This window comes from Gordonibacter sp. An230 (genome assembly GCF_002159915.1).
Taxonomy (GTDB): Bacteria; Actinomycetota; Coriobacteriia; order Coriobacteriales; family Eggerthellaceae; genus Rubneribacter.
The window spans coordinates 1-57,038 of the sequence record NZ_NFJP01000014.1 but is presented as its reverse complement, the minus strand read 5'-3'; the positions used below and the strand labels follow the sequence as shown (position 1 = coordinate 57,038).

The window sequence follows — 57,038 nt, the reverse complement described above, 5'->3', positions numbered from 1 at the left end:
GATTTCCTTCTTTGCGAAACGCTGGGCGCTCTTGTAGCGCGATTCCTCGACCTTCTCTTCCACGAGTGCGGCAATGCCGTCGCGCATCATCCATGGCTGTTCGAATACCACGAAGTCATCTGGGTCCATGCGGTTGAGGATTGCCTGGGTGAACATGCGCTCGTACAGCATCGCCAGGCGTTCGTACTTCTTGTCGTCTGCGTCCTGTGCGCTCTTCTTTGCACGCTCCTCCTTCATCGCGACGAACTCCTTGAATTCATCGAAGAGAGCCTTGCCTTCACGTGAGAGCCCATCGTAGAACTCCTGCAGTTCATTGCGACCAGCTGTAACTTGTTCTCGGCCCACGACCTCGTCGATGGAGCAGTCAAGCAGGTCTGCCATGGCCCACGCGTGCTTGAGCGGAATCGTCTCAGGGTCGCGGTCGTAGCGGGACATGCTGGACGTCGCGATGCCCAGCGCGTCGGCGAACTCTCGGGCGCTGCGGTAGCCCTTCTCCTGCCTCAGGTCCTTGATGCTCTTCGCCATTTCCTAGTCCTCCCAATGTGTACGTTCTGTGGTGGAGCGGTGCGACTCGTCGGGTGAACGGTTCAACACTACGCAACGAATCATACCACCATGCAACGAAACAGACAATGCTCTTGGGTCAATATTACCACATTTATCAATTCATGTTAGCCGTGGTGGGATTTCTTGTGCTACTCTATGGCCCGCCGACGCATCAGAGCGAATCGGAGTTCCACGGTGAGCACCGGAACGACCGACTGGGGCGGCGGCACGCAGCTAGAAAGGACCGTTTCGACGAAAGGAAGAACCATGGGTAACAAGTTCGACGACCTGCCACTGTTCCTGACACCGCAGCAGCTGGCGCAGGTGACCGGAGAGCACGTGAACTCGATCCGGCGCGGCATCCTCGAGGGCCGCATCCCCGCAGACAAGGTGAACGGGCGCTGGCGCATCTGCCGCGACGCCGTCTTCGCGAACACCAAGGAGGGCCTTCTCTTCGGCGAGAAGGTGGACCAGTGAGCGAGCGCACGCTGCGCATAGGGCGGATCTGCGAGAAGCGGGGCACCCAGGCGATGATCGCGAGGAAGACGGGCATTTCCCGGCCTGCCGTGTCGCGCATCGTGCGGGGCCTGGAGCCGCCCTACCCGAAACGGGGACGCGCCATAGCCGCAGCCGTGGGCTGGGCTGGCGACTGGCGCGAGCTCTTCGAGGAATGCGACGAGGAGGGAGGCCAGATGTGACGGCCTTTAACAAGTGGCGACCCACAGCCGGAATCTTGGCGGATAGCAGGCTGCGGGCCACCGATGGTCAGAGCGTTGCGCTCTGTGCGAGGGATTATAGACCTTGCGGCAACTTCCCCAAAACGAGGGAGGTGCGCCGATGATCACCGAAACCGACAAGGAGGCGCTGCGGGCTTCGATGCCCGAGGTGCTCGAGATCCTGTTCGGCATAACGGACCTGCGCCGGTCGTTCCGCTGCCCGCTGCCGGACCATGACGACCGCGACCCGTCGGCGCACTACTACGCCAACGACAACACCGTGCACTGCTTCGGCTGCGGCAAGACGTTCGACGTCTTCAAGCTCATGGAGCTGCTCTACGGCATCACGGGCTTCGCCGAGCAGGCGCGCAAGGTCGCCGAGATCGTCGGGTACCGACTCGACGAGGATGACGGGCCGCGAAAGCCGAGACAGAGGCCAAAGCGCAAGCCCCGGCCGCTGTTCGACCCTCCTCGCGAGGCGGGCGGCGCCGACTGCGCAGAGGCGTGCGGCACCGCGTTCGGCCAGCTCTACTGCGCAGAGAACGACATCGGCCGGCGCTACCTGCGCTGGCGCGGCTTGGACGACGGCGACGCCGCCACCTTCGGGCTGGGATTCACGCGCGACCCGCGCGAGATCATGCCTGAGTTCCGCGTTTACGAGCCCAAGGCATTCGGCTTCATCACGATACCGTTCTGGAACCAGGACTTCTCGACGGCCAACTACTGCATGGTGCGCACCGTCTGCAGGCCCGGCGACGCGCGGAACAAGGAGTGGCGGCCGCGCGGGATTGCGACGCCGCTCTGGTGCGAGTGGCTCCTGTCAGCCTCGGCCGAGCAGGTCTACGTGACCGAGGGGCTTATCGACGCGATGGCGCTGGCGAAGATCACCGGCGGCGACACGATGGCCCTGGGAGGCGTGTCGAACGCCAAGCGCCTGGCGCAGGTGCTCCATGCGACGCCTCCTGACCTTCGACCCAAGAAGATCACCGTGGCCATGGACGAGGACGACGAGGGGCGAAGGACCCGCGACAGGATCTGCCACGACCTCGACATGCTCAAGGTTCCCCATGCCGTGATGCCGCCGTACCCGAACGGCGCCAAGGACGCCGACGAGTACCTCATGGCCATGCGCGGCAAGGAGTGGGACTTCGAGCAGAGGGACCCCTCGATCACGACCGGTTACAAGCTGTGGTACACGAGGTGGCGCTGATGGGCGTGAGCAAGGAAGCATACATGCACGACGTGGAGGCCGCGAACGACGCGGCCTCCGTCGTCTCCGAGGATATTGCGGCAACAAACGGACCTTCGCGCCTGCCCGCATTCGAGCAGGCCATCGTCATCCCCGCCGAGCTGCCCGAGATGCCGGCCGAGATCGTGGAGGGCGTGCTGCTGGAGACGCACAAGATGCTTCTTACCGGGCCCTCCAAGGCGAACAAGACGTGGGGCCTCATCAACCTGGCTGTGAGCGTGGCGACCGGCGGATGGTGGATCGACTTCAAATGCGCACAGCGCAAGGTGCTCTACATCGACCTGGAGACCGACCACCGCACGCTGCAGAAGCGCATCTCCACCGTGAGCATCGCCAAGAGCGCCGACGCGAAGGTCGTGCGGGAGAACCTGACCGTGTGGCCCCTGCGCGGCAAGAGCTGCGGCCTGGAGGAGATCACGGCCGAGCTCTTCTGCCGCTGCAAGGCCGGCGACTTCGGCATGGTCATCATCGACCCGGCCTACATGGTCCAGGACGGCGACGAGAACAACGCCAAGGACATCCGAGAGTTCTTCGCCAAGCTCGACGAGATCTGCGTGAACCTGGGCTGCACCGTGGTCATCAGCCACCACCACAGCAAGGGCGCGCAGGGATTGAAGTCCGCCATCGACCGTGGCAGCGGCTCCGGCGTGTTCGGGCGTGCGCCCGACGCGGTGCTCGACATGACCGAGCTCGTGTTGGAGCCGGGCACGCTGGAGATGGCGCGGCAGTCGTACAAGCTCGCCGAGACGCAGCACCTGACCGGCTGGCGCATGAGCTTCACGCTGCGAGAGTTCCCGCCCAAGGCGCCGCTCGACCTTTGGTTCACCTTCCCGCTGCACACCATGGACTCAACCGGGTTGCTCGAGGACTGCAAGCCCAACTACGGCGGCGTGTCCGAGGCCAGGAAGCTGCGCACCGAGGCCGAGAACCTTGGCAAGGTCACCTCCCTGGATGCCGTGTGCGAGAAGCTGATCGGAGACGGCACCGAGTGCTTCCGCGACGAGGTGATGGCGGCGCTCAACTGGTCAGCGCCCACCGTGAACCGCTGGGTTGACCAGTCGACGCGCTTCATGCGCATAAGCGGCGGCGGGGCGACGAAGGCGACGATCGTGCGCAGGCCCGCGAATGATGCGGCAACTTCGGCCGCGTCGGGTGCGCCTGCCTCCTCCGGCACGACCTCGAATGATGCGGCAACTTCGGGCCCGTCGGGGTCTGGCTCCGCACAGGACGAAGGGGGCCAGGATGCGCTTCCGCTCTGACCCCCTAAAGCCCCAAATTTTGGGTTTAGACCCCCCACTAAAAAGCCTTATATATAGGAATCTTTTTAGAGAGGGGGATGAGGGTTGGGGACGAGGCGCCCCAACCCCTCAACCCCGCTCTCTCTCGGCGAGGCTTGGACCCCGAAAAGCCTTTTCGACCCCCTTTTGGGGGTGCCGCAGATGAGCGCGAAGGAATGGCGCGAGTGGACCACGCGGGAGATAGACGTGATGCGGGCCAACGGGCACCTGGGCGTGGAGGCCGTGCACGATGCCTTGCTGCGCGAGTGCGGCACCGACAGATCTACGCGCTCCATCGAGAGCCAGGCGAGCCGGTGCCACGTGAGCCTGCGCGTGCAGCAGGTGTGCCCCGAGTGCGGGGTCGTGGGCGTGCGCCTGAACAGGCAGAGCGGGCTTTGCCCCAAGTGCACCGAGCTCATGCACCTGAACGAGGAGCTGGCCTTCAACGAGGTGCTGCAGGCCGAGCGCGAGGAGAAGGCCGACGATGCCGACGTGGCCGCGATACGGCGCGAGCGCGACCGGATGCGGCAGAGGAACAGCCGGCTTTGCAGGAAGTACGGCTTGAAGTCCAGGCGGGACCGCAGGGACGACAAGTGACGCGAGGGTGAAAGGGTGCAAAGGCCGAAAGCTTTTCACCCTTTCACCCCTTTGTATGCCAGTTTGTGACGCGAAGGCACCATGCCACCTTGAGGAGGTGGCTGACCATGCCCGCGAAGTTGAAGCTTACATACGCGCTCGTGGAGCAGATCGTCGAGCTCAAGCGCGACGGACTGTGCGACGCGGACATCATCGCCGCGATCGGCGTGCACCAGGCGACGTTCTACCGCTGGCTCAAGGAGGGCGAGAACGCAAAGACCGGAGTGAAACGCGCGTTATACGAAGAACTAAAAAAGGCCGAGGCGCAGTACAAGAGATGCCTGCTCACGACCATCAAGTCGGCGGCGGAGTCTCGCGCCCAGTACTGGACGGCGGCCGCCTGGCTGCTCGAGCGCAAGTACCCCATGGAGTACGGCAAGATGGAGCGCAAGGCCGAGGAGGCCGACAACGCGCCGGTGCAGCTCACTCTTGGCTTGGTGATCGAGCCCATGGCCGACGACTCCGACGGCGAGGCCGGGGACGGTGACGCGAATGGCGACTAACGTCTCCGACTTCGTCATCCCGCGCTTCCACCCGGTGCTCGGCGACGTGATGGCCCATGGCCACACGCACTACTGGCTGCCGGGCGGGCGCGGGTCGACCAAGAGCTCGTTCATCTCGATAGCAATCGTCCTTCTCATCATTGCCAACCCGAAGGCGAACGCGGTGGTGGTGAGGCGTTTCTCCAACACCTTGCGCGATTCCGTCTACCAGCAGATCCAGTGGGCGATCGAGGTGCTCGGCCTGGAGGGCGTCTTCCGCTGCCGCGTTTCTCCCATGGAAATCACGTACACCCCTACCGGGCAGCGCATCGTGTTCCGCGGGGCGGACGATCCTCTCAAGCTCAAGGGCGTGAAGTTCACCAAGGGCTATTGCTCGGTGGTGTGGTTCGAGGAGTTGGACCAGTTCGAGGGCGTGGAGGCTGTTCGCTCCATCCTCAACTCTTTGCGCCGTGGCGGCGACCGCTTCTGGATCTTCTATTCCTACAACCCGCCGAAGACTATGTGGAGCTGGGTGAACGTGGAGCGCCTGGAGCGTGTGAGGCGTGACGACACCCTTGTGCGTGGTAGCTCTTATCTCGACGTGATAGAGACGCACCCCGACTGGCTGGGCGCACCCTTTGTCGAGGAAGCCGAATACCTGCGCGACACGAACGAGCAGGCATGGCGTTGGGAGTACCTGGGCGAGATCACCGGCACTGGCGGCGCCATCTTCGATAACGTGCACGAGGCGAAGCTTTCCGACTCTCGCATCCGCACCTTCCAACGTATTCGCAATGGCGTGGACTGGGGCTGGTTCCCTGATCCCTGGCGCTTTGTCCGCTGTGCCTGGGAGCCTGATGCGCGGCGCCTTCTCGTCTTCGAGGAGCATTCCGCGAACAAGATGATGCCGGCAGAGACGGGCAGGATCGTAGTGGATTCTCTCACCTTCCCGGACGAACAGGGCGCGGAGGCATACTTCCACGACCAGATCGTCTACTGCGACGACACGCCTGATAGCAAGGTGCAGATGAACGTGTGGAGACGCGAGCTCGGCATCCGCGTGCATGCGGCCAGGAAGGCCAGGATGAGGCGCTTGTCTTACGAGTGGCTGGCGGGGCTGCGCGAGATCGTGATTGACCCGGAGCGATGCCCCTTGACCTTCTCCGAATTCACCTTGAAGGAGTTCGAGAAGGACAAGGAGGGCAACTGGATCGACGAGATCCCGGACGGCAATGACCATTCCATAGACGCTGTTCGCTATGCCATGATGGACGACGTATTGCGAGGTTAGGCAATGGCTTTTCTCATCGTTCTTCTCGCCATTCTTATTGCCGTTGGCATCTGTGCTCTTCTCGCCATAATCGAGCTCATGCGGCTGCTGGCGTGCGCCTTGGTGACGTTGGCTCTTCTCGCCCTTATTGGCGCCTAAGCGATTGCGTGCTAGAGCTGGCGGAAGTGATCGCCCCAGGAGGTTGAGAGCATGTCCTGCACGCTCTTCTCGACCATTTCCCTATGCCTTGGCTGGACGATGAACATGTAGTAGCGCTGCGAGACCTTCTCGAACTTCAATGCAAGGCCAGAAGCACCGGGGAGGTCTTCTCTTCTCAACAGCGCCTTTAGCTGATCCGTGTAGAAGGGGTCCTTTCGCCTTGCCTTGTGCTGGTAGTAGACGACCGTGGAGCCCTGGGCGTAGTACCTGGCGAGCTCTTCGGGCAGCACGTACTTGTTCTCCTTCGGCCTTCCCTTGGCAGATGGAACGACCAGGCCGTTGTCGGGATCCACGCACACGATGTCTTTTCTGGCCATGACGTCGAGAGACTTTGCGAACCACTCGGCCCGACGCTCGATCCTTTTCGCCTTCCTCATTCCCCTGAAATCAAGGCAGTCAGAGAAGAACGTGGCCTGCAGGATGCCGTCATTCTCCATGTAGCGCACTTCTCGGTGCTTTCCATCGACGATAGCCTTGAGGCCAAGCCAGAGGTCTGGATCGCATGCGCGGTATTCGTCCTGGTGAAGGTAGTCAACGTGGCGGCCGTCGCTATTGTGCGTCTCGTCTGGCGTGAGGTACCAGTTGAGCCCTATCGAGAAGCCTGCCGACTGCAGAGCCCTAAGGAGGCCAAGCTTGCTGTAGTCGCCAATGTCGCCCGTGTACCTGTTCTGCATGTTCTCCCCGGCTTCTCTTCTCAAACCGAAAGCTCTTCTCGGCATTTTAAGGCACGTGGGTGTTTGTGACGCGGGCGGATGCTTCACCTGACCTTATCGGCCGGACTATCGGAGGTGACGCATGGGCGCTAATGGTCTCGATGAATACTGGGTGCCGGAGCACGTGAAGGATTACTTGCGCAAGCTTGGGTTTGTCCTTCCCCTGGATGACATGGAGCCCTGGATACGTAGCTGGGATGACTGGATGTCAGCCAGGGGCGAGTTTTACGACTATAGGGACAAGGACGGCATGGGGCGCGTGTACGCTGTTCACCGTCGGTCTATTCACCCTGCCATGCGCGTTTGCAAGGAATGGGGCTCTCTTCTCCTCAACGAGGAAGTGAAGGTGGTCTGTGAGAACCAGAAGGCCACCGACTGGATCAACTCGTTCTTCTCTTCCACGAACTTCATGAACGCGGCGCAGGCCACCGTGGTACGTGCCTTCGGGCTCGGCACTGGTGCCTGGGCGCTTTGGATTGACCTGGGCAAGCGGAAGGTCCGTATTCGCCATTACGACGCTCGCATGGTCATTCCCCTGAGCTGGGATGAGGACGGCATCAGCGAATGCGCCTTCGTCACGCGTGCCTTCTATCGTGGCAAGGCCGTGGACCAGCTGCAGATGCACCTCAAGGGCGGCATGGTCTTCTCGCCTGACTTTTCTTCACCTTCCACACCTTCACCTGAATACGCGGAAGGTCTTCTCGCCAATGAAAGCGAGGAGACGTACCGGATCGTCACCGTGTGCTTCGACCATGAGGGTAACGAGCTCGCGCCGGTGGGTATTCTCCCCATATACGACACGGGCTGCCCTTTCCCCACCTTCGGCATCGTCAAGCCAGCAGTCACGAATACCAGGGTGGATATGAGTCCCTACGGACAGAGCGTCTTCGCGGACGCGGTGGATGCGGTGCAAGCCGTGGACCTCACCTTCGACGCGCTCATCAACGAGATTGACCTGAGCAAGATGCGTGTCTTTCTTAGCGATGTTCTCTTCGACCGTGAGGCCGATGGCAACAAGAACGTCACCATCCCCTTCGGAAAGCAGGACTGCACCGTCTTCCGCAAGGTCATGTCGACGGAAGACACCATCCAAGAATTCGCGCCGGCGCTCCGCACGAGCGGGCAGATCGAGGCCTTCCGCGTTGCCCTACAGATGCTCGGCGACCTCACGGGCTTCGGCATCAACTACTTCGACATGGACGACTCGCGCGGGTACGTGAAGACGGCCACGGAGGTCAGTAGCGATAACTCGGCCCTGATGCGCAACATCCGCAGGCATGAGAACAGCCTGGAAGACGCGATCGTCTCGATAGCCAGGGCGGCCATGCACGTGTCGCGTGGCTTTGGTGAGTCCATTCCCAATGAGGGCGAGACGAGGATCCAATTTGATGACTCCATCATCCAGGACACGGCCGCCGAGAAGGAACAGGACATGAAGGAAGTGGGCGTCACCATGGGCGCATGGGAGTATCGCATGCGCTGGTATGGAGAAGAGGAAAGCGTGGCACGCGCCAGGGCGGCCGAGATCGGTGCTGGCAGTATCGGGGATGGTGAAAAGCAGTGAGGGCCCTACTCGGCCTCGAGCTCGATCCTCTCGCTGTCCCTCACGAGCTCGACCCTGTAGCCGCACGCCTGGGCGATCTGCACGAGCGTGTCGGTGCGCGGGTAGCTCCCACGGCTTATGAGGGCGGAGAGGTACATCCTGGACTTACCAAGCGCCTGGGAGGCGCCCACGACGCCCTTGCCGCTCTGCTCGCACATGTGCTTTATCGCCTCGGTGATCCTCATTCTTCCTCCCTGCCCGTGGGGGTTTACCAGAACAGTCTATCCCAGCTGGCAGGGATTAGCAATATGTAATCTCTATGAAGGCATGATTAGCACTTGATAATACCTACCCATGGGCTTACTATATTATCAGTTGCTAATCTCTATCGTAAAGGAGGACGCCATGACCGCCACCATCACCAAGGAAGCAACCGCCTGGAAGCTCCCCGACCTGGACACCGTCTACCACTGCGAGGAGCTCGGCCCCATGACCCTGGGCCAGATGCTTGACGGCGTGGACCCGGACCTGGTGCCCTCCGACCAGACCATGTACGAGGACCTGCTCTGGGCCTTCGGAGCCTGGGACACGCTGGAGCAGATGAACGCTGCGATGGCCACGCGCGTGTACGTGGCGGAGCCTGACGGCACGGTGGGGTTCCGCCTGGTGAAGTAGCCACGCGGGCACGCACAACGGCATACGAGCTCTCCGGGGACGGCCTGCGGGCCGTCTCCTGCTGTCTGGGCCCGGGATCCGTCACGGCCGACCCGGGCACGGTGACCGCCGCTGCCGCCGTCTCTGCCGCCGACGGTGCGCACAAGCCACGCAAGCGCACGACCCCAAAGCGGTAGCGCCATGGGCAGGGGTGCCGTGGGGCGCGCGAGGGAGGGACTGCCATGCGGGCAGCGGGCGGCCCGATAACCTTGCAGGCGCTGGCGCACAGGGGGCCGTGGGCGTGGGCGGCTGAGCCCGCAGCGCTGAACAGACCGGCGCAAGCCGGGCTGTGAAGCGCCGTGGCGAAGACGCACGCGCCCACGGCCCCCTGTGTGCCAGCGCAGGCCGGGAGCGTGGACGGCGGCCGTGGCTGAGCGCCGCCCGACGAACAGACCCGCGAAGCGGGGCTGTGAGGCGGAGCGCGAAGACACGGACGACGGCCACGCTCCCGGCCGTCCCCGGTTGACTCGCATGCCGCCCGCTGCCCGCATGGCAGGCCCGACCCGCGCCCCACGGCACCCCTGCCCATGGCGCGGCCCAACCCTCGATGAGCCCGCGCTTGCGTGGCTTGTGCGCACGGCCCGGCGGCAGATAAATTCTGCGTCGTGACGCTCACGGTCTCGGTGGCGATCAGCAACGGTTCGGTCGCAGGTTCATCGTTTGGCAGACGGTCGCGGTCTCGGCGTGCGCGTTCTTCTCATTCGCCACGGTCTTCTCTCTATCCGTATGCACTTCTTACTTTCCGCTTACGGTCTTCTCGCTAACGGTTTCGTTCACCTGCGAGTCATTCTGCTGCGTTCCTCTTCCTTCTTAGCTGCCAGCTAATCTCAGTACTGTTGCGGTCTGTTAGAATGTGATGCGTTGTGTATTTACATCGGCGTTACTTGGTAGGGATGCTTATGAAGTATTCGGAGCTGCTCGATTCCGGCGCCTCCACGTCAGAGCTGCAGGCGTATCTTGTCGATTCCGAGCTGGTCACGGTCACCCTTCGGCTTCCGCGCACCATGCGGGAATCTGCAAAGGAGTACGCCAACCTCAACGGCCTCACGTTTACCTCCCTCGTGAAGCAATGCCTCATCGAGAAGCTTACGAAGAAGGACTGACGCCATGGAATACCTCGACAACACGGGGCGGCAGCGCCTCGGCGACGCCCTCAGGGATTCCATCGACGACGGCGCGAAGCTTTCCATAATCGCGTCGTACTTCACGGTCTTCGCGTTCGGCGAGCTCAAGGACGAACTCTCGAAGGTCGACGAGCTGCGGTTCATCTTCGACGAGCCGACCTTCGCCAAGCAGATGGAGTCCGAGAAGGACCCGCGCGAGTTCGTCGTGCGCCGGCGGTCCCGCGAGAAGGGCGTCGGCGGCACGGGCCTGGAGCTGACGCTGCGCAACAACTTGAACCAGCGAGCGCTCGCAAGGCAGTGCGCCGAGTGGGCGCGACAGCGCGCCACCTTCAAGACGGCCAAGCAGCGCGGCATGATCGCCACGACCGGCAGCTACCACGTGGATAACCCGAATGCGGAGTCGCACGCCTTCATGGGTAGCGCGGCCAACGCCTTCACCTTGGAAGGCCTCGGCTACGAGCGCAAGCCCGGCGTCGTGACCGGCATTAGCCACTTCCAGACGTCGGCCGAGGCGATGGGCCTCAAGGCCATGTTCGACTCGGTCTGGGACAACCCAGCGCTCGTGGAGGACGTGACCGAGGAAGTCATCGAGCAGGTTTCCACGCTCTACCGCGAGAACTCGCCCGAGTTCGTGTACTTCCTGACGCTCTACCACCTGTTCCGCGACTTCATGGAGGACGAGACCGAGGACCCGATACGGCCGGGACTCCGCTTCGAGGAGTCGGTCGTGTGGGGTAAGCTCTACGACTTCCAGCGCGACGCCGTGGTGGGCGCCATCCGCAAGCTGGAGAAGTATAAGGGCTGCATCATCGCCGACTCGGTGGGCCTGGGCAAGACCTACGAGGCGCTGGCGATCATCAAGTACTACGAGGAGCGCAACGGCCGCGTGCTCGTGCTCTGCCCGAAGCGTCTGCGCGACAACTGGACGCTCTGGACGCGCGGCAACGACGAGCGCAACCCGCTCGCGGACGACCGCTTCGCATACGATGTGCTGAACCACACCGACCTGTCGCGCTACTCCGGCATGAGCGGCGACATCGACCTGGAGTACCTTCGCTGGGGCAACTACGACCTCCTGGTCATCGACGAGAGCCACAACTTCCGCAACAAGAGCACCGACGCCGAGAAGACCGACCGCTACACGCGCCTCATCGACGACGTGATCCGGGCAGGCGTGCGCACCAAGGTGCTGATGCTCTCGGCCACGCCGGTGAACAACAAGCTGCTCGACCTGCGCAACCAGATCGAGCTCATAACCGAGGGCGACGACGAGTACCTCGCCGAGACGGACGGCATCCCATCCATCACGCAGGTGACGCGCGTTGCCCAGCAGAGATTCAACGAGTGGAGCAAGCTAGACGACAGCGAGCGCACGACCGAGAGCTTCGTGAACGCGGTGAACGCCGACTACTTCAAGCTGCTCGACGTGCTGACCATCGCACGCTCCCGCAAGCACATCACCAAGTACTACGGCGCCGCGTCCGGCACGTTCCCGACGAGGCGACCGCCCATATCGTTCCAGACGCCCATTGACGCCAGGGGCGAGCTGCCGCCGATCGCTGAGCTCAACGACATGATCGCCCAGCTGACGTTCGCCCAGTACCAGGTGCTCAGCTACGTGCGCTACGACCAGCAGAGGAAGTACGAGGACCGCTACGGCGACACGTGGGGCAAGGACTTCCAGAGCCAGGTGAACCGCACGACCGCCGTGGCCAACCTGATGCGCGTGAACGTGCTCAAGCGCATGGAGTCGTCCGTGAACAGCTTCCGCATCACGCTGCGGCGCATCCTGGACGGCTGCGTGGACCTGCGGGGCCGCCTGGACAACGTGGGCGCGAGCGTGAACTACGACATGCGCGGCACCGACACCGAGTTCGACGACGACGATGACGCCGAGGAGTTCGTGGCCGGCGGCAGGGTGCACGTTGACCTGCGCGACGTGGACGCGCTGCGCCTGCGACAGGACCTGGACTACGACATCGAGAAGCTGCGCCTGCTTCTCAGCTACGCCGACGCGGTGACGCCCGAGCGCGACGCAAAACTCATAAGGCTGCGCGAGTACATAGCCGAGAAGGTGACGAACCCATACAACCCGGGCAACCGCAAGATCCTCGTGTTCAGCGCGTTCGCGGACACGACTGACTACCTCTTCGACCAGCTGGCCGGGCCGCTCAAGCGCGAGCTCGGGCTGGAGTGCGCCGAGGTGAACGGCGGGGCCAACCGCACCTACTCGCTCAAGCTGAGGCGCACGACGTTCGAGGCGATACTAGCGCACTTCTCCCCGAAGTCGAAGGAGCTCTCGGAACGCGACCGCAACGCCGGCGAGATCGACATCGTCTTTGCCACTGACTGCATATCCGAGGGCCAGAACCTGCAGGACTGCGACTGCCTGGTGAACTACGACATCCACTGGAACCCGGTGCGCATCATCCAGCGCTTCGGGCGCATCGACCGCCTGGGCAGCGAGAACAAGGAGATCCAGCTCGTGAACTTCTGGCCGGACATCGCGCTCGACGAGTACATCCAGCTGGAGGGCCGCGTGAAGGGCCGCATGGTGCTCATGGACGCGAGCGCCACCGGCGAGGAAAACGTGCTGGAGTCCAAGGCGGCCGGCGAGATGAACGACCTCAAGTACCGCCGCCAGCAGCTCGAGCAGCTGCGCACCGAGGTGCTGGACCTGGAGGACATATCGGGCGGCATATCCATCACCGACTTCGCCTTCGACGACTTCCGCGTGGAGTTGCAGCGCTACGCCAAGGATAACCCCGGCTTGCTGGAGACGTCGCCTGTTGGCCTTCACGCCATTGCGCCCATACCCGACGAGCTAAAGGGCGAGGTGAGGCCCGGCGTGATCTTCTGCCTCAAGCAGAACGACGAGCGGAAGGACCCAAAGGACACCAACCCGACCTTCCCGTACTACGTTGTCTACGTGACCGACGACGGGGCGAGGATGACCAAGCACACGCAGCCCAAGCCTGCACTGGACCTAATGCGGGCGGCGTGTAGCGGACAACACGAGCCCCTGCTCGACCTATGCAAGACATTCAATGCAGAGACGAGGGACGGGCTTCGCATGGACGCCTACACCGACCTGCTCGACGACGTTGTGGCCGCCATAACCGGCGTGCAGGAGACCAAGGGCATGGAGTCGCTGTTCAGCCTGGGCGAGGTGGGCAGCGGCGTGACCCTGGGCTTCAACGACTACTCGCTCCTGTCCTTCTTGGTGCTGCGATGAGCACGCGGTGGAACGACATATTCCAGCTGCCCGAGACGGCGCTGGCCGGAAACAAGCGCGTGCCCAAGACGATGCTCGTAGCTCAAGCCGCGCTCACCAAGCACGAGCAGAAGACGCTCGACAAGATTAGGAGGCTCGAGCACTTCGCAACGGCAACCAAGGCGACGACGAGGATGCTGCCGCGCGTTGACGACGAGCGAGACATCCAAAGCGTCATATACCTGCGCTGCGAGATGGCGGGGACGTCACAGGCTGTGGCCGAGGTGGCACACCTCGTGCACAAGTGCTTCCCGAACCCGACCGTGATCATGCAGGACGTGGGCGACAAGACGTGCGTGTCCGTCTCGCTCACCCGCAAGAGCTATGCTGAGCGCGGCGCCACCGTGATGGAGGCCATTGAGTCGACCGGGCTCTTCGACCCGCGGGCGCCCGAGTGGCAACCCTTCCTGGACGCAATCGCCTATCCGATGCTGCCGCAGGGCGACCTCTACGAATACCTGAGCGCTATGGCAAGCGACGTGATGCTCTCCCGCGCTATCGACGCACTGGGCTTCTATCCCCAAGCACGCGCCGGAGACCATGAACGAATTCTTGTCCTAGTGAACCGTTACGATGTGGTGCGAAGTGAGGTGCGTCAACTCTACGAACAGAAGCGAGCGCCCGACGTGACCCTGAATGAATCCGCCAAGCTTCGGATACGCATAAGAAAGGCCGAGAACCAGCAGGACGCGATTCTCAACGAGATAAAGGAGCTATGCAATGGCTGAGTTCGAGAAGATGAACCTTGCATCTGCCAACCTGGTGGCAGAACGCATCGAACAGCTGAAACAGCTGCTGCCCGAGGTCGCCACCGAAGGTGGCATAGACTTCGACAAGCTGCGCCTGGTATTGGGCGACGAAGTTGACGAAGGCAACGAGCGGTACGCTTTCACCTGGCCCGGCAAGACCGATGCCATCCGCCAGAGTCAGACCCCTAGCATGGCAACGCTGCGTCCCTGTCCTGAAGAAAGCGTGGATTGGGATGAGACCGAGAATCTCTGCATTGAAGGCGACAATCTAGAAGTTCTTAAACTTCTACAGCATTCATACCATGGCCGCATTAAGTGTATATTTATTGATCCCCCATATAATACTGGTACGGATTTCATATATCCAGACAGCTTTGGCGACACAATTGAACATTACCGTGAACAGCTGAATCTAGGGAAACAATCAAACGCTGATACCAGCGGGCGCTTTCATGCAAACTGGTGCTCGCTCTTATATCCGAGGCTTCGACTTGCTCGAGAACTCCTGTCAGAAGATGGCGTAATACTGATAACCATTGACCATGTTGAGTTTGCGAACCTAAAGAAGCTCTGCGACGAAATCTTTGGAGAAAACTGCTTTGCAGCTCATCTTGCATGGCGATCTAGCGATAGCAGCAACAACAATGCTCTCTCTTTTTCTGAAGATTTCAACGATGTGCTTGTATACTGCCGCACACCAGGCTGGAGGCCAAACTTCCTTAATGACCCCGAGAAAAGAAAGCACTACAAGAATCCCGATAACGACCCGAGGGGCCCATATTATGACGGCGGTGATGTAAGCAATCCTGGAGTACGTCCTAATCTTCAATTTGACATCACTACACCCAGCGGCAATGTGATTAAGCATCCAGCAAACGGGTGGCGTTGGTCACGCGAGCGCATGGACGAAATGTTCAAAACGGGTGAGCTACGTTTTTCGCCTGACGAAACCCGCGTAATAAAGAGGCGTTATTTGGCGGATATGAAAGGACTACCGCCATCGACATTGTTGATTGACCTGAATAAAACAGGACATACGCGTGCAGCCAAATATGAACTAAAAGCACTGTTCCCCGAACTACCCGTTGCAGACCTTTTCAGCACCCCAAAGCCAACGGCTCTTATGAAGTATCTGCTTGAGCTTGTTGTCGACCGCGATTGCATAGTCATGGATTTCTTTGCTGGATCAGGAGCGACTGCCGATGCGGTTATGAAATTCAATACCGAATCGCAATTTTGTGTTAGCTGTATCTCTGTCCAAATACCCGAACCAGTCGGTGATGGCAACAACGCATTCAACAGCATATTCGACATGTGTAGGGAGCGGATTAAACGAGCTGGGGAGCAAATATCAGCACGCAGGACAGATAATCTCCAATTGCCTATTGACGGTACTTCGGAAAGAGAGGTAGACACCGGCTTCCGCGTACTCAAGCTAGACGAAAGCGGCATCGAGCGCCCGAAACCCGGAGAGCTGCTGCTCGACGTGGTGAAGCCCGACCGCAGCGACGAGGACATCATCTTCGAGATGATGCTCAAGTGGGGCCTCGAGCTCACCCTCCCCATCGAGAAGGTGGAGGCGGCGGGCTACCCCTGCTACTCCGTCGCCTATGGCGAGCTCGTCTGCTGCTTGGCCGATGGCCTGAACATGCAAGTGCTTGACGCAATAGCCGACATGGAGCCAAGGCGCGTGCTTATGCTCGACCGTATCCTCGACGACACCACCAAGCTCAACGCCGTGCAGGCGTTCAAGCGCGTGGAGGAGAAGACTGGCCGCGAGGTCGAGCTGAGGACGGTGTAGCCATGGCGACCCTAGAGCTCAAGTACTCCGCCGACCAAAAGCACCAGGTGGAGGCCGTTGAGGCCATCACCGACCTGTTCCGCGGGCAGGAGTTCCTGCGTAGCGAATTCACAGCCGAGGTTGGCGCCGCCGGCACGCTGATGGAGGGCCAAGTGCTTTCCGTGGGACACGCCAACGGGCTGCGTCTCTCGGCCAACCAGCTGCTTGAGAACCTGCACGACATCCAAGAAGAGAACAGCCTCCCTGCGACGAACGTGCTCACCGACGGCAAGCTACGAGACTTCACCATCGAGATGGAGACGGGCACCGGCAAGACCTACGTGTACACGCGCACCATCTTCGAGCTGAACAAGAGGTACGGCATCGCCAAGTTTCTCATCGTGGTGCCGAGCGTAGCCATCCGCGAGGGCGTGCTCAAGAGCTTCCAAAGCACTAAGAAGCACTTCGCCACGCTCTACGACAACGCGCCGATAGACGTGTTCGTCTACGACAGCAAGGACATGGGGCCAGTGGGCAACTTCGCCACCAGCAGCTCCATCCAGGTGATGATCATCAACATTCAGGCGTTCAACCGCGACTACTCGAACGACGGCAACGCCGAGTCGAGCTCGCTTTTCCACCGGCCGAGCGAGCGGCTTATCGGTGGCCGATCGCCTCGCGAGGTTGTGGCCGCCTGCAACCCCATCGTCATCATCGACGAGCCGCAGAGCGTTGACAACACCGCCAAGGCAAAGGCAGCCATCCGCAGCCTGAACCCGCTCTTCGTGCTGCGCTACTCCGCCACACACAAGGAGGGCTACAACAAGGTCTACCGCCTAACACCTGTTGACGCCTTTCAGCAGGGTCTCGTGAAAGGCATCTGCGTAGACTCGGTGCTCGCACAGGCGGACCTGAACGGCGCGTACGTGAGGCTGGACTCCACGCGCATGGGCAAGACGCCCGGGTCCATAACGGCGCGACTGACCATCGACGTGAGGCAGAAGGACGGCAGTCAGAAGCGCAAGGCCGTGACCGTAAGGACGCACGACTCGCTCTTTGACAAGAGCGGCGAGAACACCGACTACGAGGCCGGATGGATCGTGAGCAACATATCGGCCGCCGACGGCGACGAATGGATAGAGTTCACCAACGGCGAGTGGCTGGAGAAGGGCCAGGCTGTGGGCGACGTGGCCGACGAGGCCGTGAAGCGCGCCCAGATCCGCCGCACAATCGAGGACCATCTGCAGCGGCAACTGGAGCTCGCGCCCAGGGGCATCAAGGTCTTGAGCCTCTTCTTCATCGACAAGGTTGAGAAGTACCGCCTGTACGACCCGGTGAGAAACGGCGAGTACGCCGAGATGTTCGAGCAGGAGTACGCCGATGCCGTGGCGAGCCCGCGCTGGCAGAAGAAGTACGCCGCCGCCGGGCTTACGCTCGACACCGACGCCGCGGCCGTGCACTCTGGCTACTTCGCCCAGGACGGCAAGGGCCGCATCAAGAACACGAGCGCGACCGCAAGCACGGCAGCCGACATATCGACCTTCGAGACCATCATGCGCGAGAAGGAGACGCTGATCTCCTTCCCCTCAGACGGTGACGACGAGGAGACACGGGCCAAGAAGCGCATCCAGTTCATCTGGTCGCACTCGGCGCTCAAGGAGGGCTGGGACAACCCGAACGTGTTCCAGATCTGCACGCTGGTTGAGACCAAAGACACCATGACCAAGCGACAGAAAGTCGGGCGTGGGCTTCGCCTGTGCGTTGACCAGAGCGGCGAGCGTTGCTACGACGAGGACGCCAACGTGCTCACCGTCATCGCCAACGAGAGTTACGACGCCTTCGCGAGCGGGCTGCAGACCGAGTTCGAGAAGGACGGCCTGCGCTTCGGCGTGCTGACGCCCGAGTCGTTCACGAAGGTGACCATAGAGCTGCCTGACGGCCAGGAGGTGAAGCTGGGCTTCGAGCAGAGCGCCGAGGTGTACCAGAGCTTTGCCGCAAAAGGGCTCGTCGACAAGAAGGGCAACATCACACCCGAGCTCAAGGAGGCCGCAGAGAAGGGCTGCGTGGAGATGCCCGCAGGGCTGGAATCTGCACAATCGCAGGTCGAGGCCATCATCCTGCACAAGGCCCAGAAGCTCCAGATCAGGGACAAGGCCAAGGAGGTCGAGGTCGAGCTGTGCAAGGACGTGACGGCCGACCCCGCCTTCCAGGAGCTGTGGGAGCGCATTCGCCAGCGCACGCGCTTCGAAGTGGACGTGGACAGCGAGAGATTGATCGCCGACGCCGTGGCGGGCATCCAGGGCATGCCGAAGGTGAAGCCGCTCGAGGTGCTCTCGACGCGCGCCGACCTGATCGTTGGCGACGGCGGCGTGGACGCGCAGGCGACTGGCACCTCGTTCGTGAAGACGGGCGGAGCGCGCGTGTACGACCTGCCTGACCCCATCGCCGAGCTGCAGGACGCCGTAGGGCTCACCCGCGCAACGCTCAAGCGCATCCTCGAGGAGTGCGGGCGCTACGACGAGTTCGAGGTCGACCCTGCAACGTTCCTTGCGCAGGTGGCGCAGAAGATAGAGAAGGCCAAGGGCGAAGCCATCGCCGAGGGCATTAAGTACACAAAGCTGCCAGACGAGGACTGGTACACGATGGAGGACCTGGACCCCGGCGAGCTGAAGGCCTACCTGGGCCAGAACGCATGGATGCCGAGCAGCGGCAAGAGCCTGTACAGCTATGTCGTGTACGACTCCTCGACCGTGGAGCAGCCCTTCGCCGTGGAGCTCGACCTAGCCGAGGAGGTGCGCGTCTTCGCCAAGCTACCGAACAAGTTCAAGATCGACACGCCGCTGGGCAGCTACAACCCCGACTGGGCCTACGTTGTCGAGGAGGATGGCGAGCGGCGCGTGTACTTCGTTGTGGAGACCAAGGGCGGCGGAAACAACAACATTCGCGTGAGCGACGCCGAAAGGACAAAGATCCGGTGCGCTAGGCGGCACTTCGCGGCACTGCAGGTGGATGTGGAATATGACGTGCGGACTACGTACCACACGGTGAGCGTATAGGGCCGGGAGACTACTATGAGCAAAATGATTACAGGCGCCGAGTATCCATTGGGAAAGGTGTTCAGCGACGACTTCGAATACCACATCCCTCAATATCAGCGCCCCTATGCCTGGACGACAGAGGAAACGAACGTCCTTTTCACCGACCTTAGGGACTTCTTCGTAGAGGAGGACGAGGAGAATTACTTCCTGGGCAGCACCGTCCTTATCAAGAAAGACGACGAACGCCGCGCCGAGGTGATCGACGGGCAGCAGCGCCTGACGACGCTCACGATCCTTCTTGCGTCTATCGCTAACAAGCTGCAGGGAAAGCGGCGTGATGACTGCATGACGTTCATCAAGGCCCAGGGCAACGCTCTGCTCGGGATTGCGGACCAACCGCGTCTATTCCTAAGGGACCGCGACCAGCCGTTCTTCTCGAAGTATATACAGGGTCTAGAGATCGATGAACTGCTTGAGCTTGATCCAGCTCAGCTTGAAGATGAGGCTCAGATAAACATTCAGGAAAACTGTCGGTCGCTCGTCAAGGACATAGGCGACGAATTCGGGGACGATGACGACCGGCTCTTCAGCTTCGCCACATTCCTGTTGACGCGATGCTACATGGTCGCAGTGTCGACGCCTAGCCAGTCATCCGCATATCGTGTCTTCGCCGTTATGAACAGCCGAGGGCTCGACTTGCTTCCGATGGACATTATCAAGGCCAATGTGATTGCCGAAATACCAGAGGCTAAGCGGACTAGTTATGCCGAGAAATGGGAGGAGCTCGAGGTCCAGGCGGGTCGCTCTGGGTTCGATGATGTCTTCTCGTGCATCCGCATGGTGTTTGCGAAGAAGAAGGCCAAGAAATCGCTCAACGAGGAATTCACGGAGTTCGTGGTGAAGCAAGACGGTATGACGCCGGAAATCCTCATTGACGACCTGCTGGAGCCCTACACGGAAGCATACCTGGATGTGAAGGGCTGCGCCTATTCGGCGACAACCGGCTCGGAGGTCGTAAACGACCGGCTCGGCTGGCTTAACCGCATTGATAACTCGGACTGGGTTCCTGTCGCCCTCAAGTTCCTTGCCAACCGTAGAAGCGACTCGGATTACGTGCAGTGGTTCTTCATTGCTTTGGAAAGGCTCGCGTCTTTCATGCACGTCACTTCCAAGGACATAAACCAGCGCATCAACCGGTATGTTCAGATACTCGACGAAATGGACGAGCACCCCGAGCACGGCACAAACGGAAACCCGCGCCTGGAATCGGTGCTCCTCACTGATGAAGAGCGGAACCAATTCCTGGCGGCTCTGAACGGGGACATTTACCTGAAGACACCTCGCAAGAGAAATTACGTGATACTCCGTCTCGACAGCTTTGTTGCGGATGGAGCAGCCACCTATGACTCCCGAATTCTTACGATTGAGCATGTGCTGCCACAGACTGTGCATGACGGCAGCGAATGGTCTGTTATTTGGCCCGATGTAGAGCAGCGTAACGCCTGGCTGAACAAAATCGCGAACCTCGTCCCATTGACTAGGTATAAGAACTCGGAGGCCCAGAACTTCGACTTTGACAAGAAGAAGGCGAAGTACTTCACGGGGCGTAAAGGCACATCGTCCTATGCATTAACTACCCAAGTGCTTAATGAAGCCAAGTGGACTCCGGAAGTCGTCGAGCAGCGCCAAAAGGACCTGATGGCAGTCTTCGTGAAAGGCTGGGGCCTCTAGACGTAAACCAGCACGAAACGACCCTGGCGCACAAATTACTATCTACCTTGTGACAGCCCACTAACCTCATCGCAGGTTGGTGGGCTGCCTTCTTGTTGGCCGCCCAAGGAAACGAAAGGCGGTAAAGCATGGACGGTGAGACCAATGGCGGCCAGGAAGCCACGCAGGGTGCGCAGGACACGTCGCAACAGCAGGGCCAAGAGCAGCAGGAGACACAACAGGGCCAGCAGGAAGTGACTGGCGGCAACGCCCCCGACTACGAGAAGCAGATCGCCGAGCGCGACGAGAAGATCGCATCCCTGGAGGCCCAGGTGGCCGAGGCGGCGAAGAACGCCGAGACCGCAGAGCAGCTGCGCGGCGAGATCGCCGAGCTCAAGGCCCAGGGAGAGTCCGACCGCATCGACTTCAAGCTGCAGCTCGCTGGCGTGCGCAACGTGAAGGCTGCGCGGGCCCTTCTCGGCGACCACGGCAACGACGTGGACAAGCTCAAGGAAGCCGAGCCCTGGCTCTTCGAGACCACCGGAAAGCACGCCAAGGGCGGCAACGCCGGCGGCTCCGGCGCGACCGGGCTGCCCAACGCGGGCGCGGCCAGCGACGAGGGCAAGACGCTCAAGCACTGGCGCGAGATCGCGGGACTCACCGACGATGACGACACCAAGAAGGAGGGCTAAGCAATGCCTAGCAACAACATCGCATTCGCACGCAACTACACCTCGGTGATCGACGAGGTGTACCAGAGGGCGTCCGTCTCGGGCGTGCTCAACTCCGGCCGCCGCATGGTCCGCGCCGGGCACAACGCCAAGGAGATCCTCATCCCGAAGATCTCCGTCACCGGTCTCGGCGACTACACGCGCAACGTGGGATACAAGACCGGCGCCATCACCTACGAGTTCGAGACCAAGACCTTCAACTACGACCGCGGCATCCGCCTTTTCGCCGACGTCATGGACGTCGAGGAGGCTGGCGTGAACGACTGCTTCGTGGAGGCCGGCGCCGAGCTCCAGCGCACGCAGGTGGCCCCGGAGGCCGACGCCTTCACCTTCTCGCAGATTGCATCGCACACGGGCGTAACCGTGACCCCGGAGGACCTCTCGGAGGCCACGGCCACCGACATCCTGCAGACGCTTCGCGATGTGACAAGCGCCATGGACGAGAAGCAGGTGACGCTGGGGTCGCGCTACCTCTTCATCACGCCGACGCTCAAGGGCGTGCTGGACGACTTCTCCTATGCCAACCCCACCATGAGCAACCGCGTGCTCGAGCGCTTCGCCCGCGTGATCGAGGTGCCGCAGGTGCGCTTCTACACCGCAATCGACCTGAAGTCCGGCGACACCGAGTTCGGCTACGCCAAGGCCTCGACCGGCAAGGACATCAACTTCATGGTCGTGGAGAAGTCGGCCGTCATCAAGTTCGACAAGCACGTGGCGTCGCGCGTCTTCTCGCCCGACGAGCTCGAGTCGCTGGACTCCTACATGATGAAGTACCGCAAGTACGGCATCGTGGAGCTCTTCGACAACAAGCTCGACGGCGTGTACGTCTCGGCCTCCACGGAGTAGCCGTGGCGTCCACCGTGACATACGAGTTCTACTCGCAGACCTACGGGGGCGGTCTCTCTGAGGCCGCCTTCGCGGCATCGCTGCCCATTGCTGACAGTCACGTGAAGTGGCTCTGCGCCGCGAAAGGCGCGACGACCACCTGCAACGTGTTCAAGCGCGCCGTGTGCGCGGCAGTCGACGCCTTCGCCGAGTACGGCGCGGGTGAGGTCGGAGGCTTCCAGATCGGCGAGTTCAGCGTGAAGAACTACGCGAGCCAGCAGACGACCGGCGAGGAGCTGGCGACAGCAGCGGCGCTTCGCGAGCTCGGGCTCTCCGGCATGGCGTTCACGGGGGTGTGCTGATGAGGTCGATCCGCCCGATACCGAGATCGGCGCTGCCCGACACGATGACCGTGCGAGCGCCGCTACCCGACGGCACCTACGACGAGCCCGAGCTCATCTGCAACGTACGCTTCGAGCGGACGCAGAGGGTCTCGGACGACGATCACAGGAGCGCGGATGCTGGCGGCGGGACCGTCTTCGTCGACGCGGTCAACTCCATCGGCGCGTTCGAGGTGGTGGCGGGATCGAGAGTGGCCGTCGGCGGCCGCTCGATGTACGTGGCCGAGTCGCACGCCTGCTGCGACCTGTTCGGGCGCGTGCACCATTGGGAACTCAAGGTGAGGTGATTCTCCTTGCAGCTTTCGTTTCTTATCGCGAAGGCACTGCTAGATGGCGACTTCGCAAGCTACTTCGCAAGTGTTCCGTCGGCGGCGGAAGACCCCGAGCCCATCGTCGTGCGCGAGGGAAAGTTCGAGCGCGAGGCGCGGATGGAGGACGAGGAGCGCGGGACCGTGACGGTCGCCGTGCTCGTCGTGCGCGACGTTGAGGCCCAGGCCGAGGCGGATGCCCAGGCCTGCGAGCGCTGGATTCGCACTTACGGCTGGGAGCCGGTCGCCGAGAACGGCAGCTGGCGCATCTGCGGCCTGGACACGACCGCGCCCGCCTTCAAGGAGCGCGACGGGTCAGGCCGCTTCGTGTACGAGTTCGACGTGAGGCTTACGGTGGTGAGAAGCCTATGAGCGACAAGACCAGGCGCGTCAATAGCGCGGGGCGCACGCCCGAGCCCGTCGTGAAGCGGGCAAAGCCCTTCGGAAAGGACGACCGCGCGGCACGTGAGTCGCAACGTCGGGCGTCCTCCTACGGGAGAGCGAGGGGCAACGCATGAGGTCGATCGTCTACGCCGGCAACGACTTCTCCGACGTCTGCAGCGCGGAGGTGGTCGCGAGGTCCGCGAACCCCGTCATCGCAGAGTACATGCGCGTCCCCGGACGTGCCGGGGCGCTGCTCGTCTCGGGCTACATCCCGCCGGTCGACGTGACCGTGCGGCTCTTCATGGACATGGGCTACAACCCCGGCTTCACCGGCATGGCGCAGATGCGGGCCAAGGTGCGCCGCTGGCTGTCATGGCCTGGCGGCGGGAACCTGATACTTCCAGATGACCCGGAGATCGAGTACCGCGACGTGATTCTCGTGGGCGCGGCCGACTGGTCGAACCTCTTCGAGGACGGCGAGTGCCAGCTGACGTTCACCCTGTTCGACCCCATCGGCTGGGGCGCCGAGCGCGTCGAGCGCACGGCCCGCTTCGACGTGGGCGGCAACTGGCCGACGCTGCCCGAGATCCGGCTCGTTGCGGCTGCAGGCACCTACCTGCAGGTGTCGGTGCCGGCGATCGGGCGCGGCATCCGCGTGGACTACGAGTTCGCCGGCGGCGAGGCCGTCGTCGTCGACTGCCAGGGCGAGACGGTGCGCATCAACGACGTGGACGCGCGTGACTGCGTGGCGCTTGCGAGCGACTTCTTCGCGCTCGACCCCGGCGAGGCGATCCTCTCGACCTCCAACTGCACCTACGTGGAGACGCGCTTCTCCGAAAGGTGGGCGTGATGGCGAGCATGGTGCCGACGCTCTACTGGTTCGACCGCTGGGACGAGCGCATCGGGCTTCTTCGCGTTGTCGGCGAGCTCGTGCACACCGAGGAGCTCAACGGCGAGGACACGCTCGAGTTCTGCAGCTACGAGGTGCCTGCCAAGGGCGACCGGCTTCTGTGGCTCGACGGCGAGACCTGGCGCGAGCACGTGGTCGTGAGGACCGAGGAGCCTCTGGAGGGGCTCTGTTCCGTCTACGCCGAGTCATCCCTCTGCGAGATGCTCGACGACTTCATCGAGGAGGCCCAGCTGGTTTCCCGCACGGCGCGGCAGGCGCTGACGGCTGTGCTCGCGCCGACGAGATGGTCGATTGCGTACTGCGCATCCCTCGGCACCGCCGGGGCGCTCATCTACCACCAGAACGCACTCTGGGCGCTCCGCCGCGTCGCCGAGGTGTGGGGCGGCGAGGTTACGCCGATCATCACGGTTGCGAACGGGCGCGTGGCATCGAGGGCGATTCGCCTGGACGACGAGCGCGGAGAGTGGCGAGGCCTGCGCTTCACCTACGGCAAGAACATGGCCGGATGTACGTGCACGGTGCTCGAGCAGGACGTGTACACGGCATTGTATGGGTTTGGAGCTGGACTGCCATTCACCGACGAGGACGGCAACTACAAGGCCGGGTACCGGCGCAAGCTGACCTTCGGGGACATCAATGGCGGCCTGAACTACGTGGCCGACGAGAGCGCCAAGCTGGTCTGGGGTCGCTGGAACGCGGACCGCACCGCCAGGGTGCATTCCTTTGGGCAGGTGACGTTCTCCGACGTGACCGAGCCCGAGCGGCTGATCGTGCTGACCAGGCGGGCCCTGGCTGAGGCGACGCAGCCCAAGGTCAGCTACGAGATCGACGTGGCGGCGCTCGACGGCGACGACGCCGAGCTGGGTGACACCGTGGCCGTGATCGACACGTCGCGTGACCCAGAATGGCGTCTGACGGCACGGATCGTGCGGCGCGTGCGCACGTTCGGCGAGACGGTGGTTGCCCGCGTGACCGTGGGCACCGTCCAGAAGGCCGACTACGAGCAGGTGAGCGCATTGGCGGCCGACGTGGCCACGCTGCAGAACGACGTTGTCGGCATCGACGGCAACCTGACGAGCGCGGCTTCAACCGAGCGCGTGACCGAGACCGTCACCGAGGCGATCGACGATCTGGACGAGCTCGCGGACCTGGACTTTTAGCCCTGCTCCTGCTGCTGGATGAGCTCGCGCGTCTCGTCCGCGAGGTCGGCCAGGGTGGTGGAGGCAAGTCTCTCCAGCATGGCGGTCTCCGCGGCCTCGAGCTCCGCGCCCAACACGGCGTGGACGTTGCGGCCGATGGGGCACTCGGGGCTGGGGTGCTCGTGCATGTGGAACACGCCGGTGTCGTCCTCGACGGCCTCGAGCACGTCGCGCAGCGTGATCTCCTCGGGTTCCATGGTGAGGGACGCCCCACCCACGCCCGGCTCCACGGCGACGAGGCCCGCGGCCTTGAGCTGGCCCAGGACGTTGCGCACGATGACGGGGTTCACCCCGACGCTTCCAGCGAGGAACGTGGACGTGGTCTTGTGCTCCTCGCCGAGCAGGGCGATGCAGAGCAGTATGTGGGTGGCTACCGGCAGTCTGGACGAGAACCTCATGATCCCTCTCTTTCTCTTGGGATAGCGTAGCACGCATTGGTTGTAATGTCACGTGTTACAACTATGGAGGAGTTGTGGACGCCCTTGATGTAATCGTTGACATTACAACGGCGGCATGGCATAGTACAGGCTGTAAGCGTTAAGGTTACAACCTACGAAAGGGGCACCACCATGAAGAAGATCGCAGTCGTCGCAGCAAACGGCAGGGCCGGCAAGCTCATCGTGAAGGAGGCCGTGGAGCGCGGGAACGACGTGACCGTGTTCGTGCGCGAAGAGAACCAGACGGCCGCCGAGAAGGCCGTCCAGAAGGACATCATGGACATCACGGCCGAGGACCTGGCGGGCTTCGACGCCGTGGTCGACGCCTTCGGCGCCTGGGCGCCCGAGACCCTAGATGGGCACGTGGCCACGAGCCAGCACCTGTGCGACGTGCTCTCCGGCACCGATGTGCGCCTGCTCGTCGTGGGCGGCGCGGGCTCGCTCTACGTGAACCCCGAGCACACCGCGTGCGTGGCCGACGGCCCCGACTTCCCCGACGCCTTCAAGCCGCTGGCCGCCGCCCAGGGCGAAGAGCTTGAGAGGCTTCGCGGGCGCGATGACGTGAGCTGGACCTTCATCTCGCCCGCCGCGGACTTCCAGGCCGAGGGCGAGCGCACTGGGGCCTACACCCTGGCCGGCGAGGAGCTGACGCTCAACGAGGCCGGCGAGTCCGTCATCAGCTACGCCGACTACGCCATAGCCATGGTCGACGAGATCGAGTCCGGAGACCACATCCGCCAGCGCATCAGCGTCGTGCGCAAGTAGCGCCGCAGCTGGCTCACATCCCGCACGAGCGTCGGGCCCGCGTCCTTGTGACGCGGGCCTACTCTTTTGCCCGAGGATTGGAGGCGGCATGCTCGACGGGTACGGACTTCACACGATCATATGGGACTCGGCCGACGAGCGGCTGGGCGACTTCCTGGTGGCGTCGCCTGCCGATGCGAACGGGCGCGGCCTTGAGCTGCACGTCCGACAGGGCGGCGCGGTTGCCGACCTGACCGGCGCGGAGGTCTACTTCCTCTGGCGGCACAAGATGGCCGGCACGCGCGGGTGCGAGCCGATGACGGAGATCGACGCGTCCCTCGGGCAGTTCGTCGTGTACTATCCGGCCGCCATGCAGGAGGCCGAGGGTGCCGTTGACGCGCAGTTCATGGTGACGCACGAGGGCAAGAGCATCAGCACGCGGGCGTTCACGATCCGCGTGGAGCCCGTGATCATCGGCGGCACCGAGAGCGAGGACGGCTTCACCCTGTTCGTGGAGACGATCATGCGCTACGAGGGCGCTATCGAGATCACCAACGAGGCTGCCGATGCCGCCAATGAGGCGGCCGAGGCCGCTGAGGACGCTGCCGACAGCGCGAACGCGGTGGCTGCCGCCATCCAGGCGGCGGCGCAGCGCGGCGACTACGACGGCGCGGACGGTTTCAGCCCGACGGCCACCGTCACGCAGACCGAGGGCGGCTGCGCCATCACGATCACCGACAAGAACGGCACCACGACTGCCGACGTCGCCAAGGGCGTGAAGGGCGACAAGGGTGACACGGGAGAGACCGGTCCCCAGGGCCCGAAAGGCGACACGGGAGATCAGGGACCGCAGGGCATCCAGGGTTTGACAGGTCCGAAAGGCGACAAGGGTGACACGGGAGACACAGGTGCGACTGGACCGCAGGGGCCCAAGGGCGACACTGGAGAGCAGGGACCGCAGGGAATCCAGGGCTTGACTGGCGCCACGGGACCGCAAGGGCCGAAGGGTGACACGGGAGATACCGGCGCGACCGGTCCGACTGGGCCGCAGGGTCCCCAGGGTGAGAAGGGCGATACCGGCGACACTGGCCCGCAGGGACCGAAGGGAGACACCGGCAACACGGGACCGCAGGGCGCGACGGGGCCTGCCGGCGCCGACGGCACCCCCTGCACGCACTCGTGGAGCGGCTCGGTGCTGACCGTCACGAGCGCGTCGGGCACGAGCTCGGCCGACCTTCGCGGACCGCAGGGCATCCAGGGAATCCAGGGCGAGACCGGCCCCCAGGGTGAGACGGGGCCGCAGGGCGAGACCGGCGCGACCGGCGCCACGGGACCGCAGGGACCCAAGGGCGATACGGGCGACGACGGCGCGGACGCGACCATCACCGGCGCCTCGGCCACCGTCGACTCGTCCACCGGCACGCCTTCCGTGAACGTCACGCTCGGCGGCACGGCATCCGCCAGGACGTTCGCATTTGCCTTCCACAACCTCAAGGGCGAGACGGGAGCCACGGGACCGCAGGGGCCGCAGGGGCCGGCGGGGACGACGCCTGACCTGTCCGCCTACGCCACCAAGCAGTACGTGGACGACGCGATCGCCGCCATTGCCAACCTCGAAGAAGAGGAGTTCTGATGGCCGTAGGTACCGTTTCCACACACATACTCACCGACATAGCGAACGCTATCCGATACCAGGCCGGCGTGGCCACGCTCTACAAGCCGCGCGAGATGGCCGCTGCGGTGGCGGCCCTCGACGGCACCGACGCCGGCAACTACCAGGCGCAGCCCTACATGCAGCTGGAATCGGGCGTGCTACCGGAGTCGGTCTTCTCGGACATCGCAGACGCCATACGCGGGCAGAACGGGCTCTCGACGCTCTACCAGCCGGGCGACATGGCGGCCGCCATCCTGGCGCTCGAGTGGGACGTGGGCTACAAGATCCGCGCGCTGCTGCTCGACGACGGCACGCTGGAGATCAACTACTACGAACGGCGAACGTCGGTCACCGGCGGGCGCATCGTGCAGGTCTTCGAGGTCGACCCAGATGGGTACTCGTCCGCGAGCGCACGCTCCTACGACTCCATCAAGCTGCTGGTGAGGAAGGTCTACATAGACAGCACCATCGGTCCCTTGGGCCTGACCAACTGCGCGTACTGGTTCAACTCGTTCTCTGAGTGCACCGAGGTGCGCGGGTTCGAGAACCTCTCCGGCGTGAAGACGACCACGCAGATGTTCACGAGCTGCGGGAAGCTGGAGACCATCTACGCCACGAGCTTCACGAACGCCATCACGAGCTCGGGCTCCATGTTCTACGGCTGCAGCCGCCTGGTGGGCGGCACCGACGGCTACGTTCCCACGTCGACGAGCGCGGGCAGCGTGTGCAAGCTCGGCACCGGCGGCGTGCTCACGAACCCCAACGCGGACAGCCGCACGTGGTTCTACGGGCACTTCTACGCGGACGGGCAGGCCGTGCTCACGGCGACCGCGACGCCGGACGCCACGCGCGAGCTCCTGGCCACGGGGCGGATCTGCGCGATCGGCAAGTACACGGGCATGGGCTTCACGCCCTGGGACAGCACGAACCGCCCGCAGCTCACGAGCGTGCACTTCGCGAGCGACATGGGCTCCTTCGCCGCTCTGAACCTGATCTACCTGTTCTACAGCTGCACGAACCTGGCGACCGTCACGGGCCTCGGCAACCTGGCCAACGTGGGCTCGATGCGCTACACGTTCAGCTCCTGCGCGGTGACCGAGCTGGACTTCCGGGGCTTCGACCCGTCCACGCTCACGGACCTGTTCTACTGCTTCTCGGGGTGCAGCAGCCTGACGACGATCTACGCGGATTCGAGCTGGGCGCTGCCTTCGAGCGGCATCAGCGGCATGCAGTGCTTCTACAACTGCCGCTCGCTTGTCGGCGGCAACGGGACCGCATGGTCTAGCTCGAACACGAACTACACGTACATGCGGATCGACACGGCGAGCACGCCGGGGTATCTGACGGCTGCCTAGCAAGTTGTGACAAGGTTGGACACTGCCTCCCGAGGACAACAGTCGATCTCGGGAGGCAGTTCTTTATGGAGTCAATCATCGTCGCGTGCATCACGGGGGTGGTGACCCTCGTCGGGGTGATCCTCTCCAACTCGAAGAGCAGGGCCGTCATGGAGGTCAAGCTGGACGCCCTCACGGCAAAGGTCGAGAAGCACAACCAGGTCCTGGAGCGCACCTACCGGCTCGAGCAGGATATGGCCGTGGCGAAGCACGACATCGAGGAGATCAAGGGGAAGGTGGCATGAGATGAGCGAGTTTCTGGCAAGCAACGAGTGGCAGTGGAGGCTGGCGCGGACGATCGTGCAGGGGGTTTTGGGCGTGGTAATCGCCAACATCGACCTGATCCTGGGCTACGCGATCCTGGACCCGACGCTGCGGGCACTGGTCGTGGCGTTCGTGATGGCGATCCTCTCGCCGGTCATGGCGGCTCTCGGCGGAGGCGACGGCGACAAGCCGGAGATCCCGAGGGGTGAGATCCGTGGGGCTTAACGGCATCGACATCAGCTCCTGGCAGGACGACCTGGTCGTCTCGGCCATGGGGAGCTGCGACTTCGTGATCGTGAAGGCGACCGGCGGCGCAGGCTACTCAAACGAGTGCTTCCGCCGGCACGCCGACGAGACGCTGGCGGCCGGAAAGCTCCTGGGCTGCTACCACTACGCGCGTGACCATGGGTACGAGGGCTCGGCTGAGTCCGAGGCTGACCACTTCATTTCTGCCTTCAAGCCCTATACCGGCAAGGCGATCCCGTTCCTGGACTGGGAGGCGGACGCGCTGAACCTGGGGCCATCCTGGGCGAAGACGTGGCTGGAAAGGGTCAAGGCGAAGACCGGCGTGACGCCCGGCATCTACACGAGCAAGAGCGTGCTCTTCTCCTACGACTGGTCGAGCGTGGCCAAGACGTACCCGCTGTGGGTGGCGCAGTACCCCAACTACGAGGAGACGGGCTTCTTATCCGAGCCATGGACCGACGGCTGGGACTTCGGGGCTTGGAAGGATCCTCTCATCTTCCAGTACACCGGCACGGGTCGCATCCCCGGATACGGCGGGCACCTGGACCTCGACCTCTTCTACGGCACCAAGGACGACTGGCGGGGGCTCTGCGCGGTTGCCGGCGCCTCCGCTGGCACCAAGGAGGTGAAGGAAGTGGCGATCAGCAGGGCGAACGTGGCGGCGCAGATCATGGAGCACCTCTGCACGTGCGCGGAGCACGGGTACTCGCAGCCAGGACGGCATGGTACCTCTGGGCACTGCAACGTGAAGACCGACGCGGGCACGATCAAGGTGACCAAGGGCGACCGCGACTGCTCCAGTGCGGTGTGCGAGGCCTGGGAGCTGGCGCTCGCGGGCTCTCCCTACGACGGCCTGATCACCCGGTACAACTGGACCGGCGGCATGCGCGAGATGTTCGTGGGCTCTGGCCTCTTCTCGTGGAAGCCGATGAGCTTCAACGCCTCGCGCGGCGACATCTACCTCGAAGAGGAGCACCACACGGCCATGTGCATCCGCAACGACGGCACGGCCGACCTCCTGGGCGAGTTCAGCATCAGCGAGACCGGCGGCATCGATGGCGAGCCGGGCGACCAGACCGGGCGCGAGAGCTGGATCCACGACTACTATCCCGGCAGCTGGGACGGCATCCTCCACTACAACGGCAAGGCCGACACCGGGGGCGCGTCAACCCCTACCGGCTCTGGTGCGCCCTCCGGCGACGTGTCAGAGCTTGCGGCGAGGGTCATCGCAGGCGATTTCGGCAATGGCGATGCTCGAAGGGCCGCGCTTGGCAGCCGGTACGACGAGGTCCAGGCGGAGGTCAACCGGATCCTCTCGGGCGGCTCGTCCTCTTCCTCCTACGACGTGGACGCCCTCGCGCGGCGCGTCATCGCCGGCGAGTTCGAAAACGGCGACGAGAGAAAGCGGCGCCTGGGCGACAGGTACTCTGCCGTGCAGAAGCGCGTGAACGAGATCCTCGGTGCCTCCGGCGCGGGCACGACCTCCATGGACGTCGACGCCATGGCGCGCGCGGTAATCCGGGGCGACTACGGCAACGGCGAGGAACGGAAGCGGCGCCTGGGCTCCTACTACTCGATCGTGCAGCGACGCGTGAACGAGATGCTGTCATGAGGTCGAAGCTTCGGTGGCTCAGCGAGCAGGTGGGCTGGCTCCTGGGAATCGCGGCCAGCCTGCTGCTGATGCTTATCCTGCTGCCGCTCATACCGCTCTTCGAGATGTACGACGACATCCGGAGGGCTTACGAGGACAAGTAACGCGGAAGGCCGCCTATCGCATGATAGACGGCCTTCTTGCTTGCTGTGTGGGTTCTGACTAGCTGAGCGGCTCCAGCTCGCGGTACAGCGGATCTCCGTCACCCACGAGCACCTGCCACCACCATTCCGGAGTCTCAACATCAGACTGGCACAGCATGTCAAGCAGCTTGGCGCGGAACTCGGGCGGGCAGCTCTGGAAGTCCTCGCGCATCGCATCGAGCGTGGCCTTGCTGGTGGCCATCATCTCATTGCAGATCTCCTTCTTCTCGTCCAGGCTGTAGCTCTCGGGCGAGTACAGGCAGATATCCGCCTTGAAGTAAGCCATTTCCTCGGCTTGCCGAAGCTCTTCCCACTTGGTATCGTTCGTCATGTTGGATCTTCCCTTCTTCGCTACCGTGCCCCTCGGGGGCTCTTGGCAGTAAAGAATTCTGTCAAGAGGAATCCCCGATGGAGCGTTTTCTTTCGGTGCGAAGTGAAGGGCGATTTGCGGTTTTACCTGCGGTTTTGTTGTATAGTGGGTTGGAGTGTTTTCCCAGCACGTAGGGGATAACAACTCCGACCCCTCAGCAGCTCCTTGGAAGCACTCCCAAAATGGGCAGCCACCAATATCGAGTGTGGTCGAGCATATTAAATTCGATGATCTGAAACCGGGCTATTCCGGAGGATACGTCACCTCTGTGAGCGAATGGTTTGCAGACTGCCCAAACCTGCTGGACGTTGATTGCGAAGGCTGGAACTCTGCCCACGTGAATGACATGTCGGGACTTTTCAAGAACTGTCCCAAGCTCACCAAGGTCGACAACCTCACCCAATTGAACATGACGGGTACTGCGAACTGCAGTTCCATGTTTGAGGGCTGCTCGCAGCTGGAATCCGTCACGATTTTCGATCCTGACTGGTCAGACAACCCCGTCAAACCGACAAATGTTTCGCGCATGTTCAAGGACTGCGCGAAGTTATGGGAAGTCGATCTTGGCAACATGTCAATCGGAGCAGACGCGGAAGCGCCCAACATGGAAGAGATGTTCTCCGGATGCAACAACCTGACTGCGATATCTTTTAACAGCGATAGCCTGTACTTCACGAACGACATATTTGATGCCGATGACGATTTCCTCAAAATCGATGGAGTATGGGTGTACCAAAGCGCGCAGGATGCAAGCATCACCCTTCATCACAGCTTGCCGAGAGCCGAGGACGATGGCGAAGTCTCCGGCAGGTACAAGCTCATAAAAAGAACCCCTCTTAAAACTCTCGGACTGTCTTTCGCCTCCCCCCGTGCAGGGGAAAAGCTGCCTAAGGAGGGCAATATAATGGTCGAGGCGTTGTTTTACATGCAAGGTTCAGACAACGCCGATAAGGCACAGAAATTTTACGTGCCGACGGGACTCACCTGGAAGCCGACTCCAGCAGACCCTGACGAAACGGCAGACTATGAAACCGAATACACCGCAAGCGTCCCCTGGACGAGCGTCATAGGGGAATTTGTGGTCGATGAAAACACTCCTATTGAGTATGAAAACCCCGAAGGAACGCAAGGCTCCGGTCCAATCCGGATATGGCGCGACGGCGGCACGCTGAACGCAACCTTCAAAACAAATTCGAAACCCACCGCCCCGAGCGGCATCAAGTTTGACCCCTCCGACCTTCGCAAGGTGTACACCGGCGATCCCGTGACGCTCAAGCCGACCATCACGCGCGGGCAGGGCAACTCCCTCGAGGGCGACGAGGAGAGGATGAGCTACGAGCATCGGGCTGCCGGCGCGGAACCTAGCGAGGAGTGGACGGCCGGCCTGCCGACGAACGCCGGCTCGTACGAGGTGCGGGCCACCTTGGCGCCCGCGGAAGACGACGAGCACGAATACTCCGGGGCCCAGGTCGTCGTCGAGCTCGTCGTCGACAAGGCCGACTACCAGGTCGGCGACCCCGCGATCGACTACCAGGACGAGCTGATCGTCTTGACCGGCGAGGACGCGGGCTCGGTTGAGGCGACGGCCGACGGGGTGTCGCTCGAGGTCGCGGCCGGCACGGGGAGCGCGACCGTCAGCCTGACCGAAGCCCTGGACGCCCCGGCGTGGAGCGCGCCGGGCGAGGAGCATGCGGTCGCCCTCTCCATCCGGGGGGACGACAACCACAACGGCTACGCCAAGGAGATCCGGGTGCCGTCGCGCCCCTCCGTGGAGCTCCGAGTCGCGTCGCAGCCCTCCGAGCCCGGCCAGCAAGGCGTGATCGCCGGGTTCGACCCGGCGGCCGCGGCCGCCGGCCTCTACGAGATGGCGGCGACGTCCGGGCAGGCGCCCGCGCGCGGGGCCGCCTCGTGGGGGCCGGCCCCGCTCACGCAGGACGCGGAAGGCGCATGGGTGGCGCAGCTTGATCCGGGGACTTACGCGTTCCGCCTCAAGGCCTCCGACGAGAGCGGCAGCTTCGCCTCCCTGGAGAGCGCGCCGCTCACCGTCACCGCCCCGAGCGGCATCAAGTTTGACCCCTCCGACCTTCGCAAGGTGTACACCGGCGATCCCGTGACGCTCAAGCCGACCATCACGCGCGGGCAGGGCAACTCCCTCGAGGGCGACGAGGAGAGGATGAGCTACGAGCATCGGGCTGCCGGCGCGGAACCTAGCGAGGAGTGGACGGCCGGCCTGCCGACGAACGCCGGCTCGTACGAGGTGCGGGCCACCTTGGCGCCCGCGGAAGACGACGAGCACGAATACTCCGGGGCCCAGGTCGTCGTCGAGCTCGTCGTCGACAAGGCCGACTACCAGGTCGGCGACCCCGCGATCGACTACCAGGACGAGCTGATCGTCTTGACCGGCGAGGACGCGGGCTCGGTTGAGGCGACGGCCGACGGGGTGTCGCTCGAGGTCGCGGCCGGCACGGGGAGCGCGACCGTCAGCCTGACCGAAGCCCTGGACGCCCCGGCGTGGAGCGCGCCGGGCGAGGAGCATGCGGTCGCCCTCTCCATCCGGGGGGACGACAACCACAACGGCTACGCCAAGGAGATCCGGGTGCCGTCGCGCCCCTCCGTGGAGCTCCGAGTCGCGTCGCAGCCCTCCGAGCCCGGCCAGCAAGGCGTGATCGCCGGGTTCGACCCGGCGGCCGCGGCCGCCGGCCTCTACGAGATGGCGGCGACGTCCGGGCAGGCGCCCGCGCGCGGGGCCGCCTCGTGGGGGCCGGCCCCGCTCACGCAGGACGCGGAAGGCGCATGGGTGGCGCAGCTTGATCCGGGGACTTACGCGTTCCGCCTCAAGGCCTCCGACGAGAGCGGCAGCTTCGCCTCCCTGGAGAGCGCGCCGCTCACCGTCACCGCCCCGAGCGGCATCACCCCTCCCGCCACCGACAGCCAGCCCCAGCAACCCCAGCCTCTACCCCAGCAACCAAACGATACGCAAGCGCTGCCCTCTGCTGGCGATACGGCAACGGCAGCGGCGATGTCTGCGCTGGCAAGCGGTGCCGTCGTCGCCCTGAGCGTCGCAGCAGCAACACGCAGGAGCAAGCGATAGCGCACGAGCGGGAAGCCAGAAACCCTATCTCCGAAAGCAAGGCGGTCTGCGAAAGCGGCCGCCTTGCTTTTTGTATCAGCCGATGCCGACATGCCGCCCGATGCTTAAGCTCAAACCTGCTGCACGCCAGCTTATCCTTTAGGGCACGAAAGAAACGAAAGGATTCTGAATAGCCCGTCGGCATTCCCGGTCGACGCCATGGATGAACGTGAGCGCTCGCCCTCTTAGCCCATGGCGCTCGATAACTCCCCGTCGGGATTCGAGAAGCGCGTCATGCACCTGGACGCACTCTCCGATGACGAGTCCGGCATCCTCGTCGACATGGAGGCCACCAGCCGCTACCGGATGGCCTGCCTCCGCACCTGAAGGAGCGAGGCTTCGTCGTGATCGCCAATTTACCGTGCACCGACGCCATGAGCCGCCTCAAAACCTCGTCGAGGTAGAGATCGACGTCGTCGGCTCCACCTTCATCGCTGGGACACCGCGCTACGGGGACTTCGCTCCGAGTAGGCTCGCCAACGAGAGGCTTTTCTCGCTTCGGCAGGCGACAAGGCTCGGCCAATCCACGACCGAAAGCGGGTCAACCTGAAACGCCGGGTCATCGTCGCGCTCGATCGGGTGCTCCCCGAGCACAGGCGCTTGCTCACAGACGTGCTCGGCAAGACCTCGAAGGCCTTCCTCAAAAGGCGCCTCGCACTCGCCAGCGTGCAGCTGTCGGCAGCCGCACGCTGGCGGACGTTCTTGACAAGGCCAGCCACAGGGAGCTCAGACACGAGGAGACGCCCGTGCGCATAGGTGCGGCACAAGGTATGCGCCCATTCGCAAGAACGCGCAAGCAAGATGCCTGGCATGGATCGCACAACCGCGATTCATGCCAGGCAAGGCAAGCGCACTCCGGAGCTCAGCGCTCCTACGCGCCCGCTTCTCTCGATTCGCTGCGGCCATCGGGCGAAGGTTCTGAACCCGCCCATACAACTTGCCGGTAGGGCGCCCGAACGGAAGGCGCGGCCTGATCGGGCCGCGCCTTCCGTTTCCGCTTCGATAGATAGGCTGTTGACTTAGCGAATACCGTTCTTACGGCGTGAAATGAATGCGCCCGCACCGGACAGCGCCGCACCGGAAACAGCAAGAATGCCAAGGATCGCAGTGGAGTCTCCCGTCTGGGGGAGTTTGTCCTCAGTCGATACCTCGGAACCGCCGTCCTCCGCAAGCTCGCCGATTTCTAACGCAAAGGTGGAGAGATCGGACACCGTGAAGGTCACGCCGCCATTCTCGGCGACAACGCGCTCGGAGGTGATGGAGCCGTCCGCATGGAGGTGCCAAACGGTCACCCAATGTCCGTTATATGCCTCATCGACGGGCATGGTGAGCGTCAGCTCGCCGAAGCCGTCGTGGACCTCGGAGCCGTTCACGAACATCGAGACCTCGTACACTCCCGCGAGCTCGCCCGCGCCCATGGCCGCGACGAGCCTGTCGTAGTCGGCGTCGCCCGCGGAGAGCTCGGCCGCGCTCAGCGCGACCTGGGCGCCCTCGGGGATGTTCGCGCCGGAGAGCGCGCCGGAGGCCGTGATGCCCGTGCCGCCGGAGACGGCCGGGGCCTCGACGGTCGGAGGCTGCGGGGCGGGGGCGCCGCCCTGCGAGCCGTCATCGACCACGTCACCAACAGCTACCGTAACCTCGAACCTGCCGAGTTCGGACCCATATTTTGTCATGGTCGCAGTGAGGGTCGCGTCCTCGGTCATCTTGATGGAATCGCTCCACTTCTCACCCTCGGAGGTCTCCACAGTCACCGTGCGAACCTTACCGTCGGCCAGCTGCTTATCGAAGCAAGCGGGAATGGTCAGCGTAATCGTGCCGAAATCGTCCGTCACCGTCTGGCCGTTCACCACGAGACTGCAGGCAAACGTTGCAACGGTGATGACGCCGTCCTCCATCCAGTCGCCGCGCACACCCGGCGCCAGGTAGACGTGCGCACCCTCGGGCACGTTTGCGCCGTCCAGGATGCCAGTGGCGGAGAAGATGTCATCGGGCTCTCCGGTGGTCGGGTTGAGCAACGGGATGTCCATCGGGGCGTTCTTGTCGGTCACAACGGCACCGACGGTGTCAGACAGCGCGTACACCGGGGTGAGCACCGCCCTCGAGACGTACCCGCTCTCGTCGACCGAGATGATGGTCAACGTGAGGGAGGCGAGCTTCTTCCCCTCGGGAACACGCAAGGGAATATTGCCCATTTGGTAGCCGCTGACCCACCCATAAGGCCCGAGATACGCGTCGTTGCTCCAGTCGATTCCCAAACCGCCCTCGACGATAAGCGTGCCTTCGGAAAGGCTCAGAGAGGGCGCAGCCGCATTATCCGGATTGATACGAAGCTTGGCGTTTGCATCACCGACGAGATTGATTGCGAAAAACTCATCGACCTCGTTTGTCTTGCTGTTAACGAGCATCGCCTGCCACTCACCGGCAAGGTGCTCACAGCTCTCGTTGCTGCCGTCTCCGCCCTCGGCGTCACCACGTACCTCCGGCGCCGCAGCGATAGCAACCGCCTCATCGGCATAAGCAGGTGCCATCGGAACGATCGAGCCAAGCGCCAACACCGCGACAAGAGCGCCTGATAATAGCAACTTGAACCCCCTCATCTGTCTTTCCACGTGCTCTCCTTTTCGGTAGATAGATCGATTGATAAGCAAACTTATAGTTTTCATTTTATGCCATCTTTTCTTTATTGCAAACTCTCTGTTTGTGGATTTTGTGCTAACTCGCAGTTAGCGTTTCCGTCATGGAAAACGAAGACTTTTACATATTTAAAAGAAGGCTCGGCAGGCATCTCCAGGCGCGACGCAAGGAGTGCGGCCTTTCGCAGGAGCGAACGGGTGAAATTCTGGGAATGGACCGGGTGTCTGTTGGCTACATCGAGCAGGGCAAGCGTGCGCCGAAGCTCAGCACTCTTCATGCGATGACGAGGCTCTACGGTGTTAGCTTCCCGGAGCTTTTCGAATTCGACGTCCTTCCAACCAAAGACTCGAACACCTCAGATTGAACCGCCAAAAGCTTGTTTAAGACAGCTCAGCCAATCTTTCCAGGCTTATATGCCAACATTCTCGCTTTTCGCCGATACATACACGGATACCTACACGCTTGCTCGTTTTCGGCGGCAGATAAAAGAAAACGCCTGAACTGTTTTACCAGTTCAGGCGATAAATTTTGGTCGCGGGGGCAGGATTTGAACCTACGACCTCCGGGTTATGAGCGACTAAACAAGTAATACAGTTTGGTCATTTGTGGATGTGTGTCAATTTCCACAATCTGCGTGCAATTGCACGAAACCGCGTAGTTCGGCAAAATCCCCCCGACCCCCCTTATTCCGTTCACCCCGTCTAACAACCCCCCCCCCTGATACAATTCGCGCCGAGGAGGGGTTCCGAGGGGCCCCGACGGACAGGGCCGCGCGGAACACGCAGGAGAAAAGGGGGCGGCCATGCCGAAGGTCACAGGCTGCGGCGAGATCGGGGAGATCGAGCGGGGCGAGGTCTGCAGGATAAGGCACCATCTGGGGAAAGGCCCCGCCACGGGGAAGCACATCCGATCCCCGAAGAGGACGGTCTGCGGCGCCAAGTCGGACGCGGGGCGGGCGCTCGAGGACTACCGCCGCGAGCTGGAGAGCGGGTTCGCCAACCCCGACGAGGTGACAGTGCCCGAGCTCGGGTGGAAGCGGCACGAGCAGCGCAAGCTCCTCAAGGACCTCTCCCCGCTCACGCACAAGACCGACGAGCGCGAGGTCGTGCGCGACGGCCGCGCCGCCTGGGTCGAGGAGTGGCGGGTCACGGTCTCCTCGGCCGCCGAGCTCCTGGAGATCCAGCGCGGGGCGGGCGCGCCCATCGCCATCGACAGGAGCCGGATCACCGTCATGACGAGGGGCGCGTGAGGCCGCCCCGGCGCCCGGGCGGGATGCCGGGCTTCCCAGAAAAGCCACAAAGACCTACAATTATCATCAGATGTAGGCTCTTGTGGTTTTCAAGGAGGAACAGCGTGGTAATCACCTACCGGGAGGCGCTCGCGGAGCTCGGGAGCAGGTACCGCGTTCGGAAGGCGGTGTCGGAAGGGGCGCTCCACCCCGTCGGCCGGGGGATGTACTCGACCAGCAGGGACGAGGACGCCCTCGCCGTGATCGCGAAGCGGTACCCCGGCGGCATCCTGACCGGGCAGACCGCCCTCTACGCCCACGGCCTCGTGACCGCGCCGCCCGACCGGATCGACCTGGCCACGAAGCGCGGGGGGACCAAGATCCGCGACGCCGCCGTGCGCCAGCACTTCATTCCGGAGGAGTGGCTGGGCGTCGGGAGGTCGACCGTCTCGGTGGACGGGACCGAGCTGGCCGCCTACGACCCCGAGCGCATGCTCCTCGAGCTCATGCGCTCGCGCAACAAGTTGCCCTACGACCTCTACAGGGAGGCCGTCGCCTCGTTCCGCAGGCGGTCGGAGCGGCTGGACATATACAGGCTGCAGGACTACGCGGAGGCGATCCCGCGCGGCGAGGCGCACCTCGAGCGCGCCATGCAGGAGGTATTCTGATGGACCTGAGCGAGATGAGGGCACGCTACGAGCGCGAGGAGGGCCACTCCCGTCTCAACGCGACCGCGCGCGTCTGCCAGGACGTGATCCTCTCGAAGCTGGCGGCGTCGAGCATGCGCGACCGAGTAACGGTCAAGGGAGGGGTCCTGATGTGCGCGCTGTCGGGGAGCAGCCGCCGCGCGACCCAGGACATAGACCTCGACTTCGTGCGGTACCCGACGACCGACTCCTCCATCCGCTCCTTCGTGTCCGCCCTCTCGAACCTCGGTGACGGCATCACCGTCCGCATCGCCGGCGAGATAGAGGAGCTGTCGCAGCAGGACTACAAGGGGAGGCGCGTCAACCTCAAGATCAGCGACGGCCGCAGCACGTTCGGCACCAAGCTCGACCTGGGGGTCCACGCGAGCGCCGCGATGGAGCAGGACGAGCTGTGGTTCGACGTGGCGCACTGGCAGGAGGGCGTCTGCCTGCTCGCGAACTCGAAGGAGCAGGTGTTCGCGGAGAAGCTCAAGTCCCTGCTCCACCACGGCATCCGCAGCACGCGCTTCCGCGACCTCTACGACATGTACTACATCGGGCACAGGAAGGACCTCGACAGGGAGAGGCTCGCGCGCTACATCGACGAGGCCATCGTCGAGGACCGGGACATGTGGGACGAGAGCATCGAGGACGTCGTCAGGCGCGTCGAGCGGACGCTCTCCAACCGGCAGTTCCTCGCCCGGATGAAGTCCTCCCACAGGGACTGGATAGGCCGGAGCGCCGACGAGGTCGCCCGATGGCTGCCCAGGTTCCTGGGCAGCCTCCGCCGATAGACACAACCCGAACCAGGAGTGCGCATGAACCCGCTCGATGACACGTTTCCCCAAGCCCAATGTACTTCCTCCGCCGCCTCCCCATGGTCAAGGTCACAGAGGAGTTCGATTTCTTCAGGTGCCTCTCCTTCGACCCAAAGTTCTACGGGAGGACCGTCAGCGAGCTCCATGCCGGAAACCTCAGGAGATCGGAAAGCAGCAGGTACGCCTCCCTGCTCCCCGGAGACAGGGTCTCGTACTGGTCGGACGACCCCTTGACGGCGACGGCGGAGGCCAGGAAGTACAACCCCGGACTCGACCTCATCACGTTCCACGCATACGACGACGCATCGAGCACGTTTCCGACTTCGGACTGCCGCGAGCCTCTCATCGTGGTGGACGGCAGGGAGACGGGGTTCGCGGAGATAATCGAAAAGCTCGACGCCGGGGCGGAGCCGAACGCCCAAGACAGGTCGCTCATAGACCGCATCGGGGCCGAGGAGCCCGACTGCATGATGTACGAGTCCCACGTCAGGAAGGGGAGGTGCAACTTCCTCTTCTTCGAGAAGGGCTTCGAGAAGCTCTCCGAGGCTCCGCCTCGAGCACCGGGACGAGGAGACCGGCAAACGCAAGGTCAACAGGAACGTAATCGAATGCGCATGGGGATGCGACTACTCGCCCATCCAGGAATCGTATGGCAGATGCTTCCTCCCCATCGCCAGGACCGCCATGGTCGAAGAGCACCTTGAGACCGACGAGTACGCGCGGAGGAGCGTGCGCCGCTGGCACCAGCCCTACGAAATCTAAATAGGCTGCAGCGGCGCAGGGCCTCAATGCCCCCTAAAGCTATGCAGCAAGCCGCTCAGCCTTTCGTTCTTCTCTATGAACTCGCGAAGATAGTCCTCCGTGATACGGAACTGCTCATGCGTACGCCGAACTTTGGTGGAAAGCATCTGGTCCCCGTTCTCCACCGTTGTCTGGAAGCTATGGACGATGCGGTTCCTCATATCCACGACCTCTTCGAACAAGTCGGCTATGTCGGTGCTTCCCGCCTCTTTCGATATGGTTTCGGCGATATGCGGCTTTAGCCACCCTGATTCCAGGTCGATTAATTCGTACCACGACTTTGTGCACAAGGAAGTCCGGAGAATATTCTCGACTACGAAGGCGTAGTTCGCATTAAATACGCACATCGAGGCGCCCAGCAAAAGCAGGTAGTTGTCAGGCGGCAACGCCTGCCGAGTCAGTTTGTCCATGGCTGTTCCTTTCCCAGCATTCCGTCGATCACATTTTATTGCACTCCCGAGGGGATCCCAAATTCCAGGCGAGGACGAAGCATCACCTTTCGCATATGCGTTCCCACGTGTTGCGCCTCCGCTGTGCGGCGTCAGGGGCGCTCACGGAACCCCATACAAACCTGCGCTCCGCTCCGATTGGTGGGGGGGGGTTGCCGCGAGCATCCCCTGACCCCCCCCTTTTTTTTTGCCTCGGGGCGGCGCTTCAGGGAGCAAAGCGCAAGGCGCCGCAGGGCAAGCGCCTTCCGCTTTGCCCACGGGCGGAGATCCTACGGGCCGGAAGGCCGGAAGGGAGCGGGACATGAAGGCGAGCGAGGTCATCGTGGAGTTGGAGGGGCGCAGGGACCGCGGCGCATGGGACAGGGGCGTCACCTCCTGCGCCGTCGGGATGCTCGAGGAGCTGGGGCCGGACGCCGAGCTCGCGCCTGGGAGCGTCCGGAAGGCCCTGCTGGACGGGGCGGCGGACTGGCCCGCCTACAGCTGGGGCGGCTGCGCGCTCGTCTACGACGCGGACATAGCCCGCGCCCTCTGCGCGCCGTGGGAGCCCAGGCGCACGCGCGGCGGGGAGCTCCGGCCGAACCGGCGCGAGGAGTGGCTCGACGTCCAGGCCCGCGCGCTCGCCCAGGCGTGCCGCCAGGTCGAGCGGATCGTCGGAGCGCAAGGCTAGGGCCCGCCGGTCTCCGAGAGCGCCCGGGGGCCGATTCTTTCCGCAGGGGGGCGCCCCCGCACCCCGCTCCCCGCATGTCCATGTCCGCCCACGCGCCACGAGGCTGCGCCCTCCGCCTCCGGGCACCTCAATGTAAGACTCCGGCCGAGGCTACGCCCTGGTAAACGTCAGCAGCAGGCCCCTGTCGTCCACCCTCTCCACATCGCCCACGGCGAAATCGACAGGCACCATGCCGCCTTGGCCGGGAGCCACATCGAAGGAGGTCTTCGTCGGGAATTCGCCCGATCCTCCGTCAACGGTCGCCATAAGCAGGACCTTGTACTCGTCGACCAGCCCAGCACGAACGAAACTCCCGTTCAGGCGCCCGCCGCCCTCAAGGAGCAGGTGCTCAATACCGAGCAGGGAGCGCAACTTTCCCACGACGAGCGCGAGGTCGAGCGCATCGTCGCCGCCGAAGATGTAGGACACTCGCCTGTCGCGAAGAAAGGCTAGGTAGGCGTCGGACACGCGTCGCGTGAGCACGGTGACGATATGGTCGCCGCACCGGTTGGAGTACAGATCCGACGCCCCATGGATCATGGCGTTGCCCCTCCATGCCAACTTGCCGGAACCGTCGATCGCGATGGCGTACCGCTCGGCACCCGTATCGAAGATGCAGTCCTCGCGCTCGATGCGCGGAGCGTCTGCCGGAAGGTCAAGCCTATTGCCAGGCTCCAGCTGCCACGGCCAATCTTCGAAGGTCGTGCGCCCGTTCATGAACGCAGGCGCTCCGATCCTGTCGTGGATCCTCTCGTACAGGACAATGAACTCCCTGCCCCGATCCGTTTCGAAATAGTTGCCGATGATCCTACCGTCAAGGGAATTCATCATGTAACACGTGATGAACGGTCGCTCCATAAGGCGCCTCCTCCTGTGTTGATTCGTTCTTGACTGTTTTATCGATAATGATAGGATAGGCGCGGTTTTTATCGTCTTTTGCAAGATTTGTGGCAATTTGTATAACTATCGTGTCAACTCATACTAAACGACGGCGATATAAGCGAGGAAACGTGCGCTTCAAGCAACTCCAGATCGGCCCCGATCTCCGAGAGACTATCCCCTACGGGGAAAGTCTCGTCCCCCTTTGTGCCTGCGTCGATAGACTCGACGAGTACCTCAGCAGGGAGTGGAGCTTCCACTGGCACGACGAGGTCGAGTTCGCGGTGGTGCGGAGGGGCGCCGTCCGCTTCACCGTGCGGCAAGGGGACGAGGGCGTGGCCATCAACCTGCGGGAGGGGGACGGCATCGTCATCAACTCGGGCCGCCTCCACTCAGTCAGATCAAAGGCCTCGGGAACGGAGCTGACGGGGTTCGCGGTGCCGCCCGCCTTCATCGAGCGGCTCTACAATGGCGCCGAGAGCTCGGCGGTTCGCCCTGTCGTGGAGAGCGGGATGGCCCATGCGATCCTACGCGCGGACAACGAGGACGCCGCACTCCTCCTCGAAACGATGCGAGAGATCTTCGAGGCCGACGATGGCCCATGCGGAGAGCTCCGGCTCATCGAGCTGGCGTGCCGAGCGTGGAGACTGTTTGCGAACCTCATCATCAAAAGCGACGAGGCTGCACCGAGGACCGGCTCCCGCGCCGCGGCGCGGGAGCGGAACATGAAGAAGATGCTCTCCTACGTCCACGCGCATTTCAGGGAGGCCATCGGGGTCGATGACATCGCGCGTTCGGCTGCCGTCAGCCGAACGGAGTGCTTTCGCTGCTTCCGATCAGCCCTGGGCGAGACCCCCACGGAATATCTCTCCACATACCGCCTGTCCGCTGCAGCCTCTCTTCTCGCGGGCACGACCCGCCCGATAGCTGACATCGCGTCCAGTTGCGGGTTCGGCAGCTCCAGCTACTTTGGGAAGCTGTTCCGAGCCCGTTACGGAAAAACGCCCCGAGACTACCGGGAGTTGGCGCAGCGCAAAGGACCCGCAAGCGTCTAACCTCGAACCGACGGCAAATGCGCGTCAGCTGACCGTGTCCAAGCATGGAGAGGGCCTAGCCCCTCCGAGATAGTCGCCCAGAGCACGGGCGCTTCAAGCAGACCGAATCATAGGGAGAATCACATGGACGACATCAAGATCATCGGCGCAGCCGAGAACAATTTGAAACACGTCAATCTCAACATACCCAAGGGCAAGCTGGTGGTGCTGGCGGGCGTTTCCGGCTCCGGGAAAAGCTCGCTGGCCTTCGACACCATAGCCGTCGAGAGTAACCGCCAGTGGCAGGCGTCCTACCCCCTATACCTGCGGAACAAGATGCCCCACTACGAGCGGCCAAAGGTGGACAGCATCGAGAACCTAACCCCTGTGATCGTGGTCGACCAAAAACCCCTGGGGAGCGGCAGCCGGTCCACCGTGGGAACGGCGGTCGACGTCGCGCCGCTCGTCCGGCTGCTGTTCTCCCGGGTCGGCCAGCCCAGCGCGGGCGGATCCATGGCGTACTCTTTCAACCACCCGAACGGGACGTGCCCCAGCTGTACCGGCCTCGGTCGAATCTCCGAACTTGAAGAGGGAAGTCTGTTCGATCTGGACAAATCCCTCAAGGAAGGGGCAATTCTGTTCAGCCAGTTCGCCGCCGGCTGGCAGCGGCACCTGTATCTGGGCAACCCACTCCTCGACTCAAACAAGAGATTGCGAGACTACTCTGCGGAGGAATGGGAGATCTTGTGCCTCGGCACAAAGGAGCCTTTGAAGATTGAGATCCGCTCCAACCAGACGGGCCGAGTGGACAGGGTGGACTACGAGGGCATCATCCCGCGATTTCGCAGACTCTACCTAAACCGGGATATCTCCAAGCTAAAGAAGAGCCTGCAGGAGGAGATCCTATCCCACGTTCGCACCGGCCCCTGTGCAGCCTGCGAGGGCACTGGCCTGAACCCGAAGGCGCTGGCTTCCAAGATCGGCAGTCGGAACATCATTGACTACCTCGGCCTGCCAGTCCGCGACCTCTTGTCCGTGCTGGACAAGATCGAGGATCCCCGGGGAGTCTCCTTGGTGAGGCAGATTGCGTCCTGCCTGCACCGCATGACGGACGTGGGAATCGGGTATCTGTCGTTAGGCCGGCCCACCGACACCCTGTCGGGCGGCGAGGCCCAGCGCATCAAGCTAGTCCGCAACCTGGGCAGCAGCCTGAGTGGCATCACCTACGTCTTCGACGAGCCCACTGCTGGCCTGCATCCTGCGGACGCGGAGAAGATTGGCCGCATGCTTTTCGAGCTGCGCGACAGGGGCAACACGGTCTTGGCGGTCGAGCACAACCGGCAAATCATCGCTCTAGCCGACCACGTCATTGAGCTCGGGCCGCACGCTGGAGAGCACGGCGGGAAAATCGTTTACGATGGCGATGCGACCAGCCTGCTATACAAGAACACGCCAACCGCCAAGAACATGAACGAGGGGGTACGGATCAACCAGAAGCCGCTTCCCTGGTCGGAGGGCATCCTGATCAGCCACGCAAGCCGCCACAACCTGAAAGACATCAGCGTGACGATCCCCAAGGGAGTTCTGACGGCGATCACCGGCGTCGCAGGTTCCGGAAAGAGCACGTTGGCTTGCCGCGAGTTAGTCGAGCGCTGCCCGGAAGCAATCGTCATCGATCAGAAGCCCGTCAGCACCTCCATCCGGTCCACGCCCGCAACCTACACGGGTGCGATGGAGGAGATCCGCACGCTGTTCGCCAAGGAGAACGGTGTGGGGGCGGAGTGGTTCAGCTTCAATTCCAAGGGCGGCTGCCCCGCCTGCCGGGGCAAAGGGGAGATCAGCTACGAGATGGCCTTCGCCGAGCCGGTGGTCGTCCCGTGCGAGGAGTGTGGCGGGCGACGCTACAACCCGACATCGTTGCGCTACACCTATCGGGGAAAGAACATCAAGGAGGTCATGGACCTGACCGTCGAGCAGGCGATGGAGTTTTTCCCGACTGAGAAAGTGCGGAGGCGCCTCCGGGGCATGATGAATGTCGGCCTGGGCTACCTGACCTTGGGACAGGCCACGAATACCTTGTCCGGCGGAGAGGTCCAAAGGGTGAAACTGGCAAGCGAACTGCACAAGGAGGGGAACCTCTACATCCTAGACGAGCCGTCCACCGGCCTGCACGGGCGGGACGTGGAGGACCTCCTCTCCCTGCTGCGGCGCCTCGTGAACCGAGGCAACACCGTCGTCATCGTCGAGCACCGGCTGGAGCTGATCGCCCAGACAGACTGGGTCATCGACATGGGGCCCGAAGGCGGGAGCGAGGGCGGAGAGATCCTGTTCTGCGGCACACCGGGCGAGCTTGCAGGCTGTCCCACCTCGAAGACGGGCCGCTTCATGATGTCGCTTATGTAGAGTCGCTCGATGCAACCAAGCCTGCCCCTCCCCCGAACGACAACCAGCGCGCGAGTGCCCTTTCTTCGACCATCTCGAACCCACCAGGTATCAAAGGAGCTGGCTCGAGACCACAATTAGGTTCCTTGCCCGAAAACCGTCCCCCTTTGGCAGAAAAACTCTGCGGGGGGCTTTTGGAAGCGCCTCCCATGAGTCCCCCACCAAGCGTGCCATCACAAGTCGGGCCGCCGAGCCGACCCGTCGCCTTTCGACTGGCTCGAATCACGCTCCTGCGATCATTCTCATCTCGGCTTCGGAATAGCCCCGCGCGCCCTCCTCGCATAAACGCAGCATGCGCGCGTTCGCAATTTCACGGGCGAGAGCGAACCGCCGTGCATCTTCGAGCATGAACGCCCCGCCGAAGGGTGAAAGCACGTCCGATCTGAAATACCGCCGGATCAAAGATCGGGATAATGACAAAAAGAGTCGCCGCGCCTAACGACGTCGAAGGCACTATCTCGGAGGGAGTTCTCCACGCCACAAACAGCAGTCCCACCTGGGCACCAAGGTACCGCGTGTCTACCTCCGCCATCCTCAGCGGACCTCGGGGTGGCAACCCGACACTTTCCCCTTGCCGCCACCGGGAGGGTTGCGCGCCCGCAGTCGGCCATCCATCTCCTTCATAGAGTACCTCCTGCAACCTTACGCCTTGTCCTGAACCCCGTGCAACGCAGGACCGCCCCGCTTCAGTTCGATTTATACAGGCGGAGGGACTCCCGGACAAGTCACGAAGGAAGCGCCATTGGCCTGCAAGGCATCCCGGGAATTCGCTCGCAGAATGCGCGCGGTTGGGACGGGGCTAGGAGACATCCCCGTGCAGCCGCGTTATTACCCATCCCCTGGCAAAACCGAGCGCGCTTGAGACCCTCTCGCTTTTTTGGGCACGATCTTGGGGGGGCGAGAGGAAATCCCGACGAGTCGGTAGGTTAGCGCCGGCGAAGCCTCCAGCATGTTAGGGCAGATGCGCGAAAAGGAAAAGGCCAGAGAACGATGCCTCTGGCCTGCGGTTTCTTGGTCGCGGGGGCAGGATTTGAACCTACGACCTCCGGGCAAGCGAAGGGCGCTTCTCGTATCACGAGGTCAACCTTTATATCCTCCCAGCTCATGGTGCGTATTTTGCGGTAATCGGATGCTCTCCGTGGTCATATAAATCACCATAAATCACGCTGATACTCATTACCATACTCATTACTTTGCACCTTCAGGACGCCGAAGCATCTCCACCAGATACGAGATATCGGTGAGGTCGGTATAGTAGCTCCTGTTGACCTCCGGGCTGTGGCCGAAGTACGCCGCACGCTGGATTTCCGGAACTCCCTTATTCAGCCACTCGGTATTGAGCGTGGCCCGCCATACGTGAGTAGATACCTTGTTCAAGAGGGGAATGTCCAAGGCGTCAGCAAGCTCACGGTACAGCTTCTTGATGGCATGCTCCGCGTTGTTCAAGTCCCATTCTTTTCCGGGGGCGGCGGGAGCGGGGAACAGGAGCGCGTCCGGCGTCTCCCCGGCCTCTTCCAGACGTTTCCGTATGCGCTCGGCAACTCGCTCGTCCAGCACGGGGATGATGCGGCCCTTGTGCGTCTTCGAGGTCTCTTCGGTGACGGTGATGGTGAGCAGACCGTCCTTCTCGCCTACGTTCCCCCGCGTGAGCGTTCTCGCCTCATTGATGCGGAGACCAGTTGCTGCCTGAAGCAACGTGATCTCCGTAACGGCGCGGCGAAGGTTGCTCCTATCCTCGACGGAATAGCGGCCCCTCTTAGGCGGGGCAACGTCGGCGGGGTCGATGGAGAGCAGGTAGGCAATGACCCGCTCGCGCTCGCCGGGGCTGAGCGCCTGACCGCCCGGGGCCTTGTTTGTGGCACGGTGCTCGGGCAGACGCGGCTTGAAGCTCTTGAGCGGGTTGTACGCTATCACCTCGTCACGCACGAGCGGTTCTAGGACATATTTGCTCAGCGTCTTGGAGCACTGGCGCGCGGTTGCGGTCCCGTTCCTGCTTGCGATACCAGCAAGCGCTTCCTCGAGGTTGCGCGGGCGCACGGCGTCTGCGATTCGGAATCCCTTAAGCGCTTCTGCGGAAAGCTCGAGGACGCGCTTGTAGCTGCTTTTCGTCCGGGGGCGCAGAATCGAATCGTCGGTCGCGGCTATGCCCGGCAAAGCCTCCTGACGGATAAAGTCGCTCATGGAGGAGGAGCCTCTCCAAACGGAGACGCTCCCTCCAGACGTGGCGATGAGTTCTTGGGCCTTGGCGTGCGCGCGCCTGCGAAGCTCGCCTTTCGAGCACCTCCCTTTGGTGGTTCTATTAAGAATGCGCCCGTTCATGAGGCGTACGCTCCACTGCATCCGGTAGCCGCCATCGTCGGTCTTGACGATGGCGGCGCGCTCGATGCTGCTCCGGCCCGGTTCGAGTGCAACGCGCGGCATGGGGCCTCCTTTCTCTTTGGCTGCGCGCTGCCTACCGACGAGCGCCCGCGCTCGTCTCGCCGTCGCCCCCAACCAGACGGGAGTTGAGCCAAGCCTCGATATCGCATACGCGGTACAGCACCGGAGAGCGGTGGGAGCCGACCTTTATGTACTTGGGCCCGCGGCCCTGCGCGCGCCAATTGGAGAGCGTGCGGGGGCTGATGCCGAGCATCCGTGCGGCCGCTCCGTTGGTGACCGCGATTTGCTTCTCGGGAAGGATTCCCTTGTCGTGATTCTGAACGTACACAACCCTTGTCATGAAAACGCCTCCCAGCGTCAGGCACGCCGACGGTTGCGGCGTGCGGCCGAGCTGGGAGGCGCGCCCATCGGGCGCGATACGCGCGCCCGCGCTCCTCAGCATGCGGAGCTCGTGGCTCCGCGAGCCGACCTGTGGCGGTCAAATGGCCCTGCGTGGCCCGCGCGGGTTTGGTGCGCCGGACGCGGCGTGGGGCGGCTCTCTTCCCCGGGCAATCTCTTAAGAGGCCATGGGCGGCCTCACATGCATCCCGTGATAACGCATCGAGGCGTCATTGCACGCGGCCATAAACGGCCAATACGAACGTATCCCGACGGGCGCCAGCGGTCAAACGACGCTCAGCCCGCAAAGATTGACCGGCGTTTGCCGGAGAGACCGACGGGCTGGGCGCGGCCGGGCACCCCGCCCTCTCCGAACCTGTTTTTGGGGCAAAAAAAGTACACGGAAGCTACATGAAGCCCCGGATTCCATGGCGGGGAGCCCGGCCGGGGCTTGGTTGCCGCCATGGTTGCTCGCTTGCCGCCATGTCCATTGAGCGGGCGGCGCTCTTCTTGCCTGAGACTTGGGGTTTAGGGCCGTTCTGGTAGCCCCGGTAGCCCTTCCCGCCGAGGCATTGCAGATGAAGTACACGGCGGGATTGCCTATTTCCTGCTCTCTCGTCTTACCTGAAAAGAGGCCTACCGGCCCTACCGTCTGTCTCTCGTCCCGCCTGTACGGCTGATTTGGAGGGCAAGGACGGAGGGGCGGAAGGGCGGCGAAACCCCTCCCGGGCTCTCGGGTCGCGCTCGTCACGGAAAACACACAGGGCCATATCTGTTCATATATGAACAGATATGGCCCTGACCTGCTGTTTTACGAAAATTCACCCCTTTACGCACTCGTTCCCGGGCGGTACAAATCCCGTAATCAATAGTCGATTTAAGGAGGCAGGAATGAACCAAACTCCGAACGAGCTGTACCGCACCGTGAGCGAGGACTACCTCTCCGGGCTCGATGCGGACTGTCCGCCGCCGTTCTTCACCGTCGAGCGAGAGCTGCTTTCGGCGACGAACGGCGCAATCGAGGACTGGAGCCTCGGCCCGCGCGACCCGAACGCCCCGGCGGGGGCGAAGGAGAAGGATGCCTACCCCAACCAGAAGCCGCCGGGTGAGCGCCTTTCCAAGCTCAAGACGCTGCTGCCGCTTCAGGTCGCGCTCGCCATCAAGTACGTCCACCACGCCAAGCTCATCTGCCTCTCGGACAGGGAGGAGGATGGCAACTACGAGATTGGCGTGTACCAGACCGAGGGACGGCTCGCCGGATGTTACGACATAAGGCGCGACAACCTCCGGGCCCTCATCCGCCGCTATAACGCGACGATCACAAAGCGAGGCATCGATGAGGTCGTCGCGATCTTGCGGACGGAGTGCCCGAGGGTGATGCGCTGTCAGGATGCGAACCTCGTCTGCGTGAACAACGGCGTGTTCGACTACGAAAGCAAATGCCTGCTGAGCTTCAGCCCGGATTTCGTTTTCATCACGAAGATAGGCGTCGACTACGTGGATGGGGCGCGCAACCCCGTTATCCACAACGACGAGGACGGGACCGATTGGGACGTGGTGTCTTGGATGGATTCCCTCTCGGATGACCCCGAGACGGTTCACCTCCTCTGGCAGCTGCTCGGGGCGGTCATTCGTCCGAACGTCCGCTGGAACAAGAGCGCCTGGCTGTACTCCACGAGGGGAAACAACGGCAAGGGCACATTCTGCACGCTCGCCCGCAACCTCTGCGGGCCGGAGGCGTGCGCCTCCATCAAGCTCAAGGACTTCGGGCACAACTTCATGCTCGAACCGCTGACCCGCGTCTCCGCCATCATCACCGACGAGAACGACACGGGCACCTACCTCGATGACGCCGCCGCCCTGAAGTCAATCATCACGGGCGACCCGTTCCTCGTCGACCGGAAGTTCAAGGATGCGGTGTCGCTCAAGTTCAACGGGTTCATGATTCAGTGCATCAACGAGCTTCCCAAGCTCCGCGATAAGACCGATTCCATGTACCGGCGCCTGTTGGTCGTTCCCATGAACAAATCGTTCGAGGGGCGCGAGCGTAAGTACATCAAGAGCGATTACCTCAACAGGCGGGATGTGCTCGAATACGTGCTGTACCGCGTTCTCGCGGAGACGGACTACTACGAACTGGACGAGCCGAAGGCATGCCGCGAGCTTCTCGCCGACTTCAAGGGGTACAACGACGCCATCCGTCAGTTTCTCGAGGATGTGCTGCCCGAGGCATCGTGGGACCTGCTTCCGTGGCAGTTCCTGTACGACCTGTACCGGCGCTGGATGGCGAGGTTCAACCCCTCTGGCAGGCCGGAGTCCAAGAACGCTTTCGTCAAGGACGTAAAGCTGCTCGAGGCGGAGCTGGGCGAATGGGAGGTCACGCCCAACACCGTGCGCAGCGCGAACAAGATGGACTGGCCCGAGGCCCTCATCCTCGAGTACGACGTACGCGAATGGATGAACATGGCGTATCGGGGCTCCGACCCCGGGCGCATCGCCATGCCCGACCTCAAGGAGCGCTATCTCGGGCTTCTCCGCAACCCTCCCCACGGCGCTCCGAATCATTCGGTGGGCGGCGCTGCGGGCGCGGACGATTAGGGTCGCGCCGCGAAGTCGCAAAGACGGGTCGCGCATGGCGCGGCCGGTCTTTGCGATCTGCGCGGGGACGTTATGCCGAAGGGCGGGCTGCCTCGGGGCACCCGCCCTTTTCGTGTACGGCCTCTCTATGGCGGGGCCTCTGCCGAGCGCACGGCGCTCGGCAGGATTGCGGCGCGCGCCGCAACCGGGGACTGTCGGCTATGCCGACCGCAGCGCAAGCTGCGTCAGTCCCCCTTATGCCCTTTTGCCATTTTCGCCCCCGAAGCGTAGAGCGGAGGGGCGATGGCAGTTTCGCCTCGTCTATGCCGTGAAACGGCTGCGAAAGAAGCCCGGTTTTCGGGCCGATGGTTTTCGCTGTTCGCGCAACTTGCGAAAACGCCCCCGAAAGCCCTCGTTTACGAGGGGTCGGGGCGCCCCGTTTTTCGCATGGCAACCGCCCCTCGTGACGCCGTTGCGAAAATGCCCCACGTGGGGCGCGGCGGGCGAAAAAAAAGATGGGTGCGGCGATTTCTCGCCGCACCCATGGGGCACGATTGGCTAGTGAATCTCGGGGGCGGGCAGGACGGACCAGCTCGTGCCGAAAGTTTTCAACCCCCACACGTACAGGCAGAGCTCGCCGTCGTAGAACACCGGCTCGTCGGTATGGTTCATGAGGAAGCTCGGGTCCTGCACGATGTACCACTGGAAGATTTCCTCCCAAGGCGCCCAATTGCCGCTCATCAGCTCCATCGGGCGGCAGGCCATCTCGTTGGCGAGCACCACGCCGCCGCAGGTTTTCGCCAAGTCGGCGTAGGTCTCGATGCCGAACTCAGCCACGTTCGCCCCCTTCCAGTTCTTCGAGGACGTGGACGACGCACTCGCGCATGGCGCGCAGGAGGTCCCCGTCTATGCACTCGGCGAGGATGTCGGAATCCAGCACCACCTCGCCCATGGGGTTCACGAACCGCCAGTCCATCACGTTGTCGATGCGCTTCAGAACCATGCGCAGCGAATCCACGTCGAGGGCGGAAGTCCACACGTCATCCCTCAGCATCTTCTCGTACATCTTCGCTTGGGCGTTGCAGACGCGCGCGGTTCGCCTGAGCACCTGCGCCCGCCACTTCGTCTCTTCCCTCTCGCCGTGCCGCCCCTTCTCTTCCTTGTCCATTCGCAGCACCTCCCTTCGCACCGCCTCTCCGATGCCGGAGGCATGCTTTCCCCGCCTCGAAACGCATCCGGGGGTGTCGTGCGCGATGCTGGGGCTAACGCGTCGCCCCGCAGTCGCAATACTGGTAGTCCACGTAGGACTCCGTCTTGTAGCTGCCGTGGTCCTCCTCGTGGGAGCCGACCTGCACCTTCTGGGTCTCGTAGATGGTCTCGAAGTAGTGGCTGCCAGTGCCGCCGTTCTTGACGAGTTCGACGCCGTGCGCCTTGGCGTCTGCGGGGTCGGTCGTCGTGTACCCGTCTTCCGTGAAGATGTATTTCGTCCCGACGGCCACCTTCTTGTAGTCGTAGTCGATGACCGTCACGATGTTGGGCACCCACGTCTGCTTGGTGGCGGTGTGGTCCTTCCAGCTGTGCGTGTGGGACGGCTTGGACGGCTGGCTCGAAGAACCGCCTCCGCCTCCGCCGTTGGAGCTTGGGCTGCTGGAACCGCCGCTGTCCGTGCTGGCGGCGTTGCCCGCGTCATTCGAGGAGTCGGCGTTGCCCGCGGGAGCCGTCGGGTCCCCTGGCTCGCCGTCGAGGTCCGCGTTCCTATCCGCGTCGTCGGCGTCCTTCTTCGTCTCGTCGGAGGCGTTCGGGTTCTCCCCGACGTTGGCGGACAGCTTGTCGAGGATGCCCTTGCCCGCGTCGCCCTTCAAGGTCTCGTCGCCCTTGTCGACGGCTTTCTCGGTGTCGGCGACGATGGCCTTGAGCATCTCGTCCGTTACTTTCTCGGCGGGAATCTGCGTCATCTCGCAGGTCACGGTGGGCGCGTCCTTCGCGTCGGCGTCGACCGTCACGTCCTGCGCGTCGCCCGTGTCGAACAGCTCGTAGGCGGAGCCGTCGGCGTTGACGGGGCTGATGAAGTCGACGGTGTAGTCGCCCTCCCCGACGGTGACGGTGGATGTGCCCTTGTTGCCCTCGGCGTCGGGCGACACCGCGTGGTAGATGTCCACGCCCTCGCCCGTGATGTGCGCGATGGCGGGAGTGGAATCCGCGTCCCAGCCCTTGTCGGCCGTCACGTCGAGGACGAGGTCGGCGGTCTTGGCCGTTGCCTCGTCGGATGGCTCGGGCTGTGCCGTGGAAAACGCACCTGACGCGGCTGCAACCGCCACGGCGACGATTGCGACGGCAGCGATTGAGATTGCCGCCGCGTGAGGCTTGTGCCCCTTAATCCATTCGATTGTCTTTCCCATTTAGTCCACCTCTATCCCTTCGGTGTCGGGGGTGTCCCATGTGAAGCCCGCGTGCCCCTCGTTCACGACGGTGGCGAGGCCAGAATACCCGCCGAAGGTCGTGTCGTAGACGGTCTGGGTGGTGGAGTAGGCGGGCGAGTACAGCTCAACGGCCCCCTCGTCGGCTGCAAAGGCGCTCTCGGGAATCTTGACGTTGCTCTGCCAGCCGCCGCTATTCAGGACGCGGAAGCGCGTTTCCGGGCTTTCAAGGTCCGATGCGTCGTCGATGCTTGCCTCATAGAAGCTGAATCGAGGCTCGGCGAAGCGGATTTCCTCGCTCGCCGCGACGTTGCCCGAATCGTCGGTTTCCAGCGCGAGCGTGTAGGGCTGGGGCTGCGGCTCCCGGTATTCCGTCGCCTTGTTGAACGCCTGTCCCTCGTTGGCGGTATCGAGCGTGTTCTTCGTGTTCTCCAGAGTGGTCTGGAACTGCTCGATGACCTCTGCGCGATACTCCTCCGGCACGGCGTCGATGCCGTATTCCCCGTACTCGTTCACCGAATCGTACGTTCCCGCGTCGGCCTCGGCTTTCATGGTGTCGTAGCACCGCTGCCACGCCTCGATGGCTTCGGCGGTGCTGTCGATTGCGGACTGCTTGGCCGCGTCGAAGACGGCCTTGTCCTGCTGCTTGGCGAAGTCGATTATCTCCTCGTCGGAAAGCCCGTTCAGGTCGGCGAAGGTCGCGTCGTCGCATTGGTACACCGTGACGTTGCCGTTGCCGTCGAACGCGAGGATGCGCTTGATTGCCTCGTCTTTGCCGATTTGGTCGTCGCCGTCGTAGACCATCCATACGCTTTTCTGGCTGAACGCCTGCGACGCGGGCACGGGCTCGCTCGCGCTCTTGATGCCGTCGCCCGAGCTTCCGCAGCCAGCAAGGCAGAAGCTGGCCGCGACCACGGCTCCCAGGCCGAGCAGCTTCAGCGCGCCTCTTCTCGTGTACTGTTGTTTCATGTTGAATCCTCCCTTGCTTGGGTTTCCAAGTCTCCCGGCGCATCCCTGCGCCCTCGCGCAAACTTTAACTATATAGGCATAATTCAGCCCTTGCAGGCTATTATAGGTGAGAGCAATCGCCCATACGATTCAGAAAGACTTGATTCTGATGGGCGGTGACGATATGAGGTACTTCGAGATTGGCCAGAGAATCCGGCGCTACCGCAAGGCGTGCGGGCTTTCGCAGGAGGCGCTGGCCGAGAGGGTGGGAATCTCCGTCACCCACATGAGCCACATAGAGACCGGGAACACCAAGTTGAGCCTGCCTGTGCTGGCAGGGATTGCCGACGAGCTGTCGGTCGGCACGGACGCACTGCTTTCGGACGGGCCGAAGCCCGATAGGGCGAAGCTCTCCGCCGACGTGCAGGAGATTCTGGATTCCTTCGAGGCGGACGAGCTGCCCGTGGCGATAGAGGTGCTTCGGGCGCTGCGGGACGCGATGGCAAAGCGCCGACCCTGACAAACGGCCTTTAGCTGAAACCCATTACCATACTTATTACTTTTGGTGTTTTTGGCGGCAGATAAAAGAAAACGCCTGAACTGTTTTACCAGTTCAGGCGATAAGTTTTGGTCGCGGGGGCAGGATTTGAACCTACGACCTCCGGGTTATGAGCGCGTGTTTTCAAGATTCGATCTGAACTGCTAGGGTATATTGTAGCATGTAAAACCCCAGTTCACAATTCATTTGAGGTTGCTACAATATGTTATATATTGGCACTCGCGACCACTTTGCGACCACTTCTATTTGATTGCTGTCTCATATACACATCA

The 57,038-nt window shown here is 62.8% G+C and carries 55 protein-coding genes (1 of these 55 running past the window's edge); 41 read left to right on the top strand and 14 right to left on the bottom strand.

The window, feature by feature from the left end; genetic code table 11:
• Positions 1 to 525 carry the 5' portion of a helix-turn-helix domain-containing protein gene (locus tag B5F40_RS09020; RefSeq protein ID WP_087194006.1) on the bottom strand. 240 nt of this gene lie to the left of the window's left edge, so the window shows 525 of its 765 coding nt (coding positions 1-525); it begins with the start codon at positions 523 to 525; its stop codon lies beyond the left edge, outside the window.
• A 288-nt stretch (positions 526 to 813) separates the two neighbouring features.
• On the opposite strand from B5F40_RS09020, the gene B5F40_RS09010 reads away from it, so the two are divergent.
• The 8 genes from B5F40_RS09010 (at position 814) to B5F40_RS16830 (ending at position 6,335) form a co-directional block, all read left to right on the top strand.
• A complete protein-coding gene (locus tag B5F40_RS09010; protein ID WP_087194004.1) occupies positions 814 to 1,023 on the top strand; it encodes a helix-turn-helix domain-containing protein in 210 nt (69 codons plus the stop codon).
• Positions 1,020 to 1,244 (top strand): helix-turn-helix domain-containing protein, encoded by a 225-nt coding sequence (locus tag B5F40_RS09005; RefSeq protein WP_087194003.1) that lies wholly within the window; start codon positions 1,020 to 1,022, stop codon positions 1,242 to 1,244. Before B5F40_RS09010 ends, B5F40_RS09005 begins: the two co-directional genes overlap by 4 nt.
• 139 nt (positions 1,245 to 1,383) lie before the next feature.
• Complete coding sequence (locus B5F40_RS09000) at positions 1,384 to 2,472, top strand: toprim domain-containing protein (protein ID WP_087194002.1); 1,089 nt, start codon at positions 1,384 to 1,386, stop codon at positions 2,470 to 2,472.
• Positions 2,473 to 2,495: 23 nt separating this feature from the next.
• Positions 2,496 to 3,770: an AAA family ATPase gene (locus B5F40_RS08995; protein ID WP_162610939.1), complete on the top strand. Its 1,275-nt coding sequence runs from the start codon at positions 2,496 to 2,498 to the stop codon at positions 3,768 to 3,770.
• A 180-nt stretch (positions 3,771 to 3,950) separates the two neighbouring features.
• The gene (locus tag B5F40_RS08990; RefSeq protein ID WP_087194000.1) at positions 3,951 to 4,385 is read left to right on the top strand and encodes a hypothetical protein; all 435 of its coding nucleotides are present in this window, start codon (positions 3,951 to 3,953) and stop codon (positions 4,383 to 4,385) included.
• A 107-nt stretch (positions 4,386 to 4,492) separates the two neighbouring features.
• Positions 4,493 to 4,927 carry a hypothetical protein gene (locus B5F40_RS08985; RefSeq protein WP_087193999.1) on the top strand — a complete coding sequence of 145 codons (435 nt, stop codon included), beginning with the start codon at positions 4,493 to 4,495 and terminating at the stop codon, positions 4,925 to 4,927.
• Positions 4,917 to 6,197, top strand: a complete 1,281-nt coding sequence (locus B5F40_RS08980; protein WP_087193998.1) for a PBSX family phage terminase large subunit — start codon at positions 4,917 to 4,919, stop codon at positions 6,195 to 6,197. The genes B5F40_RS08985 and B5F40_RS08980 overlap by 11 nt, the downstream gene beginning before the upstream one ends.
• A gap of 3 nt (positions 6,198 to 6,200) precedes the next feature.
• On the top strand, positions 6,201 to 6,335 hold the full coding sequence (locus B5F40_RS16830; RefSeq protein ID WP_255396413.1) for a hypothetical protein: 135 nt from the start codon (positions 6,201 to 6,203) through the stop codon (positions 6,333 to 6,335).
• Positions 6,336 to 6,346: 11 nt separating this feature from the next.
• Here B5F40_RS16830 and B5F40_RS08975 read toward each other — a convergent pair whose 3' ends face one another.
• A complete protein-coding gene (locus B5F40_RS08975; RefSeq protein ID WP_140396463.1) occupies positions 6,347 to 7,093 on the bottom strand; it encodes a hypothetical protein in 747 nt (248 codons plus the stop codon).
• A gap of 97 nt (positions 7,094 to 7,190) precedes the next feature.
• Between B5F40_RS08975 and B5F40_RS08970 the strand changes: the two genes are divergently transcribed.
• Positions 7,191 to 8,672, top strand: coding sequence for a hypothetical protein (locus B5F40_RS08970; protein ID WP_087193996.1), 1,482 nt, complete (start codon positions 7,191 to 7,193; stop codon positions 8,670 to 8,672).
• A gap of 5 nt (positions 8,673 to 8,677) precedes the next feature.
• Here the strand turns inward: B5F40_RS08970 and B5F40_RS08965 are convergent, their stop codons facing one another.
• Positions 8,678 to 8,896, bottom strand: coding sequence for a hypothetical protein (locus tag B5F40_RS08965; protein ID WP_087193995.1), 219 nt, complete (start codon positions 8,894 to 8,896; stop codon positions 8,678 to 8,680).
• A 109-nt stretch (positions 8,897 to 9,005) separates the two neighbouring features.
• Here B5F40_RS08965 and B5F40_RS08960 point away from each other — a divergent pair, with 109 nt between their 5' ends.
• The 14 genes from B5F40_RS08960 to B5F40_RS08895 all read left to right on the top strand — a co-directional run bounded on the left by B5F40_RS08960 (position 9,006) and on the right by B5F40_RS08895 (position 25,759).
• A complete protein-coding gene (locus tag B5F40_RS08960; protein ID WP_140396462.1) occupies positions 9,006 to 9,326 on the top strand; it encodes a hypothetical protein in 321 nt (106 codons plus the stop codon).
• Between the two features lie 938 nt (positions 9,327 to 10,264).
• Positions 10,265 to 10,468: a hypothetical protein gene (locus tag B5F40_RS08955; protein WP_087193993.1), complete on the top strand. Its 204-nt coding sequence runs from the start codon at positions 10,265 to 10,267 to the stop codon at positions 10,466 to 10,468.
• A gap of 4 nt (positions 10,469 to 10,472) precedes the next feature.
• Complete coding sequence (locus B5F40_RS08950; RefSeq protein WP_087193992.1) at positions 10,473 to 13,724, top strand: helicase-related protein; 3,252 nt, start codon at positions 10,473 to 10,475, stop codon at positions 13,722 to 13,724.
• Entirely contained in the window at positions 13,721 to 14,491 is a 771-nt protein-coding gene (locus B5F40_RS08945) for a DUF4391 domain-containing protein (protein WP_087193991.1), read from the top strand. The genes B5F40_RS08950 and B5F40_RS08945 overlap by 4 nt, the downstream gene beginning before the upstream one ends.
• On the top strand, positions 14,484 to 16,313 hold the full coding sequence (locus B5F40_RS08940) for a site-specific DNA-methyltransferase (protein ID WP_087193990.1): 1,830 nt from the start codon (positions 14,484 to 14,486) through the stop codon (positions 16,311 to 16,313). The genes B5F40_RS08945 and B5F40_RS08940 overlap by 8 nt, the downstream gene beginning before the upstream one ends.
• 2 nt (positions 16,314 to 16,315) lie before the next feature.
• On the top strand, positions 16,316 to 19,348 hold the full coding sequence (locus B5F40_RS08935; RefSeq protein WP_087193989.1) for a restriction endonuclease: 3,033 nt from the start codon (positions 16,316 to 16,318) through the stop codon (positions 19,346 to 19,348).
• Between the two features lie 15 nt (positions 19,349 to 19,363).
• Entirely contained in the window at positions 19,364 to 21,061 is a 1,698-nt protein-coding gene (locus B5F40_RS08930; RefSeq protein WP_087193988.1) for a DUF262 domain-containing protein, read from the top strand.
• 128 nt (positions 21,062 to 21,189) lie between these two features.
• Positions 21,190 to 21,732 (top strand): hypothetical protein, encoded by a 543-nt coding sequence (locus tag B5F40_RS08925; RefSeq protein WP_087193987.1) that lies wholly within the window; start codon positions 21,190 to 21,192, stop codon positions 21,730 to 21,732.
• Positions 21,733 to 21,735: 3 nt separating this feature from the next.
• Entirely contained in the window at positions 21,736 to 22,617 is an 882-nt protein-coding gene (locus B5F40_RS08920; protein WP_087193986.1) for a hypothetical protein, read from the top strand.
• Positions 22,618 to 22,619: 2 nt separating this feature from the next.
• Positions 22,620 to 22,958, top strand: a complete 339-nt coding sequence (locus B5F40_RS08915; protein WP_066661412.1) for a hypothetical protein — start codon at positions 22,620 to 22,622, stop codon at positions 22,956 to 22,958.
• Positions 22,958 to 23,284, top strand: coding sequence for a putative minor capsid protein (locus tag B5F40_RS08910; protein WP_087193985.1), 327 nt, complete (start codon positions 22,958 to 22,960; stop codon positions 23,282 to 23,284). Before B5F40_RS08915 ends, B5F40_RS08910 begins: the two co-directional genes overlap by 1 nt.
• Before the next feature lie 6 nt (positions 23,285 to 23,290).
• Positions 23,291 to 23,677 carry a phage tail terminator protein gene (locus B5F40_RS08905; protein ID WP_087193984.1) on the top strand — a complete coding sequence of 129 codons (387 nt, stop codon included), beginning with the start codon at positions 23,291 to 23,293 and terminating at the stop codon, positions 23,675 to 23,677.
• Between the two features lie 142 nt (positions 23,678 to 23,819).
• Positions 23,820 to 24,539 carry a phage distal tail protein gene (locus B5F40_RS08900; RefSeq protein WP_087193983.1) on the top strand — a complete coding sequence of 240 codons (720 nt, stop codon included), beginning with the start codon at positions 23,820 to 23,822 and terminating at the stop codon, positions 24,537 to 24,539.
• Positions 24,539 to 25,759: a phage tail spike protein gene (locus B5F40_RS08895; RefSeq protein ID WP_087193982.1), complete on the top strand. Its 1,221-nt coding sequence runs from the start codon at positions 24,539 to 24,541 to the stop codon at positions 25,757 to 25,759. The genes B5F40_RS08900 and B5F40_RS08895 overlap by 1 nt, the downstream gene beginning before the upstream one ends.
• Here the strand turns inward: B5F40_RS08895 and B5F40_RS08890 are convergent.
• Positions 25,756 to 26,196 carry an Rrf2 family transcriptional regulator gene (locus B5F40_RS08890; protein ID WP_087193981.1) on the bottom strand — a complete coding sequence of 147 codons (441 nt, stop codon included), beginning with the start codon at positions 26,194 to 26,196 and terminating at the stop codon, positions 25,756 to 25,758. The genes B5F40_RS08895 and B5F40_RS08890 overlap by 4 nt on opposite strands.
• 171 nt (positions 26,197 to 26,367) lie before the next feature.
• On the opposite strand from B5F40_RS08890, the gene B5F40_RS08885 reads away from it, so the two are divergent.
• From B5F40_RS08885 to B5F40_RS16245, 7 genes are all read left to right on the top strand, one after another.
• Entirely contained in the window at positions 26,368 to 27,000 is a 633-nt protein-coding gene (locus B5F40_RS08885) for an NAD(P)-dependent oxidoreductase (RefSeq protein ID WP_087193980.1), read from the top strand.
• Between the two features lie 88 nt (positions 27,001 to 27,088).
• Positions 27,089 to 28,612, top strand: a complete 1,524-nt coding sequence (locus B5F40_RS16825; protein ID WP_087193979.1) for a BppU family phage baseplate upper protein — start codon at positions 27,089 to 27,091, stop codon at positions 28,610 to 28,612.
• Positions 28,612 to 29,988 carry a leucine-rich repeat protein gene (locus tag B5F40_RS08875; protein ID WP_087193978.1) on the top strand — a complete coding sequence of 459 codons (1,377 nt, stop codon included), beginning with the start codon at positions 28,612 to 28,614 and terminating at the stop codon, positions 29,986 to 29,988. Before B5F40_RS16825 ends, B5F40_RS08875 begins: the two co-directional genes overlap by 1 nt.
• Positions 29,989 to 30,053: 65 nt before the next feature.
• On the top strand, positions 30,054 to 30,272 hold the full coding sequence (locus B5F40_RS08870; protein ID WP_033506228.1) for a hypothetical protein: 219 nt from the start codon (positions 30,054 to 30,056) through the stop codon (positions 30,270 to 30,272).
• 1 nt (position 30,273) lies between these two features.
• On the top strand, positions 30,274 to 30,516 hold the full coding sequence (locus tag B5F40_RS08865; protein WP_087193977.1) for an alanine racemase: 243 nt from the start codon (positions 30,274 to 30,276) through the stop codon (positions 30,514 to 30,516).
• Positions 30,506 to 32,149, top strand: coding sequence for a GH25 family lysozyme (locus B5F40_RS15960; RefSeq protein ID WP_140396461.1), 1,644 nt, complete (start codon positions 30,506 to 30,508; stop codon positions 32,147 to 32,149). Before B5F40_RS08865 ends, B5F40_RS15960 begins: the two co-directional genes overlap by 11 nt.
• Positions 32,146 to 32,292: a hypothetical protein gene (locus tag B5F40_RS16245; protein ID WP_162610938.1), complete on the top strand. Its 147-nt coding sequence runs from the start codon at positions 32,146 to 32,148 to the stop codon at positions 32,290 to 32,292. Before B5F40_RS15960 ends, B5F40_RS16245 begins: the two co-directional genes overlap by 4 nt.
• 58 nt (positions 32,293 to 32,350) lie before the next feature.
• On the opposite strand, the gene B5F40_RS08845 is transcribed toward B5F40_RS16245, so the two are convergent.
• Complete coding sequence (locus tag B5F40_RS08845) at positions 32,351 to 32,662, bottom strand: hypothetical protein (RefSeq protein WP_087193976.1); 312 nt, start codon at positions 32,660 to 32,662, stop codon at positions 32,351 to 32,353.
• Positions 32,663 to 32,969: 307 nt separating this feature from the next.
• Between B5F40_RS08845 and B5F40_RS08840 the strand changes: the two genes are divergently transcribed.
• Complete coding sequence (locus B5F40_RS08840; protein WP_162610937.1) at positions 32,970 to 35,792, top strand: BspA family leucine-rich repeat surface protein; 2,823 nt, start codon at positions 32,970 to 32,972, stop codon at positions 35,790 to 35,792.
• A 1,058-nt stretch (positions 35,793 to 36,850) separates the two neighbouring features.
• On the opposite strand, the gene B5F40_RS08830 is transcribed toward B5F40_RS08840, so the two are convergent.
• Complete coding sequence (locus tag B5F40_RS08830) at positions 36,851 to 38,440, bottom strand: LPXTG cell wall anchor domain-containing protein (protein WP_140396460.1); 1,590 nt, start codon at positions 38,438 to 38,440, stop codon at positions 36,851 to 36,853.
• Positions 38,441 to 38,568: 128 nt separating this feature from the next.
• On the opposite strand from B5F40_RS08830, the gene B5F40_RS08825 reads away from it, so the two are divergent.
• The 5 genes from B5F40_RS08825 (at position 38,569) to B5F40_RS08805 (ending at position 41,901) form a co-directional block, all read left to right on the top strand.
• Complete coding sequence (locus B5F40_RS08825; protein ID WP_087193972.1) at positions 38,569 to 38,829, top strand: helix-turn-helix transcriptional regulator; 261 nt, start codon at positions 38,569 to 38,571, stop codon at positions 38,827 to 38,829.
• Positions 38,830 to 39,267: 438 nt separating this feature from the next.
• Positions 39,268 to 39,714 carry a hypothetical protein gene (locus B5F40_RS08820; protein ID WP_087193971.1) on the top strand — a complete coding sequence of 149 codons (447 nt, stop codon included), beginning with the start codon at positions 39,268 to 39,270 and terminating at the stop codon, positions 39,712 to 39,714.
• A 104-nt stretch (positions 39,715 to 39,818) separates the two neighbouring features.
• Complete coding sequence (locus B5F40_RS08815; RefSeq protein ID WP_087193970.1) at positions 39,819 to 40,361, top strand: type IV toxin-antitoxin system AbiEi family antitoxin domain-containing protein; 543 nt, start codon at positions 39,819 to 39,821, stop codon at positions 40,359 to 40,361.
• On the top strand, positions 40,361 to 41,173 hold the full coding sequence (locus B5F40_RS08810; protein WP_087193969.1) for a nucleotidyl transferase AbiEii/AbiGii toxin family protein: 813 nt from the start codon (positions 40,361 to 40,363) through the stop codon (positions 41,171 to 41,173). Before B5F40_RS08815 ends, B5F40_RS08810 begins: the two co-directional genes overlap by 1 nt.
• A 59-nt stretch (positions 41,174 to 41,232) precedes the next feature.
• Positions 41,233 to 41,901, top strand: a complete 669-nt coding sequence (locus tag B5F40_RS08805) for a hypothetical protein (RefSeq protein WP_087193968.1) — start codon at positions 41,233 to 41,235, stop codon at positions 41,899 to 41,901.
• A gap of 81 nt (positions 41,902 to 41,982) precedes the next feature.
• Here B5F40_RS08805 and B5F40_RS08800 read toward each other — a convergent pair whose 3' ends face one another.
• Positions 41,983 to 42,408 carry a hypothetical protein gene (locus tag B5F40_RS08800; RefSeq protein ID WP_087193967.1) on the bottom strand — a complete coding sequence of 142 codons (426 nt, stop codon included), beginning with the start codon at positions 42,406 to 42,408 and terminating at the stop codon, positions 41,983 to 41,985.
• 340 nt (positions 42,409 to 42,748) lie between these two features.
• On the opposite strand from B5F40_RS08800, the gene B5F40_RS08795 reads away from it, so the two are divergent.
• On the top strand, positions 42,749 to 43,114 hold the full coding sequence (locus B5F40_RS08795; protein WP_087193966.1) for a hypothetical protein: 366 nt from the start codon (positions 42,749 to 42,751) through the stop codon (positions 43,112 to 43,114).
• A 150-nt stretch (positions 43,115 to 43,264) separates the two neighbouring features.
• Here the strand turns inward: B5F40_RS08795 and B5F40_RS08790 are convergent, their stop codons facing one another.
• Positions 43,265 to 44,011, bottom strand: a complete 747-nt coding sequence (locus tag B5F40_RS08790; RefSeq protein ID WP_087193965.1) for a dihydrofolate reductase family protein — start codon at positions 44,009 to 44,011, stop codon at positions 43,265 to 43,267.
• A 152-nt stretch (positions 44,012 to 44,163) separates the two neighbouring features.
• Between B5F40_RS08790 and B5F40_RS08785 the strand changes: the two genes are divergently transcribed.
• Together B5F40_RS08785 and B5F40_RS08780 are read left to right on the top strand one after the other, a co-directional pair.
• Positions 44,164 to 45,087: an AraC family transcriptional regulator gene (locus tag B5F40_RS08785; RefSeq protein WP_162610936.1), complete on the top strand. Its 924-nt coding sequence runs from the start codon at positions 44,164 to 44,166 to the stop codon at positions 45,085 to 45,087.
• Between the two features lie 123 nt (positions 45,088 to 45,210).
• The gene (locus B5F40_RS08780; RefSeq protein WP_087193963.1) at positions 45,211 to 47,469 is read left to right on the top strand and encodes an ATP-binding cassette domain-containing protein; all 2,259 of its coding nucleotides are present in this window, start codon (positions 45,211 to 45,213) and stop codon (positions 47,467 to 47,469) included.
• A 1,227-nt stretch (positions 47,470 to 48,696) separates the two neighbouring features.
• Here B5F40_RS08780 and B5F40_RS08775 read toward each other — a convergent pair.
• Entirely contained in the window at positions 48,697 to 49,929 is a 1,233-nt protein-coding gene (locus tag B5F40_RS08775; protein WP_087193962.1) for a tyrosine-type recombinase/integrase, read from the bottom strand.
• A gap of 31 nt (positions 49,930 to 49,960) precedes the next feature.
• Positions 49,961 to 50,227, bottom strand: coding sequence for a helix-turn-helix transcriptional regulator (locus B5F40_RS08770; RefSeq protein ID WP_087194013.1), 267 nt, complete (start codon positions 50,225 to 50,227; stop codon positions 49,961 to 49,963).
• 929 nt (positions 50,228 to 51,156) lie between these two features.
• On the opposite strand from B5F40_RS08770, the gene B5F40_RS08765 reads away from it, so the two are divergent.
• Entirely contained in the window at positions 51,157 to 52,863 is a 1,707-nt protein-coding gene (locus B5F40_RS08765) for a DNA primase family protein (RefSeq protein WP_087193961.1), read from the top strand.
• A gap of 537 nt (positions 52,864 to 53,400) precedes the next feature.
• Here B5F40_RS08765 and B5F40_RS08760 read toward each other — a convergent pair.
• The 4 genes from B5F40_RS08760 to B5F40_RS08745 form a co-directional block, all read right to left on the bottom strand.
• Positions 53,401 to 53,679: a hypothetical protein gene (locus B5F40_RS08760; protein ID WP_087193960.1), complete on the bottom strand. Its 279-nt coding sequence runs from the start codon at positions 53,677 to 53,679 to the stop codon at positions 53,401 to 53,403.
• The gene (locus tag B5F40_RS08755; RefSeq protein ID WP_087193959.1) at positions 53,672 to 54,010 is read right to left on the bottom strand and encodes a cAMP-binding protein; all 339 of its coding nucleotides are present in this window, start codon (positions 54,008 to 54,010) and stop codon (positions 53,672 to 53,674) included. Before B5F40_RS08755 ends, B5F40_RS08760 begins: the two co-directional genes overlap by 8 nt.
• A 94-nt stretch (positions 54,011 to 54,104) precedes the next feature.
• On the bottom strand, positions 54,105 to 55,241 hold the full coding sequence (locus B5F40_RS08750) for a hypothetical protein (protein ID WP_087193958.1): 1,137 nt from the start codon (positions 55,239 to 55,241) through the stop codon (positions 54,105 to 54,107).
• The gene (locus B5F40_RS08745; protein WP_087193957.1) at positions 55,242 to 56,228 is read right to left on the bottom strand and encodes a hypothetical protein; all 987 of its coding nucleotides are present in this window, start codon (positions 56,226 to 56,228) and stop codon (positions 55,242 to 55,244) included.
• Between the two features lie 148 nt (positions 56,229 to 56,376).
• On the opposite strand from B5F40_RS08745, the gene B5F40_RS08740 reads away from it, so the two are divergent.
• Positions 56,377 to 56,727 (top strand): helix-turn-helix domain-containing protein, encoded by a 351-nt coding sequence (locus B5F40_RS08740; protein ID WP_239442976.1) that lies wholly within the window; start codon positions 56,377 to 56,379, stop codon positions 56,725 to 56,727.
• The last annotated feature ends 311 nt before the right edge of the window (positions 56,728 to 57,038 follow it).

Coding starts and splice junctions, on each gene's coding strand:
- B5F40_RS09010 (WP_087194004.1), top strand. CDS start 814: ATGGGTAACAAGTTCGACGACCTGCCACTGTTCCTGACACCGCAGCAG.
- B5F40_RS09000 (WP_087194002.1), top strand. CDS start 1,384: ATGATCACCGAAACCGACAAGGAGGCGCTGCGGGCTTCGATGCCCGAG.
- B5F40_RS08995 (WP_162610939.1), top strand. CDS start 2,496: ATGCACGACGTGGAGGCCGCGAACGACGCGGCCTCCGTCGTCTCCGAG.
- B5F40_RS08990 (WP_087194000.1), top strand. CDS start 3,951: ATGAGCGCGAAGGAATGGCGCGAGTGGACCACGCGGGAGATAGACGTG.
- B5F40_RS08985 (WP_087193999.1), top strand. CDS start 4,493: ATGCCCGCGAAGTTGAAGCTTACATACGCGCTCGTGGAGCAGATCGTC.
- B5F40_RS08980 (WP_087193998.1), top strand. CDS start 4,917: ATGGCGACTAACGTCTCCGACTTCGTCATCCCGCGCTTCCACCCGGTG.
- B5F40_RS16830 (WP_255396413.1), top strand. CDS start 6,201: ATGGCTTTTCTCATCGTTCTTCTCGCCATTCTTATTGCCGTTGGCATC.
- B5F40_RS08970 (WP_087193996.1), top strand. CDS start 7,191: ATGGGCGCTAATGGTCTCGATGAATACTGGGTGCCGGAGCACGTGAAG.
- B5F40_RS08965 (WP_087193995.1), bottom strand. CDS start 8,896: ATGAGGATCACCGAGGCGATAAAGCACATGTGCGAGCAGAGCGGCAAG.
- B5F40_RS08960 (WP_140396462.1), top strand. CDS start 9,006: ATGGGCTTACTATATTATCAGTTGCTAATCTCTATCGTAAAGGAGGAC.
- B5F40_RS08955 (WP_087193993.1), top strand. CDS start 10,265: ATGAAGTATTCGGAGCTGCTCGATTCCGGCGCCTCCACGTCAGAGCTG.
- B5F40_RS08950 (WP_087193992.1), top strand. CDS start 10,473: ATGGAATACCTCGACAACACGGGGCGGCAGCGCCTCGGCGACGCCCTC.
- B5F40_RS08945 (WP_087193991.1), top strand. CDS start 13,721: ATGAGCACGCGGTGGAACGACATATTCCAGCTGCCCGAGACGGCGCTG.
- B5F40_RS08940 (WP_087193990.1), top strand. CDS start 14,484: ATGGCTGAGTTCGAGAAGATGAACCTTGCATCTGCCAACCTGGTGGCA.
- B5F40_RS08935 (WP_087193989.1), top strand. CDS start 16,316: ATGGCGACCCTAGAGCTCAAGTACTCCGCCGACCAAAAGCACCAGGTG.
- B5F40_RS08930 (WP_087193988.1), top strand. CDS start 19,364: ATGAGCAAAATGATTACAGGCGCCGAGTATCCATTGGGAAAGGTGTTC.
- B5F40_RS08925 (WP_087193987.1), top strand. CDS start 21,190: ATGGACGGTGAGACCAATGGCGGCCAGGAAGCCACGCAGGGTGCGCAG.
- B5F40_RS08920 (WP_087193986.1), top strand. CDS start 21,736: ATGCCTAGCAACAACATCGCATTCGCACGCAACTACACCTCGGTGATC.
- B5F40_RS08910 (WP_087193985.1), top strand. CDS start 22,958: ATGAGGTCGATCCGCCCGATACCGAGATCGGCGCTGCCCGACACGATG.
- B5F40_RS08900 (WP_087193983.1), top strand. CDS start 23,820: ATGAGGTCGATCGTCTACGCCGGCAACGACTTCTCCGACGTCTGCAGC.
- B5F40_RS08895 (WP_087193982.1), top strand. CDS start 24,539: ATGGCGAGCATGGTGCCGACGCTCTACTGGTTCGACCGCTGGGACGAG.
- B5F40_RS08890 (WP_087193981.1), bottom strand. CDS start 26,196: ATGAGGTTCTCGTCCAGACTGCCGGTAGCCACCCACATACTGCTCTGC.
- B5F40_RS08885 (WP_087193980.1), top strand. CDS start 26,368: ATGAAGAAGATCGCAGTCGTCGCAGCAAACGGCAGGGCCGGCAAGCTC.
- B5F40_RS16825 (WP_087193979.1), top strand. CDS start 27,089: ATGCTCGACGGGTACGGACTTCACACGATCATATGGGACTCGGCCGAC.
- B5F40_RS08875 (WP_087193978.1), top strand. CDS start 28,612: ATGGCCGTAGGTACCGTTTCCACACACATACTCACCGACATAGCGAAC.
- B5F40_RS08870 (WP_033506228.1), top strand. CDS start 30,054: ATGGAGTCAATCATCGTCGCGTGCATCACGGGGGTGGTGACCCTCGTC.
- B5F40_RS08865 (WP_087193977.1), top strand. CDS start 30,274: ATGAGCGAGTTTCTGGCAAGCAACGAGTGGCAGTGGAGGCTGGCGCGG.
- B5F40_RS16245 (WP_162610938.1), top strand. CDS start 32,146: ATGAGGTCGAAGCTTCGGTGGCTCAGCGAGCAGGTGGGCTGGCTCCTG.
- B5F40_RS08845 (WP_087193976.1), bottom strand. CDS start 32,662: ATGACGAACGATACCAAGTGGGAAGAGCTTCGGCAAGCCGAGGAAATG.
- B5F40_RS08825 (WP_087193972.1), top strand. CDS start 38,569: ATGGAAAACGAAGACTTTTACATATTTAAAAGAAGGCTCGGCAGGCAT.
- B5F40_RS08820 (WP_087193971.1), top strand. CDS start 39,268: ATGCCGAAGGTCACAGGCTGCGGCGAGATCGGGGAGATCGAGCGGGGC.
- B5F40_RS08810 (WP_087193969.1), top strand. CDS start 40,361: ATGGACCTGAGCGAGATGAGGGCACGCTACGAGCGCGAGGAGGGCCAC.
- B5F40_RS08805 (WP_087193968.1), top strand. CDS start 41,233: ATGTACTTCCTCCGCCGCCTCCCCATGGTCAAGGTCACAGAGGAGTTC.
- B5F40_RS08800 (WP_087193967.1), bottom strand. CDS start 42,408: ATGGACAAACTGACTCGGCAGGCGTTGCCGCCTGACAACTACCTGCTT.
- B5F40_RS08795 (WP_087193966.1), top strand. CDS start 42,749: ATGAAGGCGAGCGAGGTCATCGTGGAGTTGGAGGGGCGCAGGGACCGC.
- B5F40_RS08790 (WP_087193965.1), bottom strand. CDS start 44,011: ATGGAGCGACCGTTCATCACGTGTTACATGATGAATTCCCTTGACGGT.
- B5F40_RS08780 (WP_087193963.1), top strand. CDS start 45,211: ATGGACGACATCAAGATCATCGGCGCAGCCGAGAACAATTTGAAACAC.
- B5F40_RS08775 (WP_087193962.1), bottom strand. CDS start 49,929: ATGCCGCGCGTTGCACTCGAACCGGGCCGGAGCAGCATCGAGCGCGCC.
- B5F40_RS08770 (WP_087194013.1), bottom strand. CDS start 50,227: ATGACAAGGGTTGTGTACGTTCAGAATCACGACAAGGGAATCCTTCCC.
- B5F40_RS08765 (WP_087193961.1), top strand. CDS start 51,157: ATGAACCAAACTCCGAACGAGCTGTACCGCACCGTGAGCGAGGACTAC.
- B5F40_RS08755 (WP_087193959.1), bottom strand. CDS start 54,010: ATGGACAAGGAAGAGAAGGGGCGGCACGGCGAGAGGGAAGAGACGAAG.
- B5F40_RS08750 (WP_087193958.1), bottom strand. CDS start 55,241: ATGGGAAAGACAATCGAATGGATTAAGGGGCACAAGCCTCACGCGGCG.
- B5F40_RS08745 (WP_087193957.1), bottom strand. CDS start 56,228: ATGAAACAACAGTACACGAGAAGAGGCGCGCTGAAGCTGCTCGGCCTG.
- B5F40_RS08740 (WP_239442976.1), top strand. CDS start 56,377: ATGGGCGGTGACGATATGAGGTACTTCGAGATTGGCCAGAGAATCCGG.